The 46,240-nt window shown below is 49.3% G+C and carries 46 protein-coding genes and 2 pseudogenes; 24 read left to right on the forward strand and 24 right to left on the reverse strand.

The genetic code is table 11. The features are described 5' to 3' along the window. Positions 1 to 68: 68 nt before the first annotated feature. Entirely contained in the window at positions 69 to 1,139 is a 1,071-nt protein-coding gene (gene ada, locus ACJ2PR_RS19035) for a bifunctional DNA-binding transcriptional regulator/O6-methylguanine-DNA methyltransferase Ada (RefSeq protein WP_446878137.1), read from the reverse strand. A 155-nt stretch (positions 1,140 to 1,294) separates the two neighbouring features. Between ada and ACJ2PR_RS19040 the strand changes: the two genes are divergently transcribed. The 3 genes from ACJ2PR_RS19040 (at position 1,295) to tsf (ending at position 3,684) form a co-directional block, all read left to right on the forward strand. Beyond that, on the forward strand, positions 1,295 to 1,861 hold the full coding sequence (locus tag ACJ2PR_RS19040) for a Uma2 family endonuclease (RefSeq protein WP_446861273.1): 567 nt from the start codon (positions 1,295 to 1,297) through the stop codon (positions 1,859 to 1,861). A 255-nt stretch (positions 1,862 to 2,116) separates the two neighbouring features. Continuing rightward, positions 2,117 to 2,902 (forward strand): 30S ribosomal protein S2, encoded by a 786-nt coding sequence (gene rpsB, locus ACJ2PR_RS19045; protein WP_446861274.1) that lies wholly within the window; start codon positions 2,117 to 2,119, stop codon positions 2,900 to 2,902. Positions 2,903 to 3,027: 125 nt separating this feature from the next. After that, positions 3,028 to 3,684: a translation elongation factor Ts gene (gene tsf, locus ACJ2PR_RS19050; protein WP_446861275.1), complete on the forward strand. Its 657-nt coding sequence runs from the start codon at positions 3,028 to 3,030 to the stop codon at positions 3,682 to 3,684. Positions 3,685 to 3,869: 185 nt separating this feature from the next. Here tsf and ACJ2PR_RS19055 read toward each other — a convergent pair whose 3' ends face one another. Together ACJ2PR_RS19055 and ACJ2PR_RS19060 are read right to left on the reverse strand one after the other, a co-directional pair. Further along, entirely contained in the window at positions 3,870 to 5,162 is a 1,293-nt protein-coding gene (locus ACJ2PR_RS19055; protein WP_446869358.1) for an O-antigen ligase family protein, read from the reverse strand. Then, the gene (locus ACJ2PR_RS19060; protein WP_446869357.1) at positions 5,159 to 6,001 is read right to left on the reverse strand and encodes a YaaW family protein; all 843 of its coding nucleotides are present in this window, start codon (positions 5,999 to 6,001) and stop codon (positions 5,159 to 5,161) included. The genes ACJ2PR_RS19055 and ACJ2PR_RS19060 overlap by 4 nt, the downstream gene beginning before the upstream one ends. A 169-nt stretch (positions 6,002 to 6,170) precedes the next feature. Between ACJ2PR_RS19060 and ACJ2PR_RS19065 the strand changes: the two genes are divergently transcribed. From ACJ2PR_RS19065 to ACJ2PR_RS19085, 5 genes and pseudogenes are all read left to right on the forward strand, one after another. Further along, entirely contained in the window at positions 6,171 to 7,250 is a 1,080-nt protein-coding gene (locus ACJ2PR_RS19065) for an NAD(P)/FAD-dependent oxidoreductase (protein WP_446878138.1), read from the forward strand. 64 nt (positions 7,251 to 7,314) lie between these two features. Further along, on the forward strand, positions 7,315 to 8,004 hold the full coding sequence (locus ACJ2PR_RS19070; protein WP_446869355.1) for a Uma2 family endonuclease: 690 nt from the start codon (positions 7,315 to 7,317) through the stop codon (positions 8,002 to 8,004). Between the two features lie 161 nt (positions 8,005 to 8,165). Continuing rightward, positions 8,166 to 8,375, forward strand: a complete 210-nt coding sequence (locus tag ACJ2PR_RS19075; protein ID WP_446869354.1) for a type II toxin-antitoxin system HicB family antitoxin — start codon at positions 8,166 to 8,168, stop codon at positions 8,373 to 8,375. Positions 8,376 to 8,468: 93 nt separating this feature from the next. Then, positions 8,469 to 8,603: pseudogene (locus ACJ2PR_RS19080) on the forward strand (type II toxin-antitoxin system HicA family toxin); the annotation flags it as partial. 363 nt (positions 8,604 to 8,966) lie between these two features. After that, positions 8,967 to 9,752 carry a hypothetical protein gene (locus tag ACJ2PR_RS19085; RefSeq protein ID WP_446869353.1) on the forward strand — a complete coding sequence of 262 codons (786 nt, stop codon included), beginning with the start codon at positions 8,967 to 8,969 and terminating at the stop codon, positions 9,750 to 9,752. Between the two features lie 6 nt (positions 9,753 to 9,758). On the opposite strand, the gene ACJ2PR_RS19090 is transcribed toward ACJ2PR_RS19085, so the two are convergent. The 4 genes from ACJ2PR_RS19090 to ACJ2PR_RS19105 form a co-directional block, all read right to left on the reverse strand. After that, the gene (locus ACJ2PR_RS19090) at positions 9,759 to 10,091 is read right to left on the reverse strand and encodes a type II toxin-antitoxin system PemK/MazF family toxin (protein ID WP_446869352.1); all 333 of its coding nucleotides are present in this window, start codon (positions 10,089 to 10,091) and stop codon (positions 9,759 to 9,761) included. Further along, positions 10,076 to 10,270 carry a DUF2281 domain-containing protein gene (locus ACJ2PR_RS19095; protein WP_446869351.1) on the reverse strand — a complete coding sequence of 65 codons (195 nt, stop codon included), beginning with the start codon at positions 10,268 to 10,270 and terminating at the stop codon, positions 10,076 to 10,078. The genes ACJ2PR_RS19090 and ACJ2PR_RS19095 overlap by 16 nt, the downstream gene beginning before the upstream one ends. A 203-nt stretch (positions 10,271 to 10,473) precedes the next feature. Next, positions 10,474 to 10,659 carry a hypothetical protein gene (locus ACJ2PR_RS19100; protein ID WP_446861923.1) on the reverse strand — a complete coding sequence of 62 codons (186 nt, stop codon included), beginning with the start codon at positions 10,657 to 10,659 and terminating at the stop codon, positions 10,474 to 10,476. A 120-nt stretch (positions 10,660 to 10,779) separates the two neighbouring features. Continuing rightward, positions 10,780 to 12,072 (reverse strand): CCA tRNA nucleotidyltransferase, encoded by a 1,293-nt coding sequence (locus ACJ2PR_RS19105; protein ID WP_446861924.1) that lies wholly within the window; start codon positions 12,070 to 12,072, stop codon positions 10,780 to 10,782. Positions 12,073 to 12,438: 366 nt separating this feature from the next. Between ACJ2PR_RS19105 and ACJ2PR_RS19110 the strand changes: the two genes are divergently transcribed. Beyond that, positions 12,439 to 12,687, forward strand: coding sequence for a Ycf34 family protein (locus ACJ2PR_RS19110; protein ID WP_446869348.1), 249 nt, complete (start codon positions 12,439 to 12,441; stop codon positions 12,685 to 12,687). A 247-nt stretch (positions 12,688 to 12,934) separates the two neighbouring features. Continuing rightward, complete coding sequence (locus ACJ2PR_RS19115) at positions 12,935 to 14,386, forward strand: tetratricopeptide repeat protein (protein WP_446878139.1); 1,452 nt, start codon at positions 12,935 to 12,937, stop codon at positions 14,384 to 14,386. Between the two features lie 208 nt (positions 14,387 to 14,594). On the opposite strand, the gene ACJ2PR_RS19120 is transcribed toward ACJ2PR_RS19115, so the two are convergent. Together ACJ2PR_RS19120 and ACJ2PR_RS19125 are read right to left on the reverse strand one after the other, a co-directional pair. After that, entirely contained in the window at positions 14,595 to 17,648 is a 3,054-nt protein-coding gene (locus tag ACJ2PR_RS19120; protein ID WP_446878140.1) for a WD40 domain-containing protein, read from the reverse strand. Between the two features lie 196 nt (positions 17,649 to 17,844). Next, positions 17,845 to 18,009 carry a hypothetical protein gene (locus ACJ2PR_RS19125; protein WP_446878141.1) on the reverse strand — a complete coding sequence of 55 codons (165 nt, stop codon included), beginning with the start codon at positions 18,007 to 18,009 and terminating at the stop codon, positions 17,845 to 17,847. A 20-nt stretch (positions 18,010 to 18,029) separates the two neighbouring features. On the opposite strand from ACJ2PR_RS19125, the gene ACJ2PR_RS19130 reads away from it, so the two are divergent. From ACJ2PR_RS19130 to ACJ2PR_RS19140, 3 genes are all read left to right on the forward strand, one after another. Further along, a complete protein-coding gene (locus ACJ2PR_RS19130; RefSeq protein ID WP_446878142.1) occupies positions 18,030 to 19,520 on the forward strand; it encodes a site-2 protease family protein in 1,491 nt (496 codons plus the stop codon). A gap of 99 nt (positions 19,521 to 19,619) precedes the next feature. Beyond that, positions 19,620 to 20,432 carry a PIN domain-containing protein gene (locus ACJ2PR_RS19135; protein WP_446878143.1) on the forward strand — a complete coding sequence of 271 codons (813 nt, stop codon included), beginning with the start codon at positions 19,620 to 19,622 and terminating at the stop codon, positions 20,430 to 20,432. Between the two features lie 84 nt (positions 20,433 to 20,516). Then, complete coding sequence (locus ACJ2PR_RS19140) at positions 20,517 to 21,584, forward strand: hypothetical protein (protein ID WP_446878144.1); 1,068 nt, start codon at positions 20,517 to 20,519, stop codon at positions 21,582 to 21,584. A gap of 349 nt (positions 21,585 to 21,933) precedes the next feature. Here the strand turns inward: ACJ2PR_RS19140 and ACJ2PR_RS19145 are convergent, their stop codons facing one another. Further along, a complete protein-coding gene (locus ACJ2PR_RS19145; RefSeq protein WP_446861930.1) occupies positions 21,934 to 22,722 on the reverse strand; it encodes a WecB/TagA/CpsF family glycosyltransferase in 789 nt (262 codons plus the stop codon). Positions 22,723 to 23,461: 739 nt separating this feature from the next. Beyond that, on the reverse strand, positions 23,462 to 25,120 hold the full coding sequence (locus ACJ2PR_RS19150; RefSeq protein WP_446878145.1) for a Ppx/GppA phosphatase family protein: 1,659 nt from the start codon (positions 25,118 to 25,120) through the stop codon (positions 23,462 to 23,464). Positions 25,121 to 25,500: 380 nt separating this feature from the next. On the opposite strand from ACJ2PR_RS19150, the gene ACJ2PR_RS19155 reads away from it, so the two are divergent. Beyond that, positions 25,501 to 26,295, forward strand: coding sequence for a sensor histidine kinase (locus tag ACJ2PR_RS19155; RefSeq protein ID WP_446878146.1), 795 nt, complete (start codon positions 25,501 to 25,503; stop codon positions 26,293 to 26,295). Positions 26,296 to 26,340: 45 nt separating this feature from the next. Further along, complete coding sequence (locus ACJ2PR_RS19160) at positions 26,341 to 27,225, forward strand: 4-hydroxybenzoate solanesyltransferase (protein ID WP_446861933.1); 885 nt, start codon at positions 26,341 to 26,343, stop codon at positions 27,223 to 27,225. A 452-nt stretch (positions 27,226 to 27,677) separates the two neighbouring features. Here the strand turns inward: ACJ2PR_RS19160 and frr are convergent, their stop codons facing one another. The 7 genes from frr to ACJ2PR_RS19195 form a co-directional block, all read right to left on the reverse strand. Continuing rightward, on the reverse strand, positions 27,678 to 28,226 hold the full coding sequence (gene frr, locus ACJ2PR_RS19165) for a ribosome recycling factor (protein ID WP_446878147.1): 549 nt from the start codon (positions 28,224 to 28,226) through the stop codon (positions 27,678 to 27,680). Continuing rightward, on the reverse strand, positions 28,213 to 28,941 hold the full coding sequence (gene pyrH, locus ACJ2PR_RS19170) for a UMP kinase (RefSeq protein WP_446861935.1): 729 nt from the start codon (positions 28,939 to 28,941) through the stop codon (positions 28,213 to 28,215). The genes frr and pyrH overlap by 14 nt, the downstream gene beginning before the upstream one ends. 111 nt (positions 28,942 to 29,052) lie before the next feature. Continuing rightward, positions 29,053 to 29,826: a 1-(5-phosphoribosyl)-5-[(5-phosphoribosylamino)methylideneamino]imidazole-4-carboxamide isomerase gene (hisA, locus tag ACJ2PR_RS19175; protein ID WP_446878148.1), complete on the reverse strand. Its 774-nt coding sequence runs from the start codon at positions 29,824 to 29,826 to the stop codon at positions 29,053 to 29,055. Between the two features lie 135 nt (positions 29,827 to 29,961). Continuing rightward, positions 29,962 to 30,609 (reverse strand): hypothetical protein, encoded by a 648-nt coding sequence (locus ACJ2PR_RS19180; RefSeq protein WP_446878149.1) that lies wholly within the window; start codon positions 30,607 to 30,609, stop codon positions 29,962 to 29,964. Continuing rightward, a complete protein-coding gene (locus tag ACJ2PR_RS19185; protein ID WP_446869331.1) occupies positions 30,578 to 30,925 on the reverse strand; it encodes a type II toxin-antitoxin system RelE/ParE family toxin in 348 nt (115 codons plus the stop codon). Before ACJ2PR_RS19185 ends, ACJ2PR_RS19180 begins: the two co-directional genes overlap by 32 nt. A gap of 16 nt (positions 30,926 to 30,941) precedes the next feature. Then, positions 30,942 to 33,128: a pentapeptide repeat-containing protein gene (locus ACJ2PR_RS19190; RefSeq protein ID WP_446878150.1), complete on the reverse strand. Its 2,187-nt coding sequence runs from the start codon at positions 33,126 to 33,128 to the stop codon at positions 30,942 to 30,944. Between the two features lie 313 nt (positions 33,129 to 33,441). Beyond that, positions 33,442 to 33,654 (reverse strand): hypothetical protein, encoded by a 213-nt coding sequence (locus tag ACJ2PR_RS19195; protein WP_446878151.1) that lies wholly within the window; start codon positions 33,652 to 33,654, stop codon positions 33,442 to 33,444. Positions 33,655 to 33,787: 133 nt separating this feature from the next. On the opposite strand from ACJ2PR_RS19195, the gene ACJ2PR_RS19200 reads away from it, so the two are divergent. Further along, positions 33,788 to 34,000: a hypothetical protein gene (locus ACJ2PR_RS19200; RefSeq protein WP_446878152.1), complete on the forward strand. Its 213-nt coding sequence runs from the start codon at positions 33,788 to 33,790 to the stop codon at positions 33,998 to 34,000. 160 nt (positions 34,001 to 34,160) lie between these two features. On the opposite strand, the gene psbC is transcribed toward ACJ2PR_RS19200, so the two are convergent. Both psbC and psbD read right to left on the reverse strand, forming a co-directional pair. Then, a complete protein-coding gene (gene psbC / locus ACJ2PR_RS19205) occupies positions 34,161 to 35,546 on the reverse strand; it encodes a photosystem II reaction center protein CP43 (RefSeq protein WP_446861942.1) in 1,386 nt (461 codons plus the stop codon). Further along, the gene (gene psbD, locus ACJ2PR_RS19210; protein WP_446861943.1) at positions 35,530 to 36,591 is read right to left on the reverse strand and encodes a photosystem II D2 protein (photosystem q(a) protein); all 1,062 of its coding nucleotides are present in this window, start codon (positions 36,589 to 36,591) and stop codon (positions 35,530 to 35,532) included. The genes psbC and psbD overlap by 17 nt, the downstream gene beginning before the upstream one ends. A gap of 459 nt (positions 36,592 to 37,050) precedes the next feature. Here psbD and ACJ2PR_RS19215 point away from each other — a divergent pair, with 459 nt between their 5' ends. From ACJ2PR_RS19215 to ACJ2PR_RS19235, 5 genes are all read left to right on the forward strand, one after another. Next, on the forward strand, positions 37,051 to 37,614 hold the full coding sequence (locus tag ACJ2PR_RS19215; RefSeq protein WP_446869327.1) for a photosystem I assembly protein Ycf4: 564 nt from the start codon (positions 37,051 to 37,053) through the stop codon (positions 37,612 to 37,614). 115 nt (positions 37,615 to 37,729) lie between these two features. Beyond that, a complete protein-coding gene (locus ACJ2PR_RS19220; protein ID WP_446861945.1) occupies positions 37,730 to 38,482 on the forward strand; it encodes a peptidylprolyl isomerase in 753 nt (250 codons plus the stop codon). 142 nt (positions 38,483 to 38,624) lie between these two features. Beyond that, positions 38,625 to 39,851, forward strand: a complete 1,227-nt coding sequence (locus ACJ2PR_RS19225) for a beta-ketoacyl-ACP synthase (RefSeq protein ID WP_446878153.1) — start codon at positions 38,625 to 38,627, stop codon at positions 39,849 to 39,851. 30 nt (positions 39,852 to 39,881) lie between these two features. Continuing rightward, entirely contained in the window at positions 39,882 to 41,423 is a 1,542-nt protein-coding gene (locus ACJ2PR_RS19230) for an FAD-dependent oxidoreductase (protein ID WP_446878154.1), read from the forward strand. A 55-nt stretch (positions 41,424 to 41,478) separates the two neighbouring features. After that, positions 41,479 to 42,300, forward strand: a complete 822-nt coding sequence (locus ACJ2PR_RS19235) for a SirB1 family protein (protein ID WP_446878155.1) — start codon at positions 41,479 to 41,481, stop codon at positions 42,298 to 42,300. Positions 42,301 to 42,311: 11 nt separating this feature from the next. Here the strand turns inward: ACJ2PR_RS19235 and ACJ2PR_RS19240 are convergent, their stop codons facing one another. Next, positions 42,312 to 42,767 (reverse strand): SRPBCC family protein, encoded by a 456-nt coding sequence (locus ACJ2PR_RS19240; RefSeq protein WP_446878156.1) that lies wholly within the window; start codon positions 42,765 to 42,767, stop codon positions 42,312 to 42,314. A 431-nt stretch (positions 42,768 to 43,198) separates the two neighbouring features. Here ACJ2PR_RS19240 and ACJ2PR_RS19245 point away from each other — a divergent pair, with 431 nt between their 5' ends. Beyond that, on the forward strand, positions 43,199 to 44,863 hold the full coding sequence (locus ACJ2PR_RS19245; protein WP_446861950.1) for a mechanosensitive ion channel: 1,665 nt from the start codon (positions 43,199 to 43,201) through the stop codon (positions 44,861 to 44,863). Positions 44,864 to 44,900: 37 nt separating this feature from the next. After that, on the forward strand, positions 44,901 to 45,128 hold the full coding sequence (locus tag ACJ2PR_RS19250) for a hypothetical protein (RefSeq protein ID WP_446878157.1): 228 nt from the start codon (positions 44,901 to 44,903) through the stop codon (positions 45,126 to 45,128). Here ACJ2PR_RS19250 and ACJ2PR_RS19255 read toward each other — a convergent pair. Beyond that, the gene (locus tag ACJ2PR_RS19255) at positions 45,107 to 45,394 is read right to left on the reverse strand and encodes a hypothetical protein (RefSeq protein ID WP_446861952.1); all 288 of its coding nucleotides are present in this window, start codon (positions 45,392 to 45,394) and stop codon (positions 45,107 to 45,109) included. The two genes, ACJ2PR_RS19250 and ACJ2PR_RS19255, sit on opposite strands and share 22 nt — an antisense overlap. Between ACJ2PR_RS19255 and ACJ2PR_RS19260 the strand changes: the two are divergent. After that, positions 45,385 to 45,450 (forward strand): annotated as a pseudogene (locus tag ACJ2PR_RS19260) (DUF4351 domain-containing protein); the annotation flags it as partial. The gene ACJ2PR_RS19255 and the pseudogene ACJ2PR_RS19260 sit on opposite strands and share 10 nt — an antisense overlap. Positions 45,451 to 45,458: 8 nt before the next feature. Here ACJ2PR_RS19260 and ACJ2PR_RS19265 read toward each other — a convergent pair. Both ACJ2PR_RS19265 and ACJ2PR_RS19270 read right to left on the reverse strand, forming a co-directional pair. Further along, positions 45,459 to 45,611 carry a hypothetical protein gene (locus tag ACJ2PR_RS19265; RefSeq protein ID WP_446878158.1) on the reverse strand — a complete coding sequence of 51 codons (153 nt, stop codon included), beginning with the start codon at positions 45,609 to 45,611 and terminating at the stop codon, positions 45,459 to 45,461. Between the two features lie 57 nt (positions 45,612 to 45,668). Then, positions 45,669 to 46,199: an ABC transporter substrate-binding protein gene (locus ACJ2PR_RS19270; RefSeq protein ID WP_446878159.1), complete on the reverse strand. Its 531-nt coding sequence runs from the start codon at positions 46,197 to 46,199 to the stop codon at positions 45,669 to 45,671. Positions 46,200 to 46,240: the final 41 nt, after the last annotated feature.

The following is a 46,240-nucleotide window of genomic DNA, read 5'->3' on the forward strand; positions in this document are numbered from 1 at the left end:
CCCTCACTTGTGGGGGATTTAGGGGGCGTTTCCGGATTCGCGCAGGAGGTCTAATCTCTTAGTAGCAGCTATTGAGAATTAGTCATATATTGTTTCTCCAAATCAAGTAATGCCTGTTTACGAGAAACGCCCCAGCGATAACCACCCAAGCCGCCCGTTTTGGGCACGACCCGATGACAAGGCACAAGAAGCGCGATCGGATTTCTTGCACAAGCACTGGCCACCGCTCGAATCGAAGTGGGTTGCCCGATCGCTATCGCTAAATCGCTGTAGGTGATGGTGGTTCCGATCGGAATCTGCCTCAAAGCTTGCCACACCCGTATTTGAAAAGCCGTTGCTCTCACATCACAGGGCAATTCTGGTAAGGGCAAAGAACCACTCAAATAACTGACGAACGTTTGAATCCACGCTTGCAGATCATCACTCGCTTTATACAAAGAAGCTTTTTGAAATTGCGCTTGTAGTTCATTCTCCAAATCTTCTATAGTTTCTCCAAGTTGGACACTGCACAAACCGCGATCGGTCATTGCAATCAGCAAAATTCCCAGAGGAGTGTCGGCCGTGGCGTAACGAATGGCTTCACCAAAACCGTGTTTTTTATAAGTGGCGGGTGTCATGCCAAGTTGTGATCCTTTCTCATAAAGTCTGCTGCTAGAACCGTACCCTGCACTGTAGAGCGCGATCGCAATCTCTTCGCCTTGATGTAATTGTTGTTTCAAGCGTTCAACTCGATGAGCGTCGCCATATTCAAACGGACTCACTCCAATCATTTGCTTAAACACTCGCTGAAAATGCGTCGGACTCATCTCAACCTGAGTGCCCAATTCTGTGAGCGTGGGAATGCGATCGTGCTGCGCTTCAATATAACGGCAGGCTGACAAGATCTTTTCTTGAATTGGAGCGATCGCCTGTTGAGGATGACAACGCTTACAAGGACGAAAGCCACTCGCCTCAGCAGCTTGGGGCGACTCAAAAAAGCAAACTTGACGGCGATCAGGGCGGCGACTCGGACAGGTGGGACGACAATAAATTTTGGTAGACCGAACCCCATAAAAAAGCCGATTGTCAAACTTGGGATCGCGATCGAGAACCGCTCGCCAGAGTGCTTCTTCAGAAAGTGATTGCATCAGTTGATTCACAGCTTCTACCTCTCAACGGGTTACGAGAGTTGTTTTTCTAATTGCTTGACTTCAAGATAAGAGGTTTGAGCCGGGGTTTTCTATCCGATCGTTGCGATCAAACTTTGGCCTACAATCTTTGACTTATAATCAAGGTGACGAGAGGCAGGCGTTCTATGCAGTCCACAACTAGCCATTCCATCCGCTGGACGACTTCTGATCTGACGATCTTTGAAGGCGATCGTGTCAATCGCTACGAAATTATTGATGGAGAACTATTTGTGACGAGAGCGCCCAACTGGAAACACCAAGAGGTTTGTATCAATGCTGGAACCTTATTGAAACTCTGGTCGGACGAAAGTGGACTAGGGAGAGCCGCAGTTAACCCTGGTATCATTTTTTCAGAGACAGATAATGTGATTCCTGATGTGGTTTGGGCCAGCCACGATCGCCTAGAACGATTGCTAGACGCAGCCGGACATCTCATCGCCGCACCAGAGCTTGTGATTGAGGTATTGTCCCCAGGCGCAACCAATGAAAGACGCGACAGAGAAGCCAAGCTGAAACTCTACTCAGTCCAAGGAGTCTATGAGTATTGGATTGTAAGCTGGCAAGAACAAACCGTTGAAGTGTATCGACGTGAAAATGCTGCCCTCAAACTGGTCGCGACTTTGTATCAGAACGATCGCCTGAGTAGTCCCAATCTTCCGGGCTTTAGCTGTCTGGTCAGCCAGTTCTTTTAAAGTTGGAGTTTTAGCCGCGCGATCGAGACGCAATCTTCCCCTTCAACTCCACAGAACCAAAGTCAGATAAGTGCCCAAAGTGCTATCCTAGATAAGTTCTTTCAACCCGCACGTTCAGAATTTCGGGTGGTTTGGCCACAGGAATGGACACTGAGAACCAAGAAATTTATCCCAAATTCTTTGACTCCTCACGCCTCACGCCTCACGCCTCACTGCTTCTGAATGGAGGATTAACCCGAATCAGGAGTTAAATAAATGCCAGTTGTTTCGTTGGCTCAAATGCTTGAGTCTGGAGTTCACTTTGGGCACCAAACCCGAAGATGGAATCCCAAAATGGACCCGTACATCTACACCTCGCGCAACGGGGTACACATCATTGACTTGGTGCAAACCGCCCAGTTGATGGATGAAGCTTACAACTATGTCCGCAACGCTTCTGAGCAAGGCAAAAAATTCTTGTTTATTGGCACCAAGCGCCAAGCCGCTGGAATCATCGCCCAAGAAGCCTCTCGCTGTGGCGCATACTACGTCAACCAGCGCTGGCTCGGCGGCATGTTGACCAACTGGACGACGATCAAAACCCGCGTCGATCGCCTCAAAGACCTTGAGCGTCGTGAAGAAACAGGCGGATTGGATCTGTTGCCCAAAAAAGAAGCTGCTGTTTTGCGTCGTGAGCTTGAAAAACTTCAAAAATATCTGGGTGGCATCAAACAGATGCGAAAAGTGCCCGATATCGTGTTGATTGTCGATCAGCGTCGCGAATATAATGCCGTTCAGGAATGCACCAAGTTGAGTATTCCGATCGTCTCTCTACTCGATACCAATTGCGATCCCGACGTGGTGGATATTCCCATTCCGGCCAACGATGACGCGATTCGATCCATTAAGCTAATTGTAGGTCGGTTAGCCGATGCTATCTATGAAGGCCGTCACGGTCAGCTAGAAACAGAGGACGAATACGACTACGACGGTGCAGAAGACGAGTACGAATACGACGAAGAAGCGGAATTCGTTCCCGAAGAGACAGAAAGCGCAGAATAGGTTTTGAGTAGTGATTTTTGGGTTATGGGTTTTGATAACTCGTAACTCAAAATTCATGAGTAGGCGCAACGCCGAACCTCCTAGCTCAAAACTCAAAACTCAATCAACCCTATTAGGAAAAGGCCATGGCGGACATTTCGGCAAAACAGGTCGGTGAACTCCGACAAAAAACGGGCGCAGGTCTGATGGACTGCAAAAAAGCGCTCAAAGAAAACGACGGTGATTTAGAAAAAGCTTCGGAGTGGCTGCGACAAAAGGGCATCACGTCTGCGACCAAAAAAGAAGGCAAGGTCGCGGCTGAGGGTCTGGTTGACAGCTACATTCACACGGGCGGACGCATTGGTGTCCTGGTAGAAGTCAACTGCCAAACGGATTTTGTGGCTCGAAATGAGGCGTTTCAGCAGTTGGTGAGAAACGTGGCGATGCAGGTGGCGGCTTGCCCCAATGTAGAATACGTCAAGGTTGCTGACATTCCCGCTGAGATCGTCGAAAAAGAGAAAGCGATCGAGATGGGCAAAGATGACCTGAGCGGCAAAAAAGAAGAACTCAAAGAGAAGATCGTTCAGGGTCGCATCGACAAGCGTCTCAAAGAGATGTGTCTGCTCGATCAGCCCTACATTCGCGATCAAAACATCACGGTTGATGAGTTGGTCAAGCAAAATGTGGCACAACTGGGCGAAAACATTCAGGTACGTCGCTTTGTCCGCTTTGTGTTGGGCGAAGGCATTCAAAAAGAAGAGAGTGATTTTGCGGCAGAAGTGGCTGCTCAGATGGGCAAGTAGACCACTGACTTGAAATTTTGACTTAAAAGTTTGACAAATGGGGATGCGACTCAAATCGTGTCTCTATTTTTTTGCAAGCCTGCTTTTTGAGGTGTTGCTGGAGGGATTGATCTGTGAAGGTTGTCAATTGTTTCGCCCCCTAAATCCCCTATTCTGGGGGACTTTGATTCATACGGAGATGCGACTCAAATCGTGTCTCTATCTTTTCGTAAGCTTGCTTTTTGATAGACAATTCCGCAAATCGACGCTAATAGAACCCAGGCCATTGTATTAATTCGAGCGTCAAACAGCGTAATGTCAAACAGGCTAAACAGCGTGCAGGCGACGAAGGCCATGAGGAAGGTGAAAAAGATCAGGCGGTTTTCTCCCTGCCAATTTCTAAAGACGATCGCCCCCTGGGTCACGACCCAACCCACTAATCCGTACAACATCAAGGCTGCGGGAAGCCCTGTTTCGGATGACATCATTAGAAACAAATTGTGGGGGTGCCCCAACCAATACTGCGTTTTTGCTTCATAAAGCTGAGTGAAGTTTCGCAAGCCCCATCCTGTGATCGGACGCTGTTGGGTCAGTGACCAGGCAAAACTCCACTGCGTCGATCGCATCTGAGGAATCGGACGATCGCGAAACATTTGATCATTCAGTCTCGCCCAAAAAAACGCAGGCACAACGGCTCGAAACCCATCCTGAAATGGCGGTGGGGCAAAGGCGGCTCCTAAAATGATTCCGGCAATCGCTCCAACTCCTGCCACAATGCGTCGCCAACCTTGATACAACGCAAAGGCAAGACAGGACAGAAGCGCGATCGCCCAGGCATTTCGAGAGTTGGTCAAAATTAAGGCGACGGCATCCAGAAGCACGATCGCGCTCAAGAAATATTTTGGGTTTCGCTGCGTTTCCTCAATCCACAAGCCCAGACCCAACACAAACACAATGACGTGATAGCTGGCCAAAACCGTCGCGTAAGTAAACACAGAAGCCATGCGTCCGGGAGGATTGCCCGATGGGTCGATCGTCCATTCGATCAGTCCCCACAGCAGCGAAGGACGACCGCCCCAGTGTAAATAGAGTTGGGCGAAACCAATCAATGACACGGGCAGCGAAGGGATCACCAGAATCCAGGCAATTCGTCTAAGCTGACTGGGCGTTTGGATCAGGTTACTGAGTGCGGTGAAGACAAAAAAGAAGGGCAGAAAGTTGAATAGCCCCAGAAAAGCATTGTATCGATTGAACGCAAAACAAGCGGTGATCAGTAACCAAAGAGCAAGCGTCAAAAACCCCCAATTCAGCGGCTGACGAATCAGAGTTTTGTACTCCTGCTGCCAAATCACCACTGACGGCACGAGCATCATCACCCCGCCTAAAAACGCGCTAAAGGGCAGCAGGATCAGTCCGAGTTGGACGATGTTCCAGTGCCGTTGCAGACTCAGGTTGGGGTGACGCTGGAGTTGCAGAAAGGCTCTCAGAGATTTGCTCAAATTGCCTCAAAACATTCAGAACGGGTGAGTCGAATCTGTGCCAGCGTAAAAATGATGGGAATCACACGACCGTAGTTGGTGGCGATCGCTCTCCATCCCAAATCTGCCAAAAACCAGCCCCAAAGCGCCGATCCTGCAAAGGCAAACACCGTTCTCACGGCTCCGTATCTCGCAGCACTGGCCACCATGCCATACTTCGACATTTGAAGCGCGGCGTAATTTTGAAACTGAGTTGCGGCCGCCAATCCGCCTTGAGTCAGGGTCGCTTTTGCGGCTTCATGTCGGGCAAAATGGAGGGCAAATTGTCCGGCGACCTGTTGAAGTAACATCGGACGGACGACGGAACTAATGGCGATCGCGCCTCCTCCTTTGAGCAACAGATTTAACGGGTCATTTTGCACCGGGAGCGGCAGTGTTTTTGCCAGATCAGATTGAGAAATAGATTGTTGAACTCGTTTCGTCAACGCCGCCTTTTCTGATTTGGGAAGCTGTTTCCAAGCGCGGTCTAACAAGCTGAGAAAAACTTCTGCCTCTAGATCAGTTGTAGACATCGACCCTGCATAAGGCAATTTCAAATAGCGGCAAACCTGGATCAACACTTGACGATAGCTCACCTGTCCCGTGCGTCCTCTCAAAACGGTCATGCCATCAGCGGCCAAAAATCGAAATCGTTCGTCGATCGCATCCAGCCAGTCTTCTCGGTCTTGACTTTGCACCTCGATCGGGTCAGGCGTGCTGACATAATCCAACGGATTAAACTTGGGACGAAACAAAATCTCGGTCAAGTCTCGTAACTCATCTTCGGTTGCTAACTCCAATGCCGCTCTCAGTTCGTCCACTCTCAGACTCCTCCGGTGCAAAGTTTGGGCAGTCAGTCATATTCTACTAAAGGGAGGGGATAAGGGAGAACTTCGATGATCTGTTCCCCCTTGGGGGTAATCCGCTTCGCGAGGAGGGATGAAGGATGAATTTCTCGTAATATAAAAACACATTTCTCGGTGTGATGGGATGACTCATTTTGAGATTGCGATCGTCGGTGCGGGAATGGCGGGGTTGACCTGTTCCCAACAACTACATCAGGCGGGCTACAACGTCGTGGTGGTTGAGAAGTCTCGTGGGCTGGGCGGCAGGCTGGCTACTCGTCGATTAGAAGGCACTCACGCCGATCATGGAGTCTGTTATCTCAAACCCAAAGACGATCGCTTTCAATCCCTGGTCAAAACGCTGGTCGATCGCGCCATTCTCCAACGCTGGACAGACACGATTCACGAATTGGATGCCAATGGACAGGTACAAGAACCGAGAGAACGACCCCTTGCGGGTAACTCGAAGAGATCGCCCCGTTATGCTTCACCAATGGGATTTAGCGCGATCGCTAAATTTCTAGCAACGGGGTTGGCTCTCATCCAAAATCAGCGCGTTGCAAAAATTGAACTTATTGGTCAAAAGTGGCACCTGCAATTTGAGAACAATTCAGTCATTACTGCCGATGCAGTGATCGTGGCGATTCCGGCTCCTCAAGCTCTGATCATTCTAGAATCCATCCCAGATTCAGACTTTTTGCAGACGTTGAAATCGGTGCAGTATTCGGCTTGTATTGCGGCGATCGCAACCTACCCATCCCACATCGAAACGGATTTGCTAGACTGGAAAGCGATCGTCTGTCCCCATGATTCTGATCTGGGTTGGATTGCGATCGACAGCACCAAACAACTTTCACCCTCTCAGCCTGTGTTCGTCGTGCAAAGTAACGCGGCGTTTGCTCACCGTCATCTCGATACCTCTGACCTGCAACCTGTCGGACAACATCTCTTAGACAAAGCTGCTCAAATTCTTCCCTGGCTATCTACACCCGAAGTGCTACAAGTTCATCGCTGGCGGTATGCCTTTCCGACTCAACCCTTAACGGAAAAATACCTAATTGCAAACACACAATTACCGCTAATTTGCACAGGAGATTGGTGTGGAGGAAACCGGGTCGAAAGTGCTTTTTTGTCAGGACTAGCAACAGCAGAACAAATAAATCTGAGATTGCGAAAGCGAAGTTTGAATAGAGAGTTTTGGAGAGCGATGTCACCTAAGATTTAGGTATCAATTGCAGCATTATTTCGCCCCAAAGCGTAATAGTAGTTTCAACTCCTGGCTAGAATTGTTGAATCCACTGCCAAAATTACCCACCGAAAAGCGGGTGAAACCGACTAACGCGAGGGTGAGCAAAAAGGCGATTAGTGCTAAAGGCGAACACACTATGACGCAAGCCAAGCCACGATTCAAAACGTTTGAGCAATATGCAGCACTACACCCTTCAGAACTGCCAGAGGGTAACTATGAGTTGGTCAATGGAGAATTAGTCGAGTTGCCTCCTGAAAGTGATCTCAATGTCATGATTGCAGGATTTCTGTTCTCTGCACTGCTGCAATTTGTGCCGCACTATCTCATTCGTCGAGGCACTGAGGTTTTTGTAAACAGTCGCATGGTGAGCAGTCGCTATCCCGATTTGATGGTACTGAGTGAAACAGGACAAATTGCACTAGAAGGAGCGAAACGATCGTCCGTCACGATCGACATGCCCACCCCGCCCTTGGTGATAGAAGTCGTCTCACCGGGAGCACCAGGCAGCGACAATTACAACCGCGACTATGTTGAGAAGCCAAGAGAGTATGCAGCGCGAGGCATTCCTGAGTTTTGGCAGGTTGATCCAGAGAGAGCAGTGGTGACAGTCCTCACGCTCAAAAATGAAGCTTATCAGTCGAGGGAGTTTCGAGGCAGCGATTCTATAGTCTCTCCCACTTTCCCAGCGTTGAATCTGACGGCTGAACAAATTTTGAGAGCAGGGCGATGAGCAAACTTATAGTCGCAGGAAAAAACCCATTCTAAGGATGCTCGACTGTTGAGAAGTCGCTTCCCAAATTTTGAACACAAGTCGCAGTATCATTTTGCTTCGGAACGTCCTAGTAGTTTCAATTTTTGGTTAGAATCAAACCGCTAAATCTAGAAAGTAGTATGAAAACTTTTACTGCGATCGTTGAGCGAGATCTAGACACAAGCCTCTACGTTGGCTATGTTCCTGGCTTCCCTGGAGCGCATTCTCAAGGCGAGACCTTGGACGAGTTACACGCAAACTTGCAGGAAGTGATTGAGATGCTGCTTGAAGATGAACAAGTCGCGATCGGCACAGAGTTTGTTGGAACTCAGCAGATTGTGGCTGGATAAATAATGAGCAGCATTCCCGTTCTCAAACCCCAGGAAGTTGTGCGGATTCTGGAGAATCTTGGGTTTGCGGAAGTGCGTTAGAAAGGTTCGCACAAACAGTTTCGGCATGAGGATGGACGAGCAACTACCGTTCCATTTCACAAAGGGCGCGATATTTCTCCCAGGCTGCTACGACAAATTGCAAGTGATATTAAGTTGACTGTTGAGGAGTTGCTAGAGGCGCAATGAGGTCTAACAATGCAGTGGAGTGATCGCTTCAAGTTATCTGCCAGAGTTCGTTGGTTGAGGAGTTTTGGCAAGCGATCTCTTGCGGGTAACTTGAAGACGTTTTCTAAAACTGGAGGCAATATGAAGTAGAAAAGTCAGGCTCTCCTAGACTTGATATGAAAAAGGGGAAGCTTCTATTAGGAATTTCTAACGGGCAACTCTGAAACCCTTTCAGGAGAAAGAGTTGCAAACTGTGTAGAAATCTCGCAACACACGAAATCTAGGAGAGCCAAAAGTCAGCCATTTTGAGTAATAAGAAAGCTATGCTGCACAATGTATTGTTATGTCTCATGACTTTGCACTTAACTTTAGATTTTTAGCCTTATGAAAGCTACTGAGTTCAAAGTCGCAACACGCTCTGACGCTGAAGAATTCGATCAGTTGTTGAATAGATACCGATTAGAACACCACATTCACAAATGGCCTTTTATCTCTCTTGAAGAGTTCTTTAATATTTCAGAAGAACACGAAAAACCTGCTCAACTCTTTTCTGCCTTTTTCGATATTTGTTTACAAGATGTAGCTCTTCAGTGTGATCTCAAAATCATTCGAGATGAAACAAACCGTGAATATTCGGGAGGAGATATTGAAGGCTTTTTCTCACTCCGGATGGGGCGGTATATTGCTGCAAGCAACGCTGCTCTTCGCTTTCGAGCAATGTGGGACAAAATTATGGGGCTTACGGTTTTAGTACATTGGCCAAACAAATATCAAGACTTTTTCAAGGCGAAAAGTAGGCTCAAGGCATTCCAAAAAATCGCACGTGGGTGGAAGATAGACCCTGGGGAGGAACAGAATGAGTCAATAGAAGAGTGGAACAAGAAGTGGGAACAGTCAATCAACCAAATTGAAAGGATTGTTAGAGGAATTGATGATAATTTCCGTACTGCTGAAGCTCATAGTATTGGCCGGATAGGTAAATGGGCATTTACAAAGCAGAAAGGTGAGGACGATCCTTTTGAAGAACTTTTGCTAGCAAGTAACGATATCTACGAGCGTCTGAGGGATTTATCATTTATTCTTCGAGTCCGTAGAGTGCGAAATAGAGACAAAAAACACAACAAGGAAGTGAATGAGGCTAAATCATGTGGTGGAATTGACTCCATGTAACCACATTCAAGCTTGCAACAGTTTAATCACTTGATCGATCGCCTCACTCAGTTTCTCTGTTTTCAACTGTCCGGCTATTGAGCGAATGATTTGTCTATCGGCAGTAAACAAGCGATTGGGTCTGATATTACTTGACTGCCTCAAACTTCCAGAACTAAAGTCTGAGCTTTCTAGAGCGATCGCAGAACCGTCTCTCACCAAACGACTCGTAATCTGACACAAAATTAAATCATCCCCTGCTAGCACCGCCGACACTAGCGCAGGTCGTCTTTTTGCCTCAGTAAGATCTGAGAACGGGAACGGTACAATCACCACATCGCCTCTCACCAATCCCGCCACGCCTCGTCCTCCTCTGGTCTAAGCCAATCCTTTGCTAAGGTGGACTCGCTCAACAACGCGGTCTCTTGTCTATCCGGTTGATGCTTCGATTTCAAGAATTGCACAAAATCTAGAATTTCCTCGACTAGAAAATCGGGGATCTGCTCAATCTCATCAAGCAATTGCTGTTTAGAAGGCATCACTTATTGGTAATCAAACTAGCTTCAGTCTACACAGAAGTTCTACCTTTTGGACTGAGATCTACAATCAAAAATCCCCAGACCTGTTGAGATCCGGGGACTTGGGCAAGATTTAATCGTTTGCAATTCAGAAGAGGCATGAACCGTTAAAATCTCAGCCCGTCTGACAATCTTTGATCCTGACAATCTTTTAAGGCCAGCCGCTATACGTCAGCAGCACCCTCATTGCCTCTGCTTGCACCTTCTTGATCGCCTTCTGACTCATCGCGATTGTTGTCGTAGCGTCTGCCTCGCGTCATGCGACCTGTGTTAGTGCGCTTGCGAAACTTACGAGCATAAGCCTGGTTACGGAGCGCTTTTTCTTTCTTTTGGTTGCGGCGTTTAGCCATGTTTACCCCTTTTGAGACATCAGTTGAAGAATTGTAGATGATCGCATTCAAACCAGAGCCAAACGAATCTAGCCCCGAAAGGAATTGAGTGAGAAGATCACTCTAACATAATCCGCACAGCTATCCAGTTGACCGCGCCAAATTTGCAGCCCAGGCGATCGCCTCTTCAGCGTTAAAAATCTTCCCTTCGGCTCGTGCTAGTTGTAGCGCTGCCAGTAGTTGACCGATTTGCGGCCCGGCTGCGAGACCGAGCGCCAACATCAAATCTTGCCCCGTGACAAGAGAACTGGGGTGAGCAACCGGATCTTCGGCATTGAGAAAGCGGTGAATCAGAGGCGCGATCGTTTCTAAAGGAGTGCCCGCAGCGATCGCCAAAATAGCCAGTGCCGAAAAGGTAGCACCCACTTCGCGGAAGAAGAAATATTGCTCTCCCAAACTCCACTCGGTCTGAGCATTGTTTTCAAACCGGGGCAAATTTTTGAGAACGGTACTTGCTGCCTGAATTTCGGCTCGACTGTACTTTAATCGCCACAACTGCCCTTCTGCCTGCTGGGGATCAGGACTCAGTAAAGCAGCTAATTTGGCGATCGTTAGCCAGTTGCGGGTCGAGCCAGAAGACTTTTCGAGCTTGCCTTGACCATTACGAGCGGCAGTACGAATGTTTTGAAACAACTCAGCCTCAAACTCAGCCCAGGTTTCTTGAAAGACTACCGCTGTTTGGTCGATCGCCCTCAATCGCGTCAAACTCACCTCTGTCGCACTGGGAAACCAATCTTGTAGCAGACCATCTTGCCACGCGGCTCTCAACCAGTCTGTTCCTTTCGGAGAACTGAGCAAATAATTTAATTCTGACTGCACCCGTTCGGCGGCAATTCTCCCTAGTTTGGGCGCGAGTTGGCGAATAGCGGACTGAGTTTCTGATTCGAGCGCAAATCCTAGCTGGGCTGCCTGACGATACGCCCGCAACAGACGCAACGGATCTTCTGCCAAATTCTCACACGAGACCATGCGAAGCAGTCCCCGTTGTAGATCGGCATGACCTTGCAGCGGATCGAGTAATTGAGAGGTATGTGGATTGTAGGCGATCGCATTCACCGTAAAGTCACGTCGGCGCAAATCGGCTTCTAGCGTCGGGCCGACCTGCTGGGCAAAGTCAGCCGTTCCCTGCTCAAACACGACACGAGCAATCTGGCGTTCTGCATCCAACAAAACGAACCCGGCTCGATAGTGACGCGCGATCGCTTGGGCCGTTTCGACCGCCGCGATCGGTAGCACAAAATCCAAATCCAAATAGTCAGAATGCCGCTTGAGAAGAGCATCCCGAACCGTTCCACCAACCAGACACGCAGATTCAGGTAGCCACTTTAGACTAAAGGGCCAGCTTTCGGGAGACAGGGCAGAAGAGGCAACCACAACGTTTTGCCAACACAGATGATTCAATTCAAACTAATCCTAAACGGGGTAAAGCTGGCGAAGTGACAAAGAAGCGACTGGCAGTGAATTGAAGCAGCTACAGACAGTCGAGTCAGCGTTTCTAAAACGATCGTCTCAATCAAAGCGACCACACCTCTCTAGTATGGCGCTTGATTTTTCAGGTATGGAGCGTCTGGGGTCTAGAAATCGCCCACCTGCGCCGCCTCCATCTTTTGCTAACCGCTAACCGCAACATAAATCAACCCAGAAGCCAGTGAATAATTCGTTCGCCTGAGCTAGAGTAACAGAAAATCATCTCCATTCTTGCCCCACTCCCTTCTATTGTGTTGCAGAGAGATTAGAACAATGTGTATCTGTGTCAATTGCCATTATGTAGACCGCTGCACCACCTATCACGCGGTCGAACACCAGCACGAACAGCCCCATCTCACCGAGACACCCGACTTTGAAGCGACCGAGCCGACGATCAATGTCAACATCCGCGATCGCTCCGACTACATCGAGATGGAATGGGACGTTGTAGGGTGTCTCAGCTTTAAATCAGAACACGGTAAATGGGCCAGGCTGCGTCCGGGTGAGCTGGTGCCGACTTAATCTGAATTCAATCAAAACCCGCCTTCGCCCCTCAAAAATTCTTTTAGTCTGCGAAGGCGACTTCGTTCTGTTAGGCGCGGTTTGAACCGCCAGCCACAATTGCTTTTGCAGAGAAACCTCTCCTCCGGGAAACTCCTTAAGCTTTGGTAAAAACTTCATAAAGCCAGACGTGATCCAGGCCTCAATTTTGGGAACAGTCAGCTAGAAAAAGACCCTTGTTCTTTCTAAGACATCCTGACTTAAAGCCATGAGCCTGATCCGTTTTTCCTCACGTCACGCTGTCCAAGCCGTTGTGGTTGGCTTGGTTACAACTTTCAGTAGTGTTGCGCCGCTGGCAGCCCAGACAGAATCCGCCAAAGCACCGACCCCAACAGAACCCGTCAAAGCGTCTGAACTGTCTAAAACCCAACAAGAAGCTCAGAAATTTTACGGAGCCGGAGAAGGTCAAATTAGAAGCGCCAACTATCGAGGAGCCGTTGAGAACTACAACAAAGCGATCGAGCTAAATCCCAATCTCAGTAATGCTTACGTCGGAAGAGGGGCAGCCCGATCGAATCTGGGTGACTCAACTGGAGCGATGGCAGACTTTGATCAGGCGATCAGGCTCAGTCCTTTTGATGCGGGTGCCTATGCCCAACGCGGAACGACTCTCTATGCAGTGGGTAATGCCGAGGGTGCGATCGCTGACCTCAACAAAGCCCTAGAGCTAAATCCCAGTCTGGTGACTGCTTACGTCAATCGGGGACACATTCGTGCTCAGTCTGGAGACACCGAGGGCGCGATCGCTGACTTCAATCAAGCCTTACAGCTTCAGCCGAGCTACACACCTGCTTTACTCAATCGGGGCTATGTTCGCTTCTCGAAGGGCGATCGTCAGGCTGCTATGAATGATTTAAATCAAGCGATCAAACTTCAGCCCGACTACGCAGAAGCCTATTTAAGTCGCGGCACACTGCATCATGAAATTGGAGAAGACCAGGCGGCGATCGCTGACTTTAATCAAGCCATCCGCCTCAAACCGACCTACACCTCTGCTTACTACAATCGAGGGCTGGCTCATTCTAAGTTGGGGAATCTAGAAGCTGCTCAGGCTAACTTTAGCGAAGTGGTGAAACTCAATCCTGACAAGACCGATGCCTTTTTGAGACGAGGAATGGTACGGGCTGCGCTAGAAGATGTGCAGGGGGCGATCGCTGACTACAATCAAGCCCTCAAACTCCAGCCCGACAATGTAGAAGTGTTAAAAAGTCGCGGTGATTTGAAGGCCTCTGTCGGAGACAAACAGGGCGCACTGGCTGACTACACTCAGGCGTTGCAGGTCAAATCAGATTACGCGGCCGCTTACGTCAGCCGTGCCGAAACCAAGTCAGAAATGGGCGATCGAGCCGGGGCGATCGCTGACTACACCCAAGCCGTCAGTCTCGACACCACCGATGCCAGAGCGTACGAAAATCGCGGCAAAGCCAGAATGGATCTGGGAGATGCGCGCGGGGCGATCGCTGACTTTAGCCAAACCTTACGGATCAATTCAACTAGTGCAGATGCTTACTATCATCGCGGCGTATTGCTTGCCAGCCTGGGCGATCGTCAAGAAGCATTGACTGATCTGAGACAAGCAGGCGATCTCTACCTCCAACAAGGTCAAGCAGAAGGCTACCGCAGCGTCCTATCTCAAATCGTCAAACTCAAGACCAAATAGAGTTTTGATTGAAAGAGGGGTGGCTTTACCTTTCAAGGCCAACTCTTTGAGTTAGCGCTACAGATTTGCCAAGGGCTAAAGCACTTGAGGCTAAAGACTCAGAAGGCTTCCCGTCTAAAGTTCAAAATCTGATACCATTTTGGATTTTAGATTGGGAAGACCGTCTCTGAGGGCTTTTCCATCAACTATCGGTAACATTTGGGTAAATTTATTTCAGGAAATCGTCTAAGGGATTTGACAACGAAAGCTCAAAACTCTTCCTCTCTTTGCACAACGCCCGATCGCTCTCATCCAAATTGGGATTGGTGTGCAGGTAATCTTTCAGCCAGGTGCAGCCATCCGCGATCAATTCATTTAATTCAGCATTCCACTGCCAGAGAACCACCGATCGATCTTCACTACCAGAAGCGAGTTGTTTACCGTCTAGAGAAAACGCGATCGCCATGACTGCATTTCCGTGTCCTCGCAGGGTTTTTAGCCAAGTGCCATCCAGATTCCAGAGACGAATGGTGTTGTCATAGCTGGAAGAGGCGATTGTTTGACCATCTGGGCTAAAGCTGACATCAGAAATTTGGGCATCGTGTCCTTTCAAAGTGGTTTGCAGCGTCCCATCCAGCCTCCAAAGCTTGACCGTGTTGTCGAAACTGGCCGAGGCGAGCAACTGCCCATCAGGGCTAAAACTCAGGTTTCGAGTCGTGCCCGTGTGCCCCGTCATTGTGGCGATCGTGTTGCCCTGACAATCCCACAAGCGTATCGTGCGATCGACCCCTGCCGTAGCAAACCGCTGCCCATCGGGACTAAACTGCACCCGATAAAGGCTGTCACTGTGTCCCTTCAGCGTTTTGAGCAGACTTCCATTCCGGTTCCAAAGTCTTACCAGTCCTTCTTTGCCCACCGTCACCAGAACTTGCCCACTACAGCCAAACTCCAAGTCATTCACACTGGTTTCAGTGCTGCTCAGATTTTTAATAAGAGTCCCGTTCAGCTTCCAGAGTTTGGCGGTTCCATCTTCGCTGCCAGTTGCAATCAGTTGCCCGTCGGGGCTAAAAATCGCCTCCCAAACCGTATCTTGATGCCCCTTGAGAATAACTGGCTTGCCCTTAAATATGACTGGCTTGCCGTCTTTTCTCCACAGCCGAGCCGTTTTATCTGCACTGGTTGACGCAATCATTTGCCCATTGGGACTGAAATGCACCGAGCCGATCGCGTCTGTGTGTCCTTTCAGCGCTGCCAGCAGTTTACCGTCTCGGCTCCACACCCTTGGAACGTTATCATCTCCACTAGAAACGAGTTGTTGCCCATCTGGGCTAAACTCCACTTTTTGCACCGTTGCTTCATGCCGTCTCAGCACTTTCAGCAAGGGACGATCAAGCTTCCAAAATTTAATGGTTTTGTCTTCGCTGGCAGACGCAATGATTTGACCATCGGGGCTGAAGATCGCCTGCCGCACCCAATCGGTATGCTCTGAGAGCGTTTCGAGCAGCCGTCCAGTGCGTGTCCACACTTTGACCGTCTTATCTTTGCTAGCAGTGACAATCCGTTGGCTATCGGGGCTAAAGCTGACGCTGTAAATGACGTGTTGATGTCCGGTCAGCGTTTTTACCGGTGTTCCGTTGCGTTTCCACAGTCGCACGGTTGTGTCGTCGCTGGCAGTTGCGATCGTGCTTCCATCAGGGCTAAACACCATGCGCCGCACGATAGCCGTATGCCCCTTCAGAGTTTTTAGAAAGGTGCCATCAGACCTCCAAAGTTTTGCAGTCTTGTCTTCGCTGGCAGAAACAAACAGCTTACCATCGCGACTAAAGGCAATTTGCTGCACGGCTTTCTCGTGTGCTTTAATCGGTTTGATTCGCGTTCCATTAGTTTTCCAGATCATGATCATTCCGTCTTTCCCAGCGGTGACGATCGTTTTGCTATCTGGACTGAACGCAACATCGTTAAGACCTTTTGTGTGACCACTCAGCGTTGCAATCAGCGTTCCATCTTTTCGCCAAAGTTTTGTAGTTTTATCTTCACTCGCCGTTGCAATCATCTCCCCATTGGAACTGAAGTTCACCATCCAAATCGCACCAGTATGTCCGGGAAGTATTTTTTGTAAACCACTGTTGATGTCTAGAAGTTTCGCCATGCCGTCTTGACTGGCAGACACGATCGTTTGACCATCAGGGCTAAACTTCATATCCCAGATAAAAGTGGTGTGAGCATCAAAGCTTTTTGCTTGCGTGCCGTCCAGCTTCCAGAGTTTGATCATGCCATCGCGGCCGCTCGATGCGATCGTCTGACCATCGGGGCTAAAAGCAAGATTGAGAATGCCGTTACGATGCCCTTCTAAACTGTTGAACTCCTGCACCGAAGACACCGATCGCTGGAGTGTGGTGCTGAGTTTTGCCCGAAGCTCTGGCTGAGTCAGGTACAAGTCCTGAAACAGTTTGCCTGCCCGTAATGCCTCTTTGAGAGAGGCAAATCGCTGATCGGAGGCAGACAGCGCATCCGAAGAAGCTATCACCGCTTTGACCTCGCCCATCTTGGCCATGCGAGACTGCCGCAGGGCAACCACTCCTAACCCAACGGCGATCGCCAGCGTGCCAACCAGCGTGCCCATAAAAATCTTTTGTCTGCGAATTTGAGCCTGCTGGCGCTGAATTTCGGCGGTTTGACGCGCACTTTCAACTTGACCGCTAGTGACAATATATTCTCTTTGAGCAGCAGTCGGCGGCGGATCTTTGTCTTGCGAGACAAGCAACCATCCTCTAGCGGCGGCTAACTCAGTGCCGCGTAGCAGACAGCTATCATCGTGATTTTTGCGCGCCCATTCGAGCGATCGTCCCAATAGTCGCGTATGTTCTTTCACATAAGCCAGGTCGGTTTCAACTGCCTTGATCAGTTTCTCAAAGGCTGGCTCAAACGGGTCGCTGTCCCGAAAAAACAGCCAGTTGTGGCGTTCTAACGCATGGTGGGCTGGCAGGGTTTTGTCGAGTTCAAAGCCTTCGCGGTAGACGATCGGGATCAGGCGCTTGTGTTGCTGAAGGGCATGATCGATTTCTTCTCGACAGACATTGGAGGCTATGGAGTCAGGCGACAGCACAAATGCAAAAGTGTTTGCTGCCTCAATGCCGCGCTGAATCTCATTCCACCATTCATCGGTTGGTAAAATGTCTTGCCAATCGACCCAAGCGTTTCGTCCACTCTTTTTAATCGCGTCGTGCAGTCGGCGAACAAACGCTTCATCCTTTCGTGAATAGGAGATGAAAATATCAATCATGACCCTGATTAGATGCGGAGGCTTTGCACTGGCAACAACATCCTCACTCTTTGAATTCCGGAGAATAGGACTCTGGCAAGTCAGGGTGAGTTAAGCTGAAGGGGAAACAAAAGAGGAAACGCTGGGATTGTTATTATTCCAGGGCTACAAAATTATCGTCCTGCTTAAATTTACACTGAAATTTCAAGGTTCAATCTCATGATTGCTGTACAACTTTAAGAGACAACTTTGAGTCCGCCCAGTCTGTCCAGGTTGGATCATCTGCAATCAGGTCTATCTCTCCAAATTCGATCGCTCCACAGACCCCCAACTTCGATAGAGTAGATTTAGAAGCGCTCTCTGCTTGATCGAGCGTAAGCATTGTCTTACAGGGGTTTGGAGATGATTACTGCGCTAACTGTGCTAGTGGCTTTAGGGATTTTGGGTTGGGGCTATTATCGGGCCAGACCCTTTGGCAAAATTGGCATTCTGGCTTGGTTGCAGTCGGCTGTGCTGATGGCTCCCTGGCTGCTGTTTTTTGGTTTGTTTTCGGTGGGCATCTACCTCAATTTGGCAGGTGTCTTGTTGTTATTTGTGATTTCTACTGGCTCTTATATTTTAATTGGACGACGGCTCCGGGCGGCAGGTCAGGAAGGCTTGACCAAGCGATCGTCTACTTTATCCAATGTTGAAACTGACAATCTTGAAACTCAGGCGATCGAGCCTCCCTCCCAGACGCTGACAACGCCTTCACCCGATAGCCTCGAAAAACCCGAGGAGATGCCCATTCCCTTAGAGGATCTCAAGACAATTCAAGGGATTTTTGGGATTGATACTTTTTTTGCAACTGAAACGATCCCTTATCAGAATGGGGCGATTTTTAGAGGTAATCTGCGAGGTGAAATTGAACCGACCTACGATCGCCTCTCCAAAAATCTGCACGACAAATTGGGCGATCGCTATCGGCTGTTTCTGGTCGAAAATCAGGATGGCAAGCCAGTTGTCGTCATCTTACCGAGCGCCAATGATCCCAAGCCTGCCACGCTGACCCAAAAGATTTTGGCAGGGGTTTTGTTGACGGGAACGATCGCAACCTGTTTAGAAACGTCTGGATTCCTACTGGGCTTTGATTTTTACACCGACTTGAGCCGATACCGGGAAGTGTTGCCGATCGCCAGTGGCATTCTCACGATTTTGGCGGCTCACGAGTTGGGTCACTGGTTTTTGGCACGACGGCATCAGGTTCGCCTGAGTTTTCCCTTGTTTATTCCAACCTGGCAAATTGGCTCCTTTGGGGCGATCACTCGATTTGAGTCTCTGCTGCCTAGCCGAAATGCGTTGTTTGATATCGCGTTTGCTGGCCCAGCCGCTGGTGGCATCGTTTCGTTAATTTTGCTGATCGGTGGCTTGCTGCTTTCTCATGAGGGCAGTTTGTTTAAGGTGCCGACTCAGTTTTTTGAGGGTTCGATTTTAGTAGGAACTTTGGCACGAGTTGTCTTGGGCAGTGCGCTTCAGCAGACCGTCATTGCTGTGCATCCCTTGGTCATTGTGGGGTGGATTGGGCTGCTCGTCACGGCGATCAATCTCATGCCTGCGGGTCAGCTTGATGGTGGCAGAATTGTCCAGGCGATCTACGGACGCAAAATTGCAGGCTGGACGACGATCGCGACCGTGATCCTGTTAGCTCTCACGTCTTTGGTGAATCCGCTAGCATTATATTGGGCGATCGTGATTTTGGTCTTGCAGCGCAATTTAGAACGCCCCAGCCTGAATGAATTGTTAGAACCCGATGACGCACGGGCGGCGTTAGGCTTGCTGGCTCTCTTTTTAATGGTTACGATTCTTTTACCCCTGACACCCAGTTTGGCAGGACGACTCGGAATTGGTGGGTGAGGTTGTTGAAATTTAAGTTATCAAGTGTGAAGCGTAAACGGTCAGTGATAAATTACACTTCATACTTTAGAGTTCCCGTTGAGTCACCTCCCTAAAACCATGTCTGAATTACCTCCCATTTTTCTCCTGTTTGATCTCACGGCGCTACTGGCTGGTCAAACCCGCGAGTGGCAAGAGTTTTCACGAGTTGGACGGTGTTTTGTACCCCAGGCAGTCTACGAAGAGATCCAGGCGCTAGGGCGAGTTGGGGTCGATCGCAATCAGGAGCAGACCGCTAGAGAATTTGTGCGTTTTTTTGGTGAGAGCGATTGGCAATTGACGGGCGTTGGAGCGACTCATTCCTCACTCCAACCCGTTGCTGGACAGATCTATAGCAGGCGGGCCCGACTTGCGCTCACGGTTGCAGAATGTGCTTATGGGCTGTCACGCAGTAGTCCTGGTCGGCTTGTGGCCCTGATTGGTAATGATCAACCGCTGTTACAGCGCATTCAAGGATTAAGCATCGCCAATCTCTGTGGAATTCCGCTGTCGGCACTGTTGATCTGGACTCGTAGCGGTCGTCGCCCGCCGATCGTGGCTCAACATTTGCAAGCCATGCGGTCTACAACAGTGACAGTTGGCATTATGCCTTCGTCTACTCGTGTGGCCACCGCGACCAAACCAACTCGTCCTGCTCGACCGCCGTCCCGCGCTGTTTCCAGAGTTTCTAGAGCAGAAAGTCTGCGTGCCATCCGTCCAGATTCTCACCATCCTACGGCGCTCTATCAAATCGTGTCAGGCTTATCAGCGCTGGTCGCAGCAATTTTAGTTATGGGAATTGTCTGGTACATCGTGCAGCCCAAAGCGTTTAATCAATTTATGCGCGATCGCAACCTACCCACTTTGCCGGAGATGTCCACCGTCGAAAATTAAGTTTTGCACTCGTCAACCTCACACTGGAACTTGCTATCCTCACCTCTGCGTCTGGGAGTGCAGTTCTTGTTATCCTGCTTTGCGATGCAACTTAACCGATCGACTAAATTTTTGTCTGTGATTGTTTTAGTGGCGGTCTTGTCTCTGGTGACGGGTGTGCCAATGGTGCAGCCTGTGTCTGCTGATCCCATCAACCTGCTCAAGCGAAGCAATCGCTCCTCAGCCCTGCCAAAGTTTATCGCGGATCAGGTGCGGCGCGATCTGTCTCGTCGGGTCAGAGTGCCACTCAAAAAATTGCGGATCAGAACCGCTGAAAAGCGCACTTGGCGAAATAGCTGCCTGGAGTTGGCAAGACCAGATGAACTGTGTGGTCAAGCTCTAGTTGAGGGGTGGCGCGTAGTTGTCGCTAGAAACCAGCAAACCTGGGTTTATCACACCGATCGCGAAGGACGAGTTTTGCGTGTAGCGGGAATCCAGGATCAATCGCCTCCAGCGTCGGTAGAAGATGCGGTGTTGAGAAATGCGGTGGCGCAATCAAATTCTCGCTCTGCGCTGCGGATCACCCAAGCTGAACAAAGAACCTGGAGCGATGGCTGTCTGGGACTGGCAGAGAAGGGAGTCTTTTGTACTCAGGCATTGGCTCCTGGTTGGCTCGTGGTGGTAGAAGCAACCGGACAGCGCTGGGTCTATCGCACCAATTTCTCAGGCTCGTTGGTGAAGCTTGACCAATCCGCCAGGGAGACTTTACTGAAGCCTGTTCAGATTCCGGTGAATGACCTGCCCAAATTACCGCAAAGCGTCATTTTTCGAGCGATCGCCAGTGGCGGCTTCGCGGGTCAAACGCAACAAACTGTTCTGCTTCAAGACGGTCGATTGATTCGCAGTCGCCTCAACCCCAATGGCACAGCTTCTTTGCTGCAAACCACTCAGATTTCTTCTCAGCAGATGCGTCAGTTTCAACAGGTCATGGCAGCGATCAAGGCGTACGATCGCCTCAGCTATCCCGCTACTCCAGGCTCCGCAGACATTATCACGGTTACACTTTCGACTCGCGCTGGTACGGTTCAATATTCTGATAGCATTCAGACTCACCTACCCCAGCCTCTTCAAACCGTGATTGCTGCCTGGGGACGGCTCGATCAAGCGGATTGAGCGTCAATTAGATCAGGTATACCAACTCGCTCGATCGGCTGTAAACACTTTTTGATCAACGTGAATTCGATGAATTTCTTCGCTTTGGTTGCAGATCTATGTTGTCCCCCAAATCCCCTACAGATGAAAATCTTTGGGTCGGAGATCTGGTCTTAAAGTCCCCTACTCGTGGGGAATTTAGGGGGCGTTTTGGAATCTGCAAGCAAAGCGAAGAATTCATCGAACTGACGTTAACGCACAGCTATGCGAAACGCACCGATTTTAAGATTTCAGGCTGGTGGCGCGATCGAGTTAGCTCAACACATCCTATAGATAACGATTTAATTTACGAGCCTCGCCCATCTCAAGCTTAATCTCGGCTCGAAGTCTGGATTTTCCCTTGTGAACTCAAAAGCTGCTTACACGCCAGCCACAGAAACGGTGGGATCGTTTTGCGGTAGCGGCCCCACAGCCGACGAGGTTCTTGAGCAAGACGATACAGCCACTCCAGACCTGATTCACGAATGAAATAGGGTGCCCGTTTGTGAATGCCTGCATAGATGGGAAAAACGCCCCCGACCCCGATCATCACCGCCTGAATCCTGCTTTTGTGCTGTCCCATCCAAAATTCTTGCTTGGGGCAACCCAGAGACACAAAGACGATTCCTGCCCCGCTCTCATGAATTTTTTGAATGACTGCCGCATCCTCAGCAGGGGTCAGCGGACGAAACGGTAAAGGCTCCATGCCTGCAATGGTGAGGTCAGGAAACTCTCGCTCAAAGCGGCTCCGCATGTTGTCCAAAATTTCTGGTTCGGAGCCAAGAAAAAAGACGCTGATGTTTTGAGAAGGAGCCAGATCGCAAAGCGACATCATGATATCCATCCCTGCCACTCGGTCTTGCGAATAGCGGCCCAACAGTCGCACCATCCACACGAGCGGCATCCCATCAGGTGTGACAATATCTGCATTGTAGAGAACTGAGGCCAGTGCAGGGTCCCAGGAGGCTTCTGTGAGCATGTGAACGTTGGCGACACAGACCACTTTACTGATTCGACTTTTGGCCCACTTGAGAATGACTGAAATCTGCTGGTCAAACGGCAGTGCAGTCACCGGAAAGCCAATTACGCTTTGAGCAGGAATGGAAGTTTCTAAGGTCATGATCGCATTCTTGAAACTGGAAATTTACTCTGAAAGTGATTTCAGGCACCAATCTATAGAAATTAAATTACCGGGCAGAGTAATTCTTGGGCGCTGTAGTTGTCAAGTCTACTTTGTTACTTAAAGCCTACTGGTTAAGCACTTTAGCGGGGGCGAGACTAAAGACAGATAAGCTTTTTGAGAAGCCTCCGTATGTTTATCAGTGAATATCCTTAATAGATAAAATACGGAGAACAAGCTGAGAAGTTAGTAGAAAATCTGTACCCTTTAAGGAGAAGATACCGTATTTTTACTCAGTGGAGCGTGAAGCTCAGATGAAATATGCCTACATAAATTCGACTTTGAGGTGAAGAAATTAGATTCCTCTAAACTTAAGCAAATTAAGCTGCCTGCCCCCAAACCTATCGCTATTTCTGTAAAAATTCAGTGAAGAAAACCTAATAGATGATGAAGATTACCTACTAGAAAATACGGAGTCGCTTGAATCCCTTCACAGCTTGAATTCAGAGCAATTTCTGATTCTTTTCTACTGCAACTAAAACGCGACTTTTTGTAGGTAACGTGAAGCGACCCCTTGCGGGTAACGTAAAACAGCGTGAATTCGGTGAAATCTTTCGCTACGATGATTAATCTGGGCAGCCCCCCTAAATCCCTCACTCGTAGGGGATTTGGAAGTGACTCGAATTGATAACCGAAGCGAACAATCTCATCAAATTTACCTCATCGAATTCACCTAGTTTCAAGGGTTTCTAGCTGAAATTGTTCTCAGAATGGGGACAAGCTTGACTCCAAATTCTGACTCAAAGCTGCTCTTTTTGTAGTCCAAACTCCACAGTTCTAAAGCACAATCTTCGCCAGGCTCAGTCGCTTGTAGCAGCAGCCGCATCTCTTGTAGGTCAGGAATATAGTCACACTGAATGTCAGCGATCGCCCCGATTTGTCTGCGGTCAAGGGCAACGGACAATCTCAGTAGTGGACTCAATTGTTCAACAATGCGACGATGTTTTTTGCTAGTGAGATTTCGGTAGCTGTCGTGACGTTTTTTGGGGCTGCTTTTGCGGTGATAGCGGGCTAGATTGGCGATCGTTTCAATCTCGATCTCGGTATAGCCCAGCAGTTCTGCGTGACGAATTAGGTAATAGGAATGCTTGTGGTGAGAGGCGTGACTGACATGGTGCCCGCAGTTGTGCAAAATCGCGGCCGCCCACAGCAGTTCTCGTGCATCGGTGTCCCAGGAATGCAACAGACCACGGGTTTGGTCAAACAAGTTGAGGGCAAATTGAGCGACGCGCTGACTGTGTTCTAGATTGACCTGATACTTTTGAGCATTTTTGAGAACGCTACGCTGACGGACAGAACTTTGATAGCGAAGCCGATCTTCGATCAAGCCGTGGGCCAGCATCCAGTCAACGACGACTCCTTCGCGCAGCGATCGTTCACAGATTTCTAACGCCTCCACCTTGAGCAAAGTCATCGCTTCGAGCAAAATCATTGCCCCCGCCAGAATGATCTCAGCGCGTCGATCGTTGAGTCCAGGAATTAAAAGGCGATCGGCATAGCTCAACTTTCGGAGGCGATTGACCCATTCACGCAGGTCTTTTTGAGTGATTTGACAGCCATTGAGTGGCGTGGGAACCGTGCCAAATTTTTCACGAGCATTCAGACTGACCAGAGTTTCGATCGTGCCCGACGTACCAATCATTCGCAGGGTGTCGCCTGGTTTGAGTTGAGTCTGCAACTCTTCGACGGGGCGCTCTAACATGCCGCGAATATAAGCCTGGAGATACTGAAACTCGGTGGGGCTAATGGGATCGGTGGTGATCAGTTCTGAAGTCAGGCGGACTGCTCCAATCTTAGTGCTACTGAGGGTTCGCGGTTCGTGCCCGTCACCCAAAATCAACTCAGTTGAGCCACCACCAATGTCAATGATCACATGGGGTTGGTCATTAAACTGCATCCCCGAAAGCACACCTAGATAGATTCTCCGAGCTTCTTCGACCCCTGAAATCAGATTGACCCACAGCCCCAAATCTGCCTCGATTTGCTGCAAAAATTCCTGTCCATTCGGGGCTTCTCGAACTGCACTAGTGGCGACAGCGATCGTCTGTTCGGCGTTGAGGCTTTTGGCAATTTCTTGACAGCGTTTTAGTACGTCCGTTGCCCGTGTCATCGCTTCTGGGGTGAGTCGTCCAGTTTGCTTGCAGCGATCGCCCAATCGCACTGTCGTCTTTTCTCGCGCAATGATTGTGAACGCGGGCAACCGGGGCTGAATGCGAACCACAACCATATGAATTGAATTTGTCCCCACATCTATTGCCGCTAGGATGCGGTCTCGATCGCTGGGCAGCGTAGGAATATTGACCAACGTTTCGGGAGGAGTATAGGTTGATTTAACCATGCGATGAAGCGGCTTGCGGGGCAGAATGGGACGATCGACAACAGAAACTTTGTAGCATTTTTAACGGGTTAGAAGATAGATGCGTAGCTGACAGTTAACGGGTTGCGGTCTACTTTCTATCTTGACGGAGGACGATTAGAAGAGGTTGCAGATCGAGGGTCAGGTTGATCTTAAGAGTTTCTCAGGTCGTTTTTACAACAATTCATCAGACAAAATCTCTCCAGGTAGAAATGCTTACCGTCCAAGTTTGCTAAAAAACTTTAGATTTGTAACATAATGAAATAATCTGAATAACTAGGCTCGTCAAGTGCCAAGGCATTTCCTAAACGGCCATAGATGATCTCTTTCGCACTCAACGCCCAAACTGAGATTAAACTGAGATGTCTCACGTTCCTTTACCTGGTGAGAACCACAATCCGTCTCAGGGAAATCGCCCGATTGCCCCTCTGCTGGACACGTCCGACCTGCTCGAAGTCTTGCTTGACGAAAAACAACAACTGCAAGATCAGGTGGATTCTCAGACCGAGTTTATCCACTTATTGCTGCACCAACTCGCCACCCCTCTGACTTCGCTGCAAGGATCTGTCCATTTGCTGGGTGAGCCGTCTTTGAATGATGACCAGTGTCAGGAGTTTTTAGATCTGATTCGTCAACAGGTCGAACATTTGCAAGAAATGCTGCAAAGCCTGGTTGCCTTGAGAAGGTTTGAAGCAGGGGGTTTGGTGTCTCAGCCGATCGCCTTCTCAATTAGCAGTCTGGCCCAAGAAGTGATGGGTCTATTTCATCATTCAGCCGCCTATGAGTTTCAGTCCGATTTGCCAGAGGTTTGGGGCGATCGCTGGCAGGTGTCTCAAGTGTTGATCAATCTTGTGTCTAATGCCATTAAGTATTCTCCTGCTCAGACTGCTGTTGTGATTGGGGCAAGTTTGCATTCAGAAGGATTGGTGGAAGTGTGGGTGCGCGATCGCGGGTTAGGGATTCCGACCGAGGCTCAACCTCAGTTGTTTCAGCGATTTTATCGAGTGCGACACCGCGATCGTGCCAACATTTCGGGCACCGGGTTGGGGCTTTCTCTCTGTAAGCTTTTGATCGAAAACCAGGGCGGTCAAATCGGTTTTGAATCCACCCACGGAGAAGGCAGTCGGTTTTTCTTTACCCTGCTCGTTGCACAATAGGTTTGGATGCTTTTGAACGCTGATTAGGCTCAATTCAGACTCTCTATGCTAACAACTCCCGAATCCATCTGGCTCAAGGTTCTTCGACTGTTGCGCTGGGACAAGCCAGAAGGACGTTTGATTTTGATGATTCCTGCGCTCTGGGCGGTGTTCCTATCTGCTAGAGGAACGCCTCCCTGGATTTTGGTGGCTGTGATTGTCTTAGGAACGCTGGCCACGAGTGCGGCAGGCTGTGTCGCCAATGATTTGTGGGATCGCAATATTGATCCCCAAGTTCAGAGAACTCGTAATCGTCCCCTTGCATCGCGATCGCTCTCGATCAAGGTTGGTGTCGTCGTCATGCTGGTCGGGCTGGTGTGCGCTTATGGACTGACGGCTTATCTAAATCGGCTGACTTTTTGGCTTTGTGTGGTGGCCGTTCCGGTCATCTTGCTGTATCCAGGCGCAAAACGAGTCTTTCCGGTGCCTCAGTTGGTGTTGTCGATCGCCTGGGGGTTTGCGGTTTTGATCAGTTGGAGTGCGGTGAGTTGTTCTGCCATTCCGGCCGCAACCCCTTGTCTGGGTCAAGAAACCTGGCTGCTTTGGGGCGCAACGGTTTTGTGGACGCTGGCTTTTGATACGGTTTATGCCCTGCCCGATCGCGAAGACGACCAGCGAATTGGCGTGAATTCAAGTGCGCTGTTTTTTGGCAAGTATGCTCCCCAGGCGATCGGCGCTTTCTACACGGCTACGATCGTGCTTCTGGCAAAGTTAGGAATGGTGATGCAGCTTGGCTGGGCGTTTTGGGTAACAGTAGGAGTGGCGGCGATCGGCTGGGCGTACCAGTACTACAAACTTTCTCAGGGCAAACTCCCCAACACGCTTCACGCGCTCAGACTGGATGTATTAGTGGGCTTCGTCTTACTGGCTGGCATGATTGCAGGCTCGTAGAAAATTTTTAGGTAGCTCGATTTCTTCTGCTCAAACGGTTCGTTTTTAGCCTGGTGTTTGTGGCTCTCCTGGACTTGTGGTGCAAAAGAGGGGGGTTGCTTTTAGCTTCCTCAAAAGATTGAGCTACAAGCTCTACGGGGCATAGGTTTCTTGACCAATCAGGTTAGCTTATGACCAGAACATCAGGAGAGCCGTTCAGGGAAGAAAATAGAATTCAGTACTTTTAGCTTAAAAAATCGGGCGTTGCTGAATCAGGGGATGAATCGCCTCCAATGCGAAGGGGAACCCAAGGTTCAAAGTCCCCCAGAGTGGGGGATTTAGGGGGCGAAAAGATGGACACTTCTCACAGATTCATCCCTCCAATCAGCAACGCCAAAAATCGTAAAGGCTTACACAAAAAAGAGATACAGCATTACTGCATCCCTATACTTAATTTGCGCTTTTGCAAATAGCTAAACGGTTGTAATGTCCTTTTCTTTTTGGGCTAAAACTTTCTCAGTTTCAGCAATGTATTTGTCGGTTAGCTTTTGAATGTTGTCCTGCAAATCTCTGGCTTCGTCTTCAGAAATCTCTTTGTCTTTTTCCTGTTTTTTCACCGTATCAATTCCATCGCGGCGAATGTTGCGGATCGAGACTTTGCCCTCTTCGGCGTATTTGGCGGCCAGCTTGACCAACTCTCTGCGGCGATCGCTCGTCAGCGGCGGAATATTTAGCCGAATCACCGAGCCATCATTGTTGGGCATCAACCCCAAATCAGACATCGAAATCGCTTTCTCAATAATCGACAGACTGGAGCGATCGTAGGGTTGAATCTGGATCGTACTCGAATCAGGCGTACTGACATTGGCTAAAGACTTGAGAGATGAAGGCACCCCGTAATATTCCACCGAAATTTTGTCCAGCAGACTGGTGCTAGCTCGACCTGTACGAATTGTATTAAAAGACCGCTGAACGGCTTCGATCGCCTTCTTCATATGGTCTTCGACTTCAGCAAACTTCACAAAAACCTCCGACAATCGTTCCGATAGGTTCTCCCATCACTGCCCGTTTGACGTTTCCGGGAACTGACATGTCAAAAACAACGATGGGGATATTGTTATCTTTACACAATGAGATGGCGGTACTGTCCATCACTTTCAAATCATGGGTCAAAACGTGAGAATAAGTCAGACTTTGAAAGCGTTTTGCGTCAGGATTGTGAGTCGGATCTGCGTCATACACGCCGTCTACTTTCGTCCCCTTAAACAGTACTTCTGCATTGATTTCGGCGGCTCTCAGAGCAGCAGTCGTATCGGTCGTAAAGAACGGATTGCCTGACCCCGCCCCAAACACAACTACCCGACCTTTCTCAAGATGACGCATCGCCCGACGACGAATGTAAGGTTCTGCGACTTCTTGCATGGCGATCGCAGTCTGCACTCGTGTCTGTACTCCCAATTGTTCTAGCGCGTCTTGCAGGGTCATTGCATTCATCACCGTGGCGATCATGCCAATATAGTCAGCGGTGGCCCGATCCATGCCTGCCGCAGCCCCTTTGACCCCTCGAAAAATATTGCCGCCGCCCACCACGATCGCCACCTGTACCCCATTGGCCACGATTTCTGACACCTCTTGGGCGATACCCGTGACAACAGCAGGGTCAATCCCGTAGGACAGGTCGCCCATCAGAGCTTCACCACTGATCTTCAGCAGAACCCGCCGATAAGTTATTCCCATGTGACGATGACTTGCTCTTATTCAATTGCTTTCACCCTAAGATAGCAGCAGATATAGCGTTTGGCTAAATTTCTGTAAGCTCAATATCAAACTGTTCACTCTACAGGCAGGTTAGCCGATCGCAGATGAGCCAAAGTCAGGTGGAATGTCCTGCCAGCGGCCCTGTCCTACTGCTCGAATCGCCTCCTTGAGGGACACGTCTCCGGTATAAATGGCGCGCCCGACGATCGCTCCGGTCACCCCTTGCGGTTCTAACGCCAACAAACTCAGCAAATCCGTTACCGAGCTAACTCCCCCCGACGCAATGACAGGAATCGCGACTACCGCAGCCAATTCTCGAAGCGCCGCCAGATTGGGCCCTTGTAGAGTTCCGTCTCGATGAATGTCGGTGTAGATAATGGCGGCGGCTCCCAACTGGGCCATTCGTTCTGCCAACTCAGTCGCCAACACTTCTGAAGTTTCTAGCCAGCCTTTGGTCGCTACTTTTCCATTTCGGGCATCGATGCCGACGATGATTTGCCCCGGAAATTCACCACACAGTTCAGCGACAAGCTTAGGATTCTCGACGGCAACGGTGCCTAAAATTGCCCACCGGACACCCGTCGCCAGTAAAGCCGCAACGCTGGAGCGATCGCGCAGTCCGCCCCCAACTTCGACAGGCACCGTTACGGCTTGAACGATCGCGGCGATCGCTTCCAAATTCACCGGGTTTCCTACCTTGGCTCCATCTAGATCCACCAAATGCAGCCGAGTTGCCCCCTCCTCAGCCCACTGCTGCGCTACCGCAACCGGGTCGTCATTGAACACTTCTGATTGGTTGTAGTCGCCCTGATACAGTCGAACACATTTACCGTTGAGCAGGTCGATCGCGGGAATCACTTCCATAGGTTTTTGACTGTAGGTTTTTGACTGTAGGAGCAAACCTCATTGTCGGTGAAGAGGTTACAGGTCGGTGAAGAGGTTACAGATTGAGTGACGGCTCAAGCACCCCGGACTCGATCGCAGAAGTTCCCCAATGACTCATTCCAATCCTAGAGCTTTGCTGATCAGAGGCAGTAGTTTTGTACAAGCTTCTGCAAGTTTGGCGGTGTCGGGGAGAAACGAAGCTGCGTTTTTGAGAAACGTAACGGCCTGAGTGCCCAGGCTTTTCTTCTCAGTCTGATCAGGATTTTGTGCCACTTCTGCCAGAGTTTTGACTTGTTCGAGGGCGGTTGCTTTGCCTTTGTTGGGGAGGTCAGGGTCAGACTCGATCGCGCTCTGCAACTGCTTGAGCAAGTCTGCGAGTTCGGCATGGCAAAAGGTGGAATGCGGGGGATTGATCGAATGGGTGCTGCCCATCTCACTAAGGTTAGAAGTGGGCGGTTGAGCGACAACCGTTAGCTTCAGTCCTAGTTGATTTAACCAGTCCGCTAAACTTTGGATGGCTTGACTTCCCGGTTGACTGAGTAAATCGTCGAGCTTTTGTTGATGGTCGGCTGCTTGCAGCAATGGGTGTGATCGACTCAGCGCCTCAGATACATTTAGCAGCGCTAGATGCAGTACGTCAGGTTCAGCGGTGGCTTCTTCAAGATGTGTCTCTAGATAGGTCGCTGCGTAGGTGCGATCGCTCAGGCGCGAGATCAAATAGTCCTGATAGCTATGACTCACGGGCGCTTTGACGTTGTTCATAATCTTCCCAGTATTCTTTTGCCTTGAGAATGTCACTGTTTTGGGTGCTTTTGTCGCCACCGCAGAGTAACAAGACGATCGTGGTTTCAATCTGATTGAAGTAGATGCGATACCCTGAGCCGTAGTCAATCCGCAACTCGTAGACACCGGAGCCGACAGAGCGATGATCGCCCAAATTGCCCAAACGCACGCGATCGAGTCTTTTGTTAATAATAGTTTGAGTTTTGATGTCTCGCAGCGCTTCTAGCCATTGTGTGAAGGGCACTTTGCCGCTGGCTGTTGTGTATAGCTGAATGTCTCTGAGTTGCGGTTCCATTCGTTGATCGCGGCACTCAGCCCAGTCCTAACGCTTTGCTGATCAGCGGTAACAGCTTACTACAGGCTTCGACGATCGTGGCGGTGCTAGGAAGGGCGGCGACTGTTCCTTTCAAAATTTTGACCGAAGTGGCGGCGAGTTTCTTGAGAGTGCTGTCTTGGGGGTTTTCTCCGGCTTTTGCCAGAGTGCCGATTTGCTCTAGGGCTTCGGTTTTGTCGGGGGGCGTGAGGTCAGGGTCGGATTCGATCGCGCGCTGTAACTGCTTGAGCAAGTCTGCGAGTTCGGCGGCTTGGGGGTGGGCGGATAGCTGGTTGAGGGTGTTGGTGAGGTTGCCGCTGATTTCACCGAGGTTGAAGGAGGAACCTGTGGCGTTGAGGTTGCCGCCGACGTTGAGGTTGCGGCTTTGGTCGCTGCTATTGCTCATAAGCTTGTTCTCGTTAATGATGCTGATTGGTCGATTTGCCAGTGAGCGAATGGCTCCTAACATATCTGTATTTTGCTGACGGTAGTAGGTAATGTCGCTGTCTTTGGCTTGCAGTTCTGCTTGATAGCGGGCTTCGATCGCTTTGAGAGCAAGTTCATATTGCTGGTTAAACTCACTGTGAATTTTTGGCTTATTGGCATTGTGCGGGACGCTGACTCGCACCACCACAACGCCATCGCCTTTATTCTCAATGCTCTGGATTTCTAGCGGGGTCTCTTCGTTTTCGACCTGCACTTGCTTAAAAGCAACGACAAAGGCTTTCCAGTCGATGCCGTTGCGGAAAATCAGATCGACGGTGTTCAGGACTTCTTGAAAGAGTTTGGTGAATTCACCGGGGGCAAAGTTGCCGCTACTGGGGCGGCGTTCTTGCTCGTTTCGCAACAAATACACATGTTGACAATCTACCTGCTCTAAGTTGGCATGACTGTCGATGTTCCAGGCTTCTAGACAAGCTCCGGTGAGGGTCGCCCCCCTGAAGTCGGCATTGAGAACAAGGCTTTCAGTCAGATTGGCGTTCCTCAGGTTGACATAGTGTAGGGTGGCGCAGGTCAAATCTGCCCAAGTCAGGTTTGCTTGTTCTAAGTTGACCCCATCCAGGTTTGCGGCTCGCAGGTTGGCATCAATGTATGATTTCTGGTAGCCGTTGCGAGTGATGAGCAAGTCGCGCACAGCCGGGTTTGTCAGAATGGAATTGCCAACTCTGGCGCGATCGAGTTGTTTGGCATCTTGCCAGCACACCCAGTCCAAAATAGTTTTGCGTTCTCGATGCTTCTTGCCGTGAGCGTCTTTTTCCCAGGTATTCGTAAAATTCGTGTTTTTGAGTATCGCTCTGGTAAAGTTTGCGGCGGTCAGATCTGCACCGCGAAAGGAAGTCCCGCCGATCGTCGAGAGGACGAGTGAGGTTTTCCAAATCAAAGCAAACTTGTCATTCCCCTTGAGGGTGTGCCATCCCATGTAACCCCCTAGGAGGGTTTGGGCAATCGCCCAGGCCGCAAATAAGGGCACGATCACGTCAAGAGGAACTTCTACAACATCGGGTGTACTGCCAAACTGTTTCCCGGCTAATGCCCCAGCCAGCATGGTCGCTCCGTAGAGGGGTGCAACAAGCAAGCCAATGGCTGCCCCTAGCTCAATGGTTGCCACGACTATCGAACCAGCCACCAAATCAGAACCCCCCAGAGACAACACAACTGGCAAGACGATCACAATTGTAAAAGGGATGATTTCACCGCCTGTCAGTGCTGAAAGCCCCATGAGCAGTAGGGAGATCGCCATCACGATCGCAATCACCACAAACCCCGCTTCTAAACCCTGATAAGCAATGACAGCGGAGACGAGGGCAAAGATAGCAATGGCAAGCCAGTTGAGTTCAAGGTTCGATCGCCAAAGGAACCATCCACCATGAATAAAAGAGAATGCAACCACAAAACTGATGATTAACCCTAAACAAAAGAGGATGGCAAATCCAAGCTTCCAGTTAGTGGGTAGCCCTGCGTTTGCTCCGACGAAACTTGCTTTTTTCAAAATGGCGTTGCTGAAGTCCGTTCCTCGAATGTCTGCCTCGCTAAAGTCGGCACCAGAGAGGTTTTGTCCTCTAAACGACTGCCCGCGCAACCTGGCACAGCGAAAATCTCGCTCTCCGGCGGCATAGCGTCTAAGGACTTCGCTGGCTTTCATGGGAAGGGAGGAGGGATGAGGGATGAATTTGGGCGAACTCATCAGGGTTTGATACAGCGATAGCACAAAAAATACGAAAAAGAGAACTCTTTACTGCAATTTTCGAGTTCAGAACATCCCGGTTCTAGTTTTGAGGTGCAAATTCCGAGTTCTGAGGTCGAGTGATCGAGTTCTGAAGTGGAAGTTCCGAGTTTTGAAGTGGAAGTTTCGAGTTCTGAGGTCGAGTGGTCGAGTTCTGAACTACAAGTTCCAAGTTCTGAGCTACAAGTTCCGAGTTCTGAGCTACAAGTTCCGAGTTTTGAGGTGGAACGATCGCGCTTCAAGCCTGATCGTTTGATTTCTAATCGCGATCGCTTCAGCACGAAACCGGATCTCGATTCAATTTTTGCGGCTCCGGGTCAAATGCCACATAAAAGTTGCCCTGCGCTGCCTTTCGCTTGAGAAATCGCACATGGTCATCTGCATCGATTTTGTGGCAGGTGCGCCCAATCACCCTGGGTAATTCTCCGGGAAAGTCAGCCACGATCAGATAGAGGCGATACACGTCCCTGAAAGTTGGTTGATTCATGATTCACTCTAAAAACTTCTTGAGCGTTACTGTATCACTCTACCTAAAACGCTGCAACTAGCAGCAAAAAGTAATGCAACGCTGCATAATGTATGAAACGCATTAAAGCGTACTGCCTACAGGAAGTTAATCTATGAATAGCCCCGTAGAAAGACAGAGTAAATTTGTGCCAGATCGACAGAGCGTAGATATTGAAGGACTTCGAGAGCGTCTTGTAAACGCTTACGCAGAAAACCATCTGTGGAAAAAGCTATCAATGGCCCAGAAATTGCGGCAGCTAATTGAGGAACGTCTGGACGAAATCGAAGCTGCAAAGAAGCGATCGCCGAATCCAAGCGACGAGTAAGCACGATACTCAAAGACTTCTCTAGAGCCGAACGCAACTCTCTATCAGAGTCAGATCCAAAATTGAGCGAGAAGGCTTGATACCAGAAGATTGAATGCCATAGAAAAAGGCCTCTGCGATCAAGTGCAGAGGCCCTAGTTTTATTCAATACCTGACTCAATTAGTCGAGGTTAGGCATTGCGAGTACGGGTTCCGACTCGCGATCGATTCCTTTCTCAAAGCCAGCGGCCGCTGCCCGAGCGCGACCTGCGTGCCAAAGGTGTCCAACCAGGAAGAAGAAGCCCATCACAAAGTGGAAGGCTGCCAGCCAGGCGCGAGGAGACACATAGTTAAAGGAGTTAATTTCTGTCGCCACACCTCCAACAGAGTTAATTGAACCCAGAGGAGCGTGAGTCATGTACTCAGCCGCACGGCGAGTCTGCCAGGGTTGAATGTCATTCTTGATCTTGTTCAAATCAAGTCCATTCGGCCCACGCAGAGGCTCCAACCAGGGGCCACGGAAATCCCAGAAGCGCATCGTTTCTCCACCAAAAATGATTTCGCCTGTCGGAGAACGCATCAGGTATTTACCCAAACCTGTCGGGCCTTGAGCAGAACCCACGTTCGCACCCAGTCTTTGGTCACGAATCAAGAAGGTCATGGCTTGAGCCTGAGACGCTTCAGGGCCGGTAGGGCCGTAGAATTCACTCGGATAAGCCGTGTTGTTGAACCAAACAAACGTCGAAGCAATAAAGCTCATCAAAGACAACGCACCGATACTGTAGGAGAGATAAGCCTCACCTGACCAGACAAAGGCGCGACGCGCCCAACCAAAAGGCTTGGTGAAGATGTGCCACAGTCCACCTGCGATGCAGATGAGTCCAACCCAAATGTGACCGCCGACAATATCTTCCAGGTTGTCAACGCTGACGATCCAGCCGTCGCCACCAAAGGGAGACTTCAGCAAGTAGCCGAAGATGATTGCAGGGTTGAGAGTCGGATTCGTGACCACACGAACGTCACCACCACCGGGTGCCCAGGTGTCATACAGACCACCAAAAGCCATCGCCTTAGCAACCAACAACAGCGCACCCACGCCCAAAAGGATCAGGTGGTAGCCAATGATGTTGGTCATTTGGTTTTTGTCTTTCCAGTCGTAGCCGAAGAAACTGGAGTATTCCTCCAAAGTTTCAGGGCCGCGAACTGCGTGGTAAATACCACCAAACCCAAGAACCGCAGAAGAGATCAGGTGCAGAACACCGACCACAAAGTAAGGAAAGATGTCAATGACTTCGCCGCCAGGGCCCACGCCCCAACCTTGAGAAGCCAAGTGAGGCAGAAGAATCAGACCTTGCTCGTACATCGGCTTTTCGGGGATGAAGTGAGCGACTTCAAACAAAGTCATTGCTCCAGCCCAGAAAACGATCAGACCAGCGTGGGCAACGTGAGCACCCAGCAACTTACCAGAGAGATTGATGAGGCGGGCATTTCCAGACCACCAGGCAAATCCTGAAGATTCCTGGTCGCGATTACCCGCAATGATTGAATTATTAGAGAGCGTTACCACGGGGCAGAACCTCTTCGGGGAATACAAATTTTTCGTGAGGCTGATCTTGAGTGGCCATCCAAGCGCGGATGCCCTCATTCAGCAGAATGTTCTTGGTGTAGAACGTCTCAAACTCTGGGTCTTCAGCCGCCCGTAGCTCCTGCGAGACGAAATCATACGCCCGCAAGTTCAACGCCAGACCGATGATGCCCACCGAGGCCATCCACAACCCCGTCACGGGCACAAACAGCATGAAGAAGTGCAACCAGCGTTTGTTGGAGAAGGCAATCCCAAAGATCTGTGACCAGAAGCGGTTTGCCGTCACCATTGAGTAGGTTTCTTCACTCTGCGTCGGGTTGAACGCCCGGAAGGTGTTGGCGTTTTCGCCATCTTCAAACAGCGTGTTCTCCACGGTTGCGCCGTGAATCGCACAGAGCAACGCACCACCCAGGATGCCCGCCACGCCCATCATGTGGAACGGATTCAACGTGAAGTTGTGGAAGCCCTGGATGAACAGAATAAAGCGGAAGATGCCCGCTACCCCAAAGCTGGGGGCGAAGAACCAACTCGATTGCCCCAACGGGTACATCAAAAACACCGACACAAACACGGCGATCGGTCCTGTGAAGGCGATCGCGTTGTAGGGTCGGATGCCCACCAGTCGGGCAATCTCTAGCTGACGCAAGCAGAAGCCAATCAGTCCGAAGGCTCCGTGCAGCGCCACGAATGACCACAGTCCGCCGATTTGGAACCAGCGGGTCAGGTCACCTTGAGCTTCGGGTCCCCACAAAAGCAGTAGGGAGTGTCCCAAGCTGTCAGCAGGGGTTGAGACGGCAACGGTCAGAAAGTTGCAGCCTTCGAGGTACGAGGACGCGAGTCCGTGGGTGTACCAGGAGGTGACGAAGGTGGTGCCGGTCATCCAGCCCCCAACCGCCATGAAGGCGCAGGGGAACAACAGAAGACCAGACCAGCCGATGAAGACGAAGCGGTCGCGCTTCAACCAGTCGTCCAGGGCATCAAAAATGCCTCTGCTCGGTTGTTGCGCGCGTCCAACTGCAATGGTCATGAATTAAACCCTCGTAGTCTTTACTAAAATGCGAGTTTTCTAGAGTGAACGCGTTTATATGTCTACATATAATAAGAGAAATCAGAAATTTTACAAAGCGAAACGTCAAATCTCAGCAAACTTTTTATCAAATTTTCTGAAAACATCAGAAATACCAATGGTTTCAGCAGTTCAAGAAAATTCATGCCTTCCTGAGACGAAATGACTATTTGAGTATTTTTGCTCAGGGTTAATTGTCATAAAGCTTTGTTTCTCTTAACGATTTAACATGTGCTGTCGATCGCGATTCTTTTGCCGAGGTGAATGTGGAGCGTAATATACTGGTTTAGAGGTTGCTCTAGAATTGCCAACTTTTTAGACCACTGTTTCTCAGCTTTGCATCTCGATCTGTTGTAAAGCTTATCAGTCAACGGCTGCAACTCTGATTTTGTCATCTCTTCTTCAGGTAATGAATGTCCTATGACTGCACAGACAACTCCTACTAACCTGATTTTACGCAAAGAGATTTTGGGTTCTCGACGATTTAGCAATTACTGGTGGGCGACGGTTATTTCGCTCGGTGCGACCGGATTTCTCCTAGCAGGAATTTCTAGCTATTTAAAAATTAACCTTCTGCCCTTTGCCGACCCAACGACGCTGATCTTTGTGCCGCAGGGTTTGGCGATGGGCTTGTATGGAGCGGCTGGCACGCTACTGGCAATTTACCTGTGGCTGTCCGTGATTTGGAATCTGGGAGGCGGCTACAACGAATTCAACAAGCAGACGGGTGATGTAAAGATCTTTCGCTGGGGATTTCCGGGGAAGAATCGCGAAATTGAGTTGAACTTTAAGGCATCGGATGTGCAGGCTGTAAAAGCCACTCTGAGAGAAGGGATCAGCCCCAAGCGATCGCTTTATTTGCGGGTTAAAGGAATGCGTGATATCCCATTGACGCGAGTAGGTGAACCTCTGCCCCTCTCAGAATTAGAAAATCAGGCGGCGGAACTGGCTCGATTTTTGGGTGTGCCGCTAGAAGGACTGTAGCTCTACATGCCTAACCCTCAAACTTACTTTTACAATGATCTGGGCTAATTCCTGGTTGCAACTGGGCCTTTTTGCTTAGTATGTTGAGGTGACTTTGTTGGAAGGGTAACTAAAAATGCAGACAAAAATCCGAAATTGGCTATTATCCACGTTGGCGGTTGCCATCTTCGCGATCGCTGGATGCGGCTCACAAGCAAATTCTTCGGCTCCGACCGCCCCGCCAACTGCTTCCCCTTCGGCAGCTTCTCCGATCCCAAGCGTTCAGGCAACTTCGCAAGCGGCAGGCGTGCCCAGGCTAGACGGGAAGGCGACAGTCGTAATGACGGTGAAAGGGTCGCCCATTACAATCGAGGTCGATGGGACTGATGCCCCTGTCACGGCTGGCAATTTTGTGGATCTGGTCGATCGCAAGGTTTACGATGGTTTAGTCTTCCATCGAGTCGTGCGAGAACCTCAGCCATTTGTGGTGCAGGGTGGCGATCCCCAAGGCAAAAATCCTAATTTTCCTTTAGAGCAGTTAGGGACGGGCGGGTTTACTGATCCAGCAACGGGACAGGCTCGTAATATTCCCTTAGAAATCAAGCCTGAGAAGACAAGTGATGCGATCGTCTACAGCAAGATTCTCGATTCTGGCGCACCCAAGCTCAAACACACTCGTGGCGCGGTGGCAATGGCACGATCAGCGTTTCCCGATTCAGCGTCTTCTCAGTTTTACTTTGCCCTGTCTGATCTGCAATTTTTGGATGGCAGCTATGCAGTCTTTGGCTATGTGACGCAGGGAATGGAAGTGGTGGATAAGATTCAACAGGGCGATCGCATTGAGTCTGCCAAAGTCACCCAGGGATTAGACAAGCTCAAGAAGGGTTAGGAATCTCATAGCGGCTTCAGGTTTGCATCAAGGCAGACTGTCCTAAACTTGCGAGGCTCTGTAAGTAGATCCCCGATTTCTCAAAGAAGTTGGGGATTCTGTTGTAGCGAGTTTAGTCTGAGATCTACCGTCTTTGCCGCTTTTGTCCAGCAAATTAGAGAATTCGTATCAGACTGACTACATTCACAAGTTAGCTTCAGACATGGATGTTGTGGTGACTGGGATCGGACTTGTCTCAGCGTTAGGAAATCTTGAAGCTAGTTGGAGTGGTTTATTGAAAGGGCGATCGAGTATTCAACTTTATCAACCCTTTCCACAACTGCCGCCAAAACCTCTAGCACTGATTGACAAATATCCTGCTGGGTTGGTGGACTTGACTGAGCAAATCGTCTGGGATGCGCTGCAAGACGCTGGACTTTCTTTGCCGTTGGCAGATTGTGGCGTGGTGATCGGGTCGAGTCGGGGCAATCAATCCGCTTGGGAAAAATTGACGACTCACTCCAACCCAACGCTGCTAGAAAATTGGCTAGAAACGTTGCCTAATTCTGCTGCGATCGCGGCGGCTCGACTGCTCAAAACTCATGCTCCTGTTTTTTCACCGATGGCCGCCTGTGCAACTGGAATTTGGGCGATCGCTCAAGGCTATGAGCTGATTCAATCCGGGCAGTGTGACCGAGTGATTGTGGGAGCGGTGGAGGCTGCGATTACGCCCTTGACGCTGATTGGGTTCGATCGCATGGGGGCATTAGCACAAACGGGTTGCTATCCCTTTGATGGCGATCGGGAGGGCTTAGTTCTTGGTGAAGGGGGAGCCGTTTTGGTATTAGAAACTGCGGAGTTGGCAAGCTGTCGAGGAGCCAGCGTTTATGGTCAAATTCGAGGATTTGGGCTGACGGCAGATGGGTTTCATGTCAGTGCGCCAGCCCTTGATAGACGAACCGCGATCGCCACCATTCAGCACTGTTTAGAGAGAAGTGGCTTGAACCCTGAGCAAGTTAATTACATTCATGCTCACGGAACTTCGACGCAAATTAACGATCGCACTGAAGCTCATTTGATCCAAACTCTCTTTCCACAAGGGGTTCCGGTCAGTTCAACTAAGGGAGCAACGGGTCACACTTTGGGAGCGTCTGGCGCTTTGGGGGCTGCGTTTTGTTTGATGGCCCTGCGGGAGCAGAGATTGCCGCCCTGTGTGGGGTTGAGATCGCCTGAATTTGAGTTGGACTTTGTGACAGAGGCGCGGTCTCTTCAAGTCAATCACGTTCAAGCTAATCACAAAGGGTCGTCCTCGATTGAGAATGTCTTAAATTTTAGTTTTGGGTTTGGGGGGCAAAATGCGGCGGCCTGCTTTAGTCGTGCGTCACGGTAGACTTTTGAAAAAGGCTGTCACTAAATTTCCATGACTCTTACCGAACAAATTCTCTCGCAACTTGCAGGCGATGTCTTGAGTGGATTGAGGCGCACCGATGAATCGTGGCGTTCTCTTCGAGAAGATCGATTAGCTGTTTCCCAGGTGGTTCAAGAAAGTGGTGTTTGGTTAGAAACGCTTGATTATGATGTCATTATCTGCGGCGGCACATTAGGAATTTTGATCGGAGCGGCGCTGGTTCAAAAAGGGTGGCGAGTTGCCTTATTAGAGCGGGGAATTTTGCGAGGACGAGAGCAGGAATGGAATATTTCTCGTCAAGAACTTCAGGTATTTGTTGAGTTAGGTTTGCTGACTGAAGAAGAATTAGAGAGCGCGATCGCTACTCAATTTAACCCTGTTCGAGTTAGCTTTTTAGGGGGTTCTGAAGTCTTTGCTAAAGATGTGCTCAACAACGGAGTCGATCCCGTTTTCTTACTAGAAACCCTAAAACAAAAATTTTGCAATTCAGGTGGGAAGCTATTTGAAAATACGCCCTTTCAAGAAGTCACTGTGCATCCCAATGGCGTTTCTATTCAAAAAAAATTTACTGCCCGATTAATGTTAGATGCGATGGGGCATTTTTCGCCGATCGTGCGGCAAGCTAGACAAGGCAAAAAACCAGATGCACTCTGTTTAGTTGTAGGCAGTTGTGCAAAAGGATTTCCTGAAAATAAGTCGGGTGATTTAATTGTGTCATTTACACCGATACAAAATCAGTGCCAATATTTTTGGGAAGCTTTTCCGGCTAGGGACGGTCGAACAACTTATCTGTTTACTTATTTGGATGCAGAAGTCGATCGCATCTCTTTAGAAACGCTGTTTGAAGAGTACTTTCGTCTATTACCTGAATACCAAAAGATTAAACTCTCTCAGCTTCAATTTGAGCGCGTTTTATTCGGACTTTTTCCCTGCTATCGTGACAGTCCCCTCAAGCCAAAATGGGATCGTATTCTGCCTGTTGGCGATAGTAGCGGCAGTCAGTCTCCCCTGAGTTTTGGAGGATTTGGGGCAATGGTGCGCCATCTAAAACGTTTGACAGAAGGGATTCATGAAGCGTTGGAAACTGATGTTTTGCATCGAGATGGGTTGGCTCCTCTACAGCCCTATCAGCCAAATCTCACAGTAACCTGGCTCTTTCAGCGAGCGATGAGCGTAGGCGTTGACCAAAAGATTGAACCCAATCAAATCAATGAATTGCTGGCGATCGTCTTTCAAGAAATGCAGCAGTTAGGAGATCCCGTTCTCAAACCTTTTCTACAAGATGTTGTCCAGTTTATTCCCCTATTTCAAACCTTAATGAAGACAGGACTTTCTCATCCCAAACTGGTGCTTAAAATCATTCCACAAGTCGGTATTTTGACATTATTGGATTGGGCCAAACACTTCGGTAGTCTGGCAACCTATTCATGGCTTTATCCGTTTGGCAAAACTTTGACACCCTGGACAAAGAATTTATTACCAATTCAACAATATTATTGGAATCGTTGGATTCAAGCCTGGAAATATGGCTCCGGAAGAGATTATAAAAAATAGCTTTTTCTCAGAGATGGAAGTTGATAATCTAGAAAGAGAACCCCCTGCTGAAACAATGGAATTTTCCCTCGCTCGCCAACAGTTTTATCAAGAAGTGCGTCAACCCGATGAACATATTATTCTGGAAAAAGCAGCCCTTCATATCGCACAAGAAGAATATCCAACTTTAGAGGTCGATCGCTATCTCACCCGATTAGATGACATTGCTGAAGAAATTCGTAAACGCCTTCCGTTGGAACCTTATCCGCTCAAAACCCTGCAAACCATCAATCGCTATCTGTTTGATGAGCTAAAGTTTGTCGGCAACACAACAGACTATTATGATCCGCGCAACAGTTTCTTGAATGATGTACTCGATCGCCGCACAGGGATTCCAATCACTTTATCTGTTGTTTATCTAGCGATCGCTCAAAGAATCGATTTTCCAATGGTGGGAATTGGGATGCCCGGACACTTTCTGATCCGCCCTGATCAAGAAGAAATGGAAATCTTTGTAGATCCGTTTACTCAAGGCGAAATTCTATTTCCTCAAGACTGTCAAGACCGCTTAAGTCAACTTTTTGGTCAGCCTGTTGAGATGCAGCCTCAGTTTCTAGAAACCGTTAGTAATCGACAGCTTTTAGCCCGAATGTTGACTAATCTCAAAGCAATTTATCTTAATAAAAATCAAATTGAATCTGCCTTAGCTGCGATCGAACGTATCCTTTTACTGTTTCCCAACGCGGCTCTAGAACTGCGCGATCGTGGCATTCTCTACTTTCGTACCAACCGCTGGATTGAGGCTCGACAAGATTTAGAACTGTATTTAGAAATGATGCCGAAAGCTGACGATCGCGATGTGATTCAGCAACTATTAAATCGGATGAGTAACCGATAATTGTCAGCATCCTAGCCTACACTTTGATAAACTTCCTCAGCCACTCGCTTGAGCCGTCGCAGTTGAGCCTGCATATCTTCTCGCGTCAACTTAGCGGCAAAAGTATCAAACCCAAAGCGGACGATCGGATTCGGAATCTCAAATTCAAACCGATTTACCAAACGAGTGCCTCGCGCTTCTGGCTTACACTCCCAGCGATCGCGCCCCTTAAAAAACCCCTGAAACTCCCAAACCACAAGCCCTGGCTCTCGCTCAACTACCACACTCTTAAGGGTCGGCTGCAAAACCGGAACCTGGATCACAAATCGGCTGCGGCTGCCCAAATCGGTAGACCAATCGCCCACAGGTTCGCATCGCAGAGCGGGATTAAGCCAACGGTGCATCAAAACTTGATCAGTAATACAGCGCTCAACCACGATCGCACTCGCATTAATTTGAATCGATTGCTCAAAGATTTGGGATGACATGTTAACTGGTGGTCAAAGAAACTAACTAGTGAATTCTAAAAAATATCTCTTTAGAACGAAGATTAGTCGGTAGGAACCTGCGATGTTATGCAGTGCTTGTGACATTCAATTCTCACAAAGCTAAGGATATCTACCGCTGCTCTAAAGATTTGAATGCTGTGAACTCTTCTAAAACTTTATGGTAATTTACCAAAACTTCAAAATAGTATTTCTGAAGTCTTTTCAGTTTAGGGAGTTACCAGTAATCTGATGAGGCAACCGTACTTTTCTCTAGTCGCAGGTTGCTGACTCTACGCGCTCTAGATAGGAACACGTAAGCTGATTTATACATAGTACTGACCGCTTTCCGACCTGATTCTAGACGCATGTTTCATTGATGAAGTGAATTGCGCGTCTTGCTTGATTAAATAAATGAGGTTAACTAGACAACCATGAACGAAATTTGGCACAGTCTTGGTCAGCTAACTGGGGTGCAAACGTGGATGCCTGATCGCGTTTTGGCACAAGCTGGTACTGATTTCTCGCCGATCCCCTATCTCCAACAAAGCAATCTGATGAACATTGTCCTCCAGTTGTTGGGGGCGCTGGCAATTTTGCTGATTGGCTGGCTGGTAGCGGGCATTGTTTCCAGTGTGGTTCGCAATCTGCTCAAAAAAACAGATTTAGACAATCGTCTGGCGGGGTGGGTTTCTGGTGGACGGACTCGCAGCGCAGTTAACACCGAACAAATCGGAGCCGCGATCGCCTTCTGGATCATTATGATATTGGCAGTCGTCGCTGCCCTGAATGCCCTCAACCTGACCACGGTTTCTCAGCCGCTCAACAATTTCCTCAACCAGATTTTTGCGTTCTTGCCTCGTCTGGGATCGGCCGCGATTTTGATTGGAGTGGCTTGGGTGGTGGCAACGCTGGCCAAGGCGATCGCAGTTCGCACAGCACAGTCTTTCTCACTAGATGAGCGCATTGCCGAACAGAACGATGCTGACCCACTAGCCCCCAGTCCCTTTTTGCTAAGTGAAACGCTGGGAAATGCGCTTTACTGGTTTGTGTTTCTGTTTTTCTTGCCGCTAATTTTGGGCGTTCTCGATTTGCAGGGGCCGCTTCAGCCTGTTCAAAATTTGCTGAATGATATTCTGGGTGCCCTCCCAAATATTCTCAAAGCGGTTCTGATTGGTGTGGTGGGCTGGTTTGTGGCACGAGTGGTCAGGGGCATCGTTACCAATCTGCTCTCAGCTACTGGAACGGATCAGGTTGGCGCAAAACTCGGTCTCAGCCGAACTGGAGGCGGACAATCGCTATCCTGGCTAATTGGCACGATCGTCTATGTCTTAATTCTGATCCCAACGGCTACGGCTGCCTTAGATGCCTTACAGATCCCCGCGATCTCTGGGCCCGCAACGGCAATGTTGAATCAAATTCTCAGCGCCATCCCGCAGATTTTTACCGCAGCAATCATTCTAGCCATCGCCTATGTGATCGGAAAGTTTGTTGCTGATTTGGTAAGTAACATTCTCGCCAGTGTTGGTTTCAACAACGTCTTTTACTGGTTAGGGCTGCAAGCGGCTCCCCATACGCCTCAAGTTCCCCCGACCGAGTATGACACTGAGTTTCAGACGGGTGAAACGCTGCTTCAAGCGTCGGATACTCCGTCGTCTACGCGCACGCCTTCTGAAATTGCGGGTGTGGTCGTGCTGGTGGGTATTTTGCTCTTCGCAACCGTCCCGGCGGCTGATGTTCTCAATCTACCTGCCTTGACGCTGATCATTACGGGGCTGCTGGCGATTTTTGGTCGCCTTCTGGTTGGGTTGGCGGTGTTCGCGGTGGGCTTGTATTTGGCGAACTTGGCTTACAGCCTGATTACTAGTTCGGGAAGTCGTCAATCAAAGTTTTTGGGTCAGACGGCTCGAATCGCAATTATTGCACTGGTGGCAGCGATGGCACTTCAACAAGCAGGGATTGCCCCTAATATTGTGAATCTGGCGTTTGGACTGTTGTTAGGCGCGATCGCCGTTGCGATTGCTCTCGCCTTTGGCCTGGGTGGAAGAGATGTAGCGGCCGACCAGCTTCGCGACTGGCTCAAAGATTTCAAAGGTTAGAACTCTCTCGACGTTAAACATTCAGTGCGTTGCTCAGGTGACGCACTTTTTTTGTGATCACGATCGCCGCTCACCCGAAACTTTTATAGTTGGAGCCTATTCCGCATTGCCTTTTATGACTCAGATCGTCCAGGCAAATGAACCAACGCTCAGTGAGGTTGAAGATCAGTTTAATCTGCGTCAAGTGCTGGACGACCCGACCTTCTTCTCAGAGTGGCAAAGTAACTTCAGTAGATCGCAAAGTCAACCCGAAACAGGCAAATAAATGGCTGTAATCAAGGGAAACCGTCGTTCCACCGCGTGAGCGAGGAAGTTCAGCATGGTTTTGAGGGGAAACAAAGTCTGAAAAACCCTCTGCCCGCCTAGTCTTGCGTGAGAGATGAAACACCAGAGCAAATAGACCCACAGATTCACCAGAATAAAGGCTAACGCGACAAATAGAAACCTGAGGATGGGATTTTTGGTGGTGGTGCGAATGCGATCGCGTTTCGGCATTATCGGTAGATCAACTCGAATCATTAGGGGAAGCATTACTTGATTTTTCCAATGTTGCAAATTTAGAAGCTTGGCTGATAGAACAAAATTAGAGGAGCGATTAGCGCAAAGCGCAACTCCGCAGGAACCGCACTAAATCATTAAGCGATCGACGTTTTGAGAAATGATAGAGCGATCGCACTACAAGATCGACCATCAGAGCGCGATCGCTGTTCAGGTGAAGCGCGATCGACGAAGCTTGTGGAAGGGGCATCGCAGGGGTGCGATCTCTGTACCAATGTTGATCGCTCGTATAGGTGATAGTTTCTTACTAGGGCGTATTAACAAGGTATTTTTCGAGGTCATCTAATATCTTATTCGCTCCTGACATACCCTGTACTCGCCAAGCTTCTTGATCAACAATGTAGACTCGACCATTTTTGACTGCCTCTAAACTGTTAATTAAGGAATTTTGGAAATAAAAATCTGGTGTTTTCTTGTCAACATGAGCGTCAGCAATAAATAGAACATCAGCATCAAATTCATCAATTGTTTCAATACTGAGGTTAAAACTATCGTGCATTGTGAGGTTCTGGCGGAGACCAATATCAGTTAGAACTTGAGTCGCTACACCGATACCGCGTTTGTCAAGAAGTCCTCCAATAAAACTATCTCCATAGATAATGACGGAAACCTCAGTTTGCTGTAATTGGTCTCCTAGATGCTCTTGCAACTCCTTAATACGCTTTTGATATTGAACAAGAACTTCCTTTGCCTTCTCTTCTTGACCAACTATTTGGGCAATATACTGAAGATTTTTCTTTACAGTCTCCAGGTTAGGAGTAGGTACCAGCCCTTTCAAGGTGCTTTTTCATCTTTTTTAGATTTCGCTTGACTGAGCAA

It is taken from the genome of Phormidesmis sp. 146-33, assembly GCF_052939515.1.

What these genes read in the sequence shown, in the direction of transcription:
- ACJ2PR_RS19235 (WP_446878155.1), top strand. Translation starts at nt 41,479, where the DNA reads ATGGAATTTTCCCTCGCTCGCCAACAGTTTTATCAAGAAGTGCGTCAA.
- ACJ2PR_RS19085 (WP_446869353.1), top strand. Translation starts at nt 8,967, where the DNA reads ATGAAAGCTACTGAGTTCAAAGTCGCAACACGCTCTGACGCTGAAGAA.
- ACJ2PR_RS19120 (WP_446878140.1), bottom strand. Translation starts at nt 17,648, where the DNA reads ATGATTGATATTTTCATCTCCTATTCACGAAAGGATGAAGCGTTTGTT.
- ACJ2PR_RS19095 (WP_446869351.1), bottom strand. Translation starts at nt 10,270, where the DNA reads ATGCCTTCTAAACAGCAATTGCTTGATGAGATTGAGCAGATCCCCGAT.
- ACJ2PR_RS19065 (WP_446878138.1), top strand. Translation starts at nt 6,171, where the DNA reads ATGACTCATTTTGAGATTGCGATCGTCGGTGCGGGAATGGCGGGGTTG.
- ACJ2PR_RS19115 (WP_446878139.1), top strand. Translation starts at nt 12,935, where the DNA reads ATGAGCCTGATCCGTTTTTCCTCACGTCACGCTGTCCAAGCCGTTGTG.
- psbD (WP_446861943.1), bottom strand. Translation starts at nt 36,591, where the DNA reads ATGACCATTGCAGTTGGACGCGCGCAACAACCGAGCAGAGGCATTTTT.
- ACJ2PR_RS19040 (WP_446861273.1), top strand. Translation starts at nt 1,295, where the DNA reads ATGCAGTCCACAACTAGCCATTCCATCCGCTGGACGACTTCTGATCTG.
- ACJ2PR_RS19155 (WP_446878146.1), top strand. Translation starts at nt 25,501, where the DNA reads ATGTCTCACGTTCCTTTACCTGGTGAGAACCACAATCCGTCTCAGGGA.
- ACJ2PR_RS19255 (WP_446861952.1), bottom strand. Translation starts at nt 45,394, where the DNA reads ATGCTTCCCCTAATGATTCGAGTTGATCTACCGATAATGCCGAAACGC.
- rpsB (WP_446861274.1), top strand. Translation starts at nt 2,117, where the DNA reads ATGCCAGTTGTTTCGTTGGCTCAAATGCTTGAGTCTGGAGTTCACTTT.
- ACJ2PR_RS19180 (WP_446878149.1), bottom strand. Translation starts at nt 30,609, where the DNA reads ATGAACAACGTCAAAGCGCCCGTGAGTCATAGCTATCAGGACTATTTG.
- ACJ2PR_RS19160 (WP_446861933.1), top strand. Translation starts at nt 26,341, where the DNA reads ATGCTAACAACTCCCGAATCCATCTGGCTCAAGGTTCTTCGACTGTTG.
- ACJ2PR_RS19125 (WP_446878141.1), bottom strand. Translation starts at nt 18,009, where the DNA reads ATGCTTACGCTCGATCAAGCAGAGAGCGCTTCTAAATCTACTCTATCG.
- ACJ2PR_RS19150 (WP_446878145.1), bottom strand. Translation starts at nt 25,120, where the DNA reads ATGGTTAAATCAACCTATACTCCTCCCGAAACGTTGGTCAATATTCCT.
- ACJ2PR_RS19075 (WP_446869354.1), top strand. Translation starts at nt 8,166, where the DNA reads ATGAAAACTTTTACTGCGATCGTTGAGCGAGATCTAGACACAAGCCTC.
- ACJ2PR_RS19135 (WP_446878143.1), top strand. Translation starts at nt 19,620, where the DNA reads ATGTCTGAATTACCTCCCATTTTTCTCCTGTTTGATCTCACGGCGCTA.
- ACJ2PR_RS19245 (WP_446861950.1), top strand. Translation starts at nt 43,199, where the DNA reads ATGAACGAAATTTGGCACAGTCTTGGTCAGCTAACTGGGGTGCAAACG.
- ACJ2PR_RS19110 (WP_446869348.1), top strand. Translation starts at nt 12,439, where the DNA reads ATGTGTATCTGTGTCAATTGCCATTATGTAGACCGCTGCACCACCTAT.
- ACJ2PR_RS19185 (WP_446869331.1), bottom strand. Translation starts at nt 30,925, where the DNA reads ATGGAACCGCAACTCAGAGACATTCAGCTATACACAACAGCCAGCGGC.
- ACJ2PR_RS19190 (WP_446878150.1), bottom strand. Translation starts at nt 33,128, where the DNA reads ATGAGTTCGCCCAAATTCATCCCTCATCCCTCCTCCCTTCCCATGAAA.
- ACJ2PR_RS19215 (WP_446869327.1), top strand. Translation starts at nt 37,051, where the DNA reads ATGACTGCACAGACAACTCCTACTAACCTGATTTTACGCAAAGAGATT.
- ACJ2PR_RS19145 (WP_446861930.1), bottom strand. Translation starts at nt 22,722, where the DNA reads ATGACCTTAGAAACTTCCATTCCTGCTCAAAGCGTAATTGGCTTTCCG.
- hisA (WP_446878148.1), bottom strand. Translation starts at nt 29,826, where the DNA reads ATGGAAGTGATTCCCGCGATCGACCTGCTCAACGGTAAATGTGTTCGA.
- ACJ2PR_RS19200 (WP_446878152.1), top strand. Translation starts at nt 33,788, where the DNA reads ATGAATAGCCCCGTAGAAAGACAGAGTAAATTTGTGCCAGATCGACAG.
- ACJ2PR_RS19230 (WP_446878154.1), top strand. Translation starts at nt 39,882, where the DNA reads ATGACTCTTACCGAACAAATTCTCTCGCAACTTGCAGGCGATGTCTTG.
- ACJ2PR_RS19220 (WP_446861945.1), top strand. Translation starts at nt 37,730, where the DNA reads ATGCAGACAAAAATCCGAAATTGGCTATTATCCACGTTGGCGGTTGCC.
- ACJ2PR_RS19240 (WP_446878156.1), bottom strand. Translation starts at nt 42,767, where the DNA reads ATGTCATCCCAAATCTTTGAGCAATCGATTCAAATTAATGCGAGTGCG.
- ACJ2PR_RS19265 (WP_446878158.1), bottom strand. Translation starts at nt 45,611, where the DNA reads ATGCCCCTTCCACAAGCTTCGTCGATCGCGCTTCACCTGAACAGCGAT.
- ACJ2PR_RS19195 (WP_446878151.1), bottom strand. Translation starts at nt 33,654, where the DNA reads ATGAATCAACCAACTTTCAGGGACGTGTATCGCCTCTATCTGATCGTG.
- ACJ2PR_RS19140 (WP_446878144.1), top strand. Translation starts at nt 20,517, where the DNA reads ATGCAACTTAACCGATCGACTAAATTTTTGTCTGTGATTGTTTTAGTG.
- tsf (WP_446861275.1), top strand. Translation starts at nt 3,028, where the DNA reads ATGGCGGACATTTCGGCAAAACAGGTCGGTGAACTCCGACAAAAAACG.
- pyrH (WP_446861935.1), bottom strand. Translation starts at nt 28,941, where the DNA reads ATGGGAATAACTTATCGGCGGGTTCTGCTGAAGATCAGTGGTGAAGCT.
- ACJ2PR_RS19100 (WP_446861923.1), bottom strand. Translation starts at nt 10,659, where the DNA reads ATGGCTAAACGCCGCAACCAAAAGAAAGAAAAAGCGCTCCGTAACCAG.
- ACJ2PR_RS19130 (WP_446878142.1), top strand. Translation starts at nt 18,030, where the DNA reads ATGATTACTGCGCTAACTGTGCTAGTGGCTTTAGGGATTTTGGGTTGG.